General features: G+C 71.1%; 47 protein-coding genes and 1 pseudogene (1 of these 48 running past the window's edge). 33 read left to right on the forward strand and 15 right to left on the reverse strand.

Annotated elements, in window-relative coordinates:
- A protein-coding gene (gene metH / locus AC5P1C_RS20150; RefSeq protein ID WP_493867247.1) for a methionine synthase crosses the window boundary here: on the reverse strand, nucleotides 1-90 show its beginning. The gene continues 3,429 nt to the left of window position 1, outside the view; the window shows 90 of its 3,519 coding nt (coding positions 1-90); the start codon lies at nucleotides 88-90; its stop codon lies beyond the left edge, outside the window.
- Between the two features lie 270 nt (nucleotides 91-360).
- On the opposite strand from metH, the gene AC5P1C_RS20155 reads away from it, so the two are divergent.
- The 8 genes and pseudogenes from AC5P1C_RS20155 (at nucleotide 361) to mtnB (ending at nucleotide 8,047) form a co-directional block, all read left to right on the forward strand.
- Nucleotides 361-1,125, forward strand: coding sequence for an IclR family transcriptional regulator (locus AC5P1C_RS20155; RefSeq protein WP_493867248.1), 765 nt, complete (start codon nucleotides 361-363; stop codon nucleotides 1,123-1,125).
- Nucleotides 1,126-1,547: 422 nt separating this feature from the next.
- Nucleotides 1,548-2,339: an MIP/aquaporin family protein gene (locus AC5P1C_RS20160; protein ID WP_493867249.1), complete on the forward strand. Its 792-nt coding sequence runs from the start codon at nucleotides 1,548-1,550 to the stop codon at nucleotides 2,337-2,339.
- A gap of 72 nt (nucleotides 2,340-2,411) precedes the next feature.
- A complete protein-coding gene (gene glpK / locus AC5P1C_RS20165; RefSeq protein ID WP_453451978.1) occupies nucleotides 2,412-3,959 on the forward strand; it encodes a glycerol kinase GlpK in 1,548 nt (515 codons plus the stop codon).
- 5 nt (nucleotides 3,960-3,964) lie between these two features.
- Nucleotides 3,965-5,572 (forward strand): glycerol-3-phosphate dehydrogenase/oxidase, encoded by a 1,608-nt coding sequence (locus AC5P1C_RS20170; protein WP_493867250.1) that lies wholly within the window; start codon nucleotides 3,965-3,967, stop codon nucleotides 5,570-5,572.
- Nucleotides 5,573-5,723: 151 nt separating this feature from the next.
- Nucleotides 5,724-5,940, forward strand: a pseudogene (locus AC5P1C_RS20175) (LLM class flavin-dependent oxidoreductase); the annotation flags it as partial.
- A gap of 185 nt (nucleotides 5,941-6,125) precedes the next feature.
- Complete coding sequence (locus AC5P1C_RS20180) at nucleotides 6,126-6,710, forward strand: 1,2-dihydroxy-3-keto-5-methylthiopentene dioxygenase (protein WP_493867251.1); 585 nt, start codon at nucleotides 6,126-6,128, stop codon at nucleotides 6,708-6,710.
- On the forward strand, nucleotides 6,707-7,429 hold the full coding sequence (gene mtnC / locus AC5P1C_RS20185) for an acireductone synthase (protein WP_493867252.1): 723 nt from the start codon (nucleotides 6,707-6,709) through the stop codon (nucleotides 7,427-7,429). Before AC5P1C_RS20180 ends, mtnC begins: the two co-directional genes overlap by 4 nt.
- A gap of 9 nt (nucleotides 7,430-7,438) precedes the next feature.
- A complete protein-coding gene (mtnB, locus tag AC5P1C_RS20190) occupies nucleotides 7,439-8,047 on the forward strand; it encodes a methylthioribulose 1-phosphate dehydratase (RefSeq protein ID WP_493867253.1) in 609 nt (202 codons plus the stop codon).
- A 150-nt stretch (nucleotides 8,048-8,197) separates the two neighbouring features.
- Here mtnB and mtnA read toward each other — a convergent pair whose 3' ends face one another.
- Nucleotides 8,198-9,256, reverse strand: coding sequence for an S-methyl-5-thioribose-1-phosphate isomerase (mtnA, locus tag AC5P1C_RS20195; RefSeq protein WP_493867293.1), 1,059 nt, complete (start codon nucleotides 9,254-9,256; stop codon nucleotides 8,198-8,200).
- A 342-nt stretch (nucleotides 9,257-9,598) separates the two neighbouring features.
- Here mtnA and AC5P1C_RS20200 point away from each other — a divergent pair, with 342 nt between their 5' ends.
- From AC5P1C_RS20200 to AC5P1C_RS20235, 8 genes are read left to right on the forward strand one after another with little or no spacing between them, the layout of a single operon-like run.
- Complete coding sequence (locus AC5P1C_RS20200; RefSeq protein WP_493867254.1) at nucleotides 9,599-10,645, forward strand: BMP family ABC transporter substrate-binding protein; 1,047 nt, start codon at nucleotides 9,599-9,601, stop codon at nucleotides 10,643-10,645.
- The gene (locus AC5P1C_RS20205) at nucleotides 10,629-12,185 is read left to right on the forward strand and encodes an ABC transporter ATP-binding protein (RefSeq protein WP_493867255.1); all 1,557 of its coding nucleotides are present in this window, start codon (nucleotides 10,629-10,631) and stop codon (nucleotides 12,183-12,185) included. The genes AC5P1C_RS20200 and AC5P1C_RS20205 overlap by 17 nt, the downstream gene beginning before the upstream one ends.
- Nucleotides 12,185-13,288, forward strand: a complete 1,104-nt coding sequence (locus AC5P1C_RS20210; protein ID WP_493867256.1) for an ABC transporter permease — start codon at nucleotides 12,185-12,187, stop codon at nucleotides 13,286-13,288. The genes AC5P1C_RS20205 and AC5P1C_RS20210 overlap by 1 nt, the downstream gene beginning before the upstream one ends.
- Nucleotides 13,285-14,184: an ABC transporter permease gene (locus AC5P1C_RS20215; protein ID WP_493867257.1), complete on the forward strand. Its 900-nt coding sequence runs from the start codon at nucleotides 13,285-13,287 to the stop codon at nucleotides 14,182-14,184. Before AC5P1C_RS20210 ends, AC5P1C_RS20215 begins: the two co-directional genes overlap by 4 nt.
- Complete coding sequence (locus AC5P1C_RS20220) at nucleotides 14,181-14,978, forward strand: nucleoside phosphorylase (protein WP_493867258.1); 798 nt, start codon at nucleotides 14,181-14,183, stop codon at nucleotides 14,976-14,978. Before AC5P1C_RS20215 ends, AC5P1C_RS20220 begins: the two co-directional genes overlap by 4 nt.
- Nucleotides 14,979-15,016: 38 nt before the next feature.
- The gene (locus AC5P1C_RS20225; protein ID WP_493867259.1) at nucleotides 15,017-16,408 is read left to right on the forward strand and encodes an amidohydrolase; all 1,392 of its coding nucleotides are present in this window, start codon (nucleotides 15,017-15,019) and stop codon (nucleotides 16,406-16,408) included.
- Nucleotides 16,409-16,410: 2 nt separating this feature from the next.
- Complete coding sequence (locus AC5P1C_RS20230; RefSeq protein WP_493867294.1) at nucleotides 16,411-17,022, forward strand: sulfite oxidase-like oxidoreductase; 612 nt, start codon at nucleotides 16,411-16,413, stop codon at nucleotides 17,020-17,022.
- Complete coding sequence (locus AC5P1C_RS20235; RefSeq protein ID WP_493867260.1) at nucleotides 17,015-17,803, forward strand: FAD-binding oxidoreductase; 789 nt, start codon at nucleotides 17,015-17,017, stop codon at nucleotides 17,801-17,803. The genes AC5P1C_RS20230 and AC5P1C_RS20235 overlap by 8 nt, the downstream gene beginning before the upstream one ends.
- Before the next feature lie 136 nt (nucleotides 17,804-17,939).
- Here the strand turns inward: AC5P1C_RS20235 and AC5P1C_RS20240 are convergent, their stop codons facing one another.
- Nucleotides 17,940-19,343: an MFS transporter gene (locus AC5P1C_RS20240; protein ID WP_493867261.1), complete on the reverse strand. Its 1,404-nt coding sequence runs from the start codon at nucleotides 19,341-19,343 to the stop codon at nucleotides 17,940-17,942.
- Between the two features lie 359 nt (nucleotides 19,344-19,702).
- On the opposite strand from AC5P1C_RS20240, the gene AC5P1C_RS20245 reads away from it, so the two are divergent.
- From AC5P1C_RS20245 to AC5P1C_RS20295, 11 genes are all read left to right on the forward strand, one after another.
- A complete protein-coding gene (locus AC5P1C_RS20245; protein ID WP_493867262.1) occupies nucleotides 19,703-21,190 on the forward strand; it encodes an aldehyde dehydrogenase family protein in 1,488 nt (495 codons plus the stop codon).
- Nucleotides 21,191-21,235: 45 nt separating this feature from the next.
- On the forward strand, nucleotides 21,236-22,174 hold the full coding sequence (locus tag AC5P1C_RS20250) for a VOC family protein (protein WP_493867263.1): 939 nt from the start codon (nucleotides 21,236-21,238) through the stop codon (nucleotides 22,172-22,174).
- Nucleotides 22,171-22,968, forward strand: coding sequence for an aspartate dehydrogenase domain-containing protein (locus tag AC5P1C_RS20255; RefSeq protein WP_493867264.1), 798 nt, complete (start codon nucleotides 22,171-22,173; stop codon nucleotides 22,966-22,968). Before AC5P1C_RS20250 ends, AC5P1C_RS20255 begins: the two co-directional genes overlap by 4 nt.
- Nucleotides 22,965-23,747: an alpha/beta fold hydrolase gene (locus AC5P1C_RS20260; RefSeq protein WP_493867265.1), complete on the forward strand. Its 783-nt coding sequence runs from the start codon at nucleotides 22,965-22,967 to the stop codon at nucleotides 23,745-23,747. The genes AC5P1C_RS20255 and AC5P1C_RS20260 overlap by 4 nt, the downstream gene beginning before the upstream one ends.
- Nucleotides 23,748-23,758: 11 nt before the next feature.
- Nucleotides 23,759-24,280: a cupin domain-containing protein gene (locus AC5P1C_RS20265; protein ID WP_493867266.1), complete on the forward strand. Its 522-nt coding sequence runs from the start codon at nucleotides 23,759-23,761 to the stop codon at nucleotides 24,278-24,280.
- A gap of 1 nt (nucleotide 24,281) precedes the next feature.
- On the forward strand, nucleotides 24,282-25,031 hold the full coding sequence (locus tag AC5P1C_RS20270; protein WP_493867295.1) for an SDR family oxidoreductase: 750 nt from the start codon (nucleotides 24,282-24,284) through the stop codon (nucleotides 25,029-25,031).
- An 82-nt stretch (nucleotides 25,032-25,113) separates the two neighbouring features.
- Nucleotides 25,114-25,899: an SDR family oxidoreductase gene (locus AC5P1C_RS20275; RefSeq protein WP_493867267.1), complete on the forward strand. Its 786-nt coding sequence runs from the start codon at nucleotides 25,114-25,116 to the stop codon at nucleotides 25,897-25,899.
- 11 nt (nucleotides 25,900-25,910) lie between these two features.
- Complete coding sequence (locus AC5P1C_RS20280; RefSeq protein ID WP_493867268.1) at nucleotides 25,911-27,545, forward strand: thiamine pyrophosphate-binding protein; 1,635 nt, start codon at nucleotides 25,911-25,913, stop codon at nucleotides 27,543-27,545.
- Nucleotides 27,546-27,557: 12 nt separating this feature from the next.
- Nucleotides 27,558-28,493 (forward strand): PDR/VanB family oxidoreductase, encoded by a 936-nt coding sequence (locus AC5P1C_RS20285; protein ID WP_493867269.1) that lies wholly within the window; start codon nucleotides 27,558-27,560, stop codon nucleotides 28,491-28,493.
- Between the two features lie 19 nt (nucleotides 28,494-28,512).
- Complete coding sequence (locus AC5P1C_RS20290; RefSeq protein ID WP_493867270.1) at nucleotides 28,513-28,737, forward strand: recombinase-like helix-turn-helix domain-containing protein; 225 nt, start codon at nucleotides 28,513-28,515, stop codon at nucleotides 28,735-28,737.
- Nucleotides 28,738-28,742: 5 nt separating this feature from the next.
- Nucleotides 28,743-29,762, forward strand: coding sequence for a Rieske 2Fe-2S domain-containing protein (locus tag AC5P1C_RS20295; protein WP_493867271.1), 1,020 nt, complete (start codon nucleotides 28,743-28,745; stop codon nucleotides 29,760-29,762).
- Nucleotides 29,763-29,774: 12 nt separating this feature from the next.
- Here the strand turns inward: AC5P1C_RS20295 and AC5P1C_RS20300 are convergent, their stop codons facing one another.
- The gene (locus AC5P1C_RS20300; RefSeq protein ID WP_493867272.1) at nucleotides 29,775-30,317 is read right to left on the reverse strand and encodes a MarR family winged helix-turn-helix transcriptional regulator; all 543 of its coding nucleotides are present in this window, start codon (nucleotides 30,315-30,317) and stop codon (nucleotides 29,775-29,777) included.
- A gap of 167 nt (nucleotides 30,318-30,484) precedes the next feature.
- Here AC5P1C_RS20300 and AC5P1C_RS20305 point away from each other — a divergent pair, with 167 nt between their 5' ends.
- Together AC5P1C_RS20305 and AC5P1C_RS20310 are read left to right on the forward strand one after the other, a co-directional pair.
- Nucleotides 30,485-31,156 (forward strand): FadR/GntR family transcriptional regulator, encoded by a 672-nt coding sequence (locus AC5P1C_RS20305; protein ID WP_135332691.1) that lies wholly within the window; start codon nucleotides 30,485-30,487, stop codon nucleotides 31,154-31,156.
- 140 nt (nucleotides 31,157-31,296) lie between these two features.
- The gene (locus AC5P1C_RS20310; protein WP_493867273.1) at nucleotides 31,297-32,334 is read left to right on the forward strand and encodes a PAC2 family protein; all 1,038 of its coding nucleotides are present in this window, start codon (nucleotides 31,297-31,299) and stop codon (nucleotides 32,332-32,334) included.
- A gap of 74 nt (nucleotides 32,335-32,408) precedes the next feature.
- Here the strand turns inward: AC5P1C_RS20310 and AC5P1C_RS20315 are convergent, their stop codons facing one another.
- From AC5P1C_RS20315 to AC5P1C_RS20335, 5 genes are all read right to left on the reverse strand, one after another.
- Nucleotides 32,409-35,474 (reverse strand): NPCBM/NEW2 domain-containing protein, encoded by a 3,066-nt coding sequence (locus tag AC5P1C_RS20315; protein WP_493867274.1) that lies wholly within the window; start codon nucleotides 35,472-35,474, stop codon nucleotides 32,409-32,411.
- A gap of 92 nt (nucleotides 35,475-35,566) precedes the next feature.
- The gene (gene mshC / locus AC5P1C_RS20320) at nucleotides 35,567-36,796 is read right to left on the reverse strand and encodes a cysteine--1-D-myo-inosityl 2-amino-2-deoxy-alpha-D-glucopyranoside ligase (RefSeq protein WP_493867275.1); all 1,230 of its coding nucleotides are present in this window, start codon (nucleotides 36,794-36,796) and stop codon (nucleotides 35,567-35,569) included.
- 202 nt (nucleotides 36,797-36,998) lie between these two features.
- Nucleotides 36,999-37,838, reverse strand: a complete 840-nt coding sequence (locus tag AC5P1C_RS20325) for an SCO1664 family protein (RefSeq protein WP_493867276.1) — start codon at nucleotides 37,836-37,838, stop codon at nucleotides 36,999-37,001.
- On the reverse strand, nucleotides 37,802-38,392 hold the full coding sequence (locus tag AC5P1C_RS20330) for a DUF3090 domain-containing protein (protein ID WP_493867277.1): 591 nt from the start codon (nucleotides 38,390-38,392) through the stop codon (nucleotides 37,802-37,804). The genes AC5P1C_RS20325 and AC5P1C_RS20330 overlap by 37 nt, the downstream gene beginning before the upstream one ends.
- Nucleotides 38,393-38,473: 81 nt before the next feature.
- Entirely contained in the window at nucleotides 38,474-39,160 is a 687-nt protein-coding gene (locus AC5P1C_RS20335; protein ID WP_493867278.1) for a histidine phosphatase family protein, read from the reverse strand.
- Between the two features lie 62 nt (nucleotides 39,161-39,222).
- Here AC5P1C_RS20335 and corA point away from each other — a divergent pair, with 62 nt between their 5' ends.
- A complete protein-coding gene (gene corA / locus AC5P1C_RS20340; protein WP_493867296.1) occupies nucleotides 39,223-40,221 on the forward strand; it encodes a magnesium/cobalt transporter CorA in 999 nt (332 codons plus the stop codon).
- 13 nt (nucleotides 40,222-40,234) lie between these two features.
- On the opposite strand, the gene AC5P1C_RS20345 is transcribed toward corA, so the two are convergent.
- On the reverse strand, nucleotides 40,235-41,023 hold the full coding sequence (locus AC5P1C_RS20345) for a ferritin-like domain-containing protein (protein WP_493867297.1): 789 nt from the start codon (nucleotides 41,021-41,023) through the stop codon (nucleotides 40,235-40,237).
- A 225-nt stretch (nucleotides 41,024-41,248) separates the two neighbouring features.
- The gene (locus AC5P1C_RS20350) at nucleotides 41,249-42,298 is read right to left on the reverse strand and encodes an LLM class F420-dependent oxidoreductase (RefSeq protein ID WP_493867279.1); all 1,050 of its coding nucleotides are present in this window, start codon (nucleotides 42,296-42,298) and stop codon (nucleotides 41,249-41,251) included.
- A 175-nt stretch (nucleotides 42,299-42,473) separates the two neighbouring features.
- Here AC5P1C_RS20350 and AC5P1C_RS20355 point away from each other — a divergent pair, with 175 nt between their 5' ends.
- Nucleotides 42,474-43,454 (forward strand): aldo/keto reductase, encoded by a 981-nt coding sequence (locus tag AC5P1C_RS20355; protein WP_493867280.1) that lies wholly within the window; start codon nucleotides 42,474-42,476, stop codon nucleotides 43,452-43,454.
- The gene (locus AC5P1C_RS20360) at nucleotides 43,451-45,763 is read left to right on the forward strand and encodes a helix-hairpin-helix domain-containing protein (RefSeq protein ID WP_493867281.1); all 2,313 of its coding nucleotides are present in this window, start codon (nucleotides 43,451-43,453) and stop codon (nucleotides 45,761-45,763) included. Before AC5P1C_RS20355 ends, AC5P1C_RS20360 begins: the two co-directional genes overlap by 4 nt.
- A gap of 99 nt (nucleotides 45,764-45,862) precedes the next feature.
- Here the strand turns inward: AC5P1C_RS20360 and AC5P1C_RS20365 are convergent, their stop codons facing one another.
- On the reverse strand, nucleotides 45,863-46,642 hold the full coding sequence (locus AC5P1C_RS20365; RefSeq protein WP_493867282.1) for a hypothetical protein: 780 nt from the start codon (nucleotides 46,640-46,642) through the stop codon (nucleotides 45,863-45,865).
- Between the two features lie 47 nt (nucleotides 46,643-46,689).
- Here AC5P1C_RS20365 and AC5P1C_RS20370 point away from each other — a divergent pair, with 47 nt between their 5' ends.
- A complete protein-coding gene (locus AC5P1C_RS20370) occupies nucleotides 46,690-46,878 on the forward strand; it encodes a DUF5703 family protein (protein WP_190082655.1) in 189 nt (62 codons plus the stop codon).
- An 84-nt stretch (nucleotides 46,879-46,962) separates the two neighbouring features.
- On the opposite strand, the gene AC5P1C_RS20375 is transcribed toward AC5P1C_RS20370, so the two are convergent.
- The 3 genes from AC5P1C_RS20375 to AC5P1C_RS20385 all read right to left on the reverse strand — a co-directional run bounded on the left by AC5P1C_RS20375 (nucleotide 46,963) and on the right by AC5P1C_RS20385 (nucleotide 49,624).
- Nucleotides 46,963-47,715 carry a chaplin gene (locus AC5P1C_RS20375; RefSeq protein ID WP_493867283.1) on the reverse strand — a complete coding sequence of 251 codons (753 nt, stop codon included), beginning with the start codon at nucleotides 47,713-47,715 and terminating at the stop codon, nucleotides 46,963-46,965.
- A gap of 139 nt (nucleotides 47,716-47,854) precedes the next feature.
- Nucleotides 47,855-48,088: a chaplin ChpH gene (gene chpH / locus AC5P1C_RS20380; protein ID WP_493867284.1), complete on the reverse strand. Its 234-nt coding sequence runs from the start codon at nucleotides 48,086-48,088 to the stop codon at nucleotides 47,855-47,857.
- 183 nt (nucleotides 48,089-48,271) lie between these two features.
- Nucleotides 48,272-49,624: a M20/M25/M40 family metallo-hydrolase gene (locus tag AC5P1C_RS20385; protein ID WP_493867285.1), complete on the reverse strand. Its 1,353-nt coding sequence runs from the start codon at nucleotides 49,622-49,624 to the stop codon at nucleotides 48,272-48,274.
- Between the last annotated feature and the right edge of the window lie 256 nt (nucleotides 49,625-49,880).

Below are 49,880 nucleotides of genomic sequence, written 5' to 3' on the forward strand. Positions count from 1 at the left end.
CACCACCACACGAGTGGCGAGGGCTTCGCGGAGGGCATCGGCTCGGGTTCCGTTCGAGGAACCGGAGGAGGGGGTCGGCAACGAGGCCATGAAAGAGCTCCCTGATGTGCGACGGCTGTCGGCTTTGCGCTTCGGAGGAAGGCGCACTCGGTCAGGGTAACGGGACGAAGGTCCATGGCGCGCGGGTGTTCACGGGGCGGACGCCCCGCCCACCCACCGCGTCTGAGGCGGTATGGCTCGAGGCGCGCGCGAAACGGCGAGAAACACCGACTGCCGCTCTGTCGCGGGAGGTCGACAACGACCGATAGTGTTCAGCATTGTCGAACGTTGGAATCAGAGGGGACGGAGGAAGGGGCTGCGATGGCACGGAACATCCAGTCGCTCGAGCGAGCCGCCGCGATGCTGCGGCTCCTCGCGGGCGGAGAGCGACGGCTCGGCCTCTCGGAGATCGCGTCCGCCCTTGGCCTCGCCAAGGGCACGGCCCACGGCATCCTGCGCACCCTGCAGGCCGAAGGGTTCGTCGAGCAGGACTCCGCATCGGGCCGCTATCAGCTCGGCGCCGAGCTCCTGCGCCTGGGCAACAGCTACCTGGACGTGCACGAGCTGCGGGCCCGCGCCCTCGTGTGGACCGACGACCTGGCCCGCTCCAGCGGCGAGAGCGTCTACCTCGGGGTCCTGCACCAGCAGGGCGTCCTGATCGTGCACCACGTCTTCCGGCCCGACGACAGCCGCCAGGTCCTCGAAGTGGGGGCGATGCAGCCGCTGCACTCCACGGCGCTCGGCAAGGTGCTCGCCGCCTACGACCCCGTGGCACACAGCGAGGCCGCCGAGGCCGACTGGCCGGCCCTCACCACGCGCACCGTGGTGGACCCCGAAGCCTTCGAGGGCGTCCTCGACATGACCCGCGCGCGCGGGTACGCCGCCGACGTCGAGGAGACGTGGGAGGGCATCGCCTCCGTGGCCGCCCCCATTCATGACCGGCGCCGCATGCCGGTCGGCGCCGTCGGCATCACCGGCGCGGTGGAACGGGTCCAGAAGGGCGGGGAGCTGCGCCCCGATCTGATCGCGGCCGTACGGGACTGCGCCCGCGCCGTGTCGCGGGACCTGGGTGCCGGGCGCTTCTAGCTCCGCTGGTGGGCCCGTGCCGAATCTGCGGGCCGTCCGTGGCTGGTCGCGCCCGTGCGGCGGAGCCGCACATCGACCCATCCCCGCGCCCCTTGCGGGGCGCATCATCCCGCCACTCAACATGCAGGTCACACCTTTCCGCGCGACCATCGTTGAACTGCGTTTCACCCCGTGGCGACCCTGCCACGACCGATAACCCGGAACGATCAATAACGATCGTGTTTTCAATAACAGAACTCTTGACGGGCAAGTAACCCCGGGGTGAGACTCGCGTCCATCGGTCGGCATTGTCGAACACCTACCGGCATTACGCGCTAGAGTGTGACAAGGCCAAGGGCCGGCAACGACCTCACCTGAGGTCGCGGACCACCGGAGGGACCCGGGGTTCGCCTTCCCCTGGACGAAGGACAAAGGAGTCGCGGGTGTCCAGCTCCGACATCTTCATCGGCGAGACCATCGGTACCGCCATTCTCGTTTTGCTCGGCGGTGGCGTCTGCGCCGCCGTAACGCTCAAGGCCTCGAAGGCCAAGGACGCAGGCTGGCTCGCGATCACCTTCGGGTGGGGTTTCGCGGTGCTGACCGGCGCATACCTGGCGGGTGGCGTGTCAGGCGCCCACCTCAACCCGGCGGTCACCGTCGGACTCGCCATCGAGGGCGGGACCAAGTGGAGCGATGTTCCGCTCTACTTCGCCTCCCAGCTGCTCGGCGCGATCATCGGCGCCGTCCTGGTCTGGCTCACGTACATGGGCCAGTTCAAGGCGCACCTCACCGACCCGTCGATCCTCGCCGCCCAGCCGGCGGATGAGGGCCTCGTCGACCAGAAGGCCGCGCCCAAGGCAGGACCGGTGCTCGGCATCTTCTCCACGGGCCCCGAAATCCGGAACTACGCGCAGAACGTGATGACGGAGATCATCGCGACCGTCGTGCTGGTCCTCGCGATCCTCACCCAGGGCCTGAACGACAACGGCAACGGCATCGGCGTCCTCGGTGCGCTGATCACCGCACTCGTCGTGGTCGGCATCGGCCTGTCTCTCGGTGGCCCCACGGGCTACGCGATCAACCCGGTCCGTGACCTGGGTCCGCGCATCGTGCACTCCCTGCTCCCGCTGCCCAACAAGGGCGGCTCGGACTGGACGTACGCATGGGTGCCGATCGCCGGTCCGCTGATCGGCGGCGCCATCGCGGGCGGTATCTACAACATCGCGTTCAAGTAGGAACGCGACCGTTGCCAATGACCGCCCCAGACGCCTGAGACAGACCGCCGAGCAAGAATTCAGGAGCACACCGTGACCACCGACGCACACACCGCCGGCCCCTTCATCGCGGCCATCGACCAGGGCACCACCTCCAGCCGCTGCATCGTCTTCGACAAGGACGGCCGGATCGTCTCGGTCGATCAGAAGGAGCACGAGCAGATCTTCCCGAAGCCGGGCTGGGTCGAGCACGACGCGACCGAGATCTGGACGAACGTCCAGGAAGTCGTCGCGAGCGCCATCTCCAAGGCGGGCATCACCCACGAGGACATCAAGGCGATCGGCATCACCAACCAGCGTGAGACCACGCTGCTCTGGGACAAGAACACCGGCGAGCCGGTGCACAACGCCATCGTCTGGCAGGACACCCGTACCGACGCCCTGTGCAAGGAGCTCGGCCGCAACGTCGGGCAGGACCGCTTCCGCCGCGAGACGGGCCTGCCGCTGGCCAGCTACTTCGCCGGGCCGAAGGCCCGCTGGCTGCTCGACAACGTCGAGGGCCTGCGCGAGCGCGCCGAGGCGGGCGACATCCTCTTCGGCACCATGGACTCCTGGGTCATCTGGAACCTGACGGGTGGTGTCAACGGCGGCAAGCACGTCACCGACGTCACCAACGCGTCGCGCACCATGCTGATGAACCTGCACACCATGAAGTGGGACGAGAAGATCGCCGAGTCGATCGGCGTCCCGATGGCGATGCTCCCCGAGATCCGCTCCTCCGCCGAGGTCTACGGCGAGGTCACCGGCGGCAAGCTCGGCGACGTCCTGCCCGGCATCCCCGTGGCCTCCGCGCTCGGCGACCAGCAGGCGGCCCTCTTCGGGCAGACCTGTTTCGCCAAGGGTGAGGCCAAGTCCACGTACGGCACCGGCACCTTCATGCTGATGAACACCGGTGAGTCGGCCATCAACTCCTACTCGGGCCTGCTGACCACCGTCGGCTACCAGATCGGCGACCAGAAGCCGGTCTACGCCCTCGAGGGTTCCATCGCCGTCACCGGTTCGCTGGTGCAGTGGATGCGCGACCAGATGGGCCTGATCAACTCCGCCGCCGAGATCGAGACGCTCGCGTCGTCGGTCGAGGACAACGGCGGCGCCTACTTCGTACCGGCCTTCTCCGGCCTCTTCGCCCCGTACTGGCGTTCCGACGCCCGCGGTGTGATCGCCGGTCTCACCCGGTACGTCACCAAGGCGCACATCGCGCGCGCCGTCCTGGAGGCCACGGCCTGGCAGACCCGTGAGATCACCGACGCCATGACGAAGGACTCCGGCGTCGAGCTCACGGCCCTGAAGGTCGACGGCGGCATGACCTCCAACAACCTGCTGATGCAGACGCTCTCGAACTTCCTCGACGCACCGGTGGTGCGCCCGATGGTGGCCGAGACGACCTGCCTCGGCGCCGCCTACGCCGCCGGTCTCGCCGTCGGCTTCTGGTCCGGCACCGACGAGCTGCGCGCCAACTGGCGCCGGGCGGCGGAGTGGACCCCCCGCATGGACGCGGACACCCGCGCCCGTGAGTACAAGAGCTGGCTCAAGGCCGTAGAGCGTTCCATGGGCTGGCTCGACGAAAGTGGCGAGGAGTAATCAACATGACCACCCTGCAGAGCGTCCCTGCCCTCGGGACGCATCCGGCTGCCGGTTCCAACCCGAGCCGCGCCGAGACCCGGGAGCAGCTTTCCAAGGCGACGTACGACCTCCTGGTGATCGGCGGCGGGATCCTGGGCATCTCCACCGCCTGGCATGCCGCGCAGTCGGGACTGCGGGTGGCCCTGGTGGACGCCGGTGACTTCGCCGGCGCCACCTCCTCCGCCTCCTCCAAGCTCCTCCACGGCGGTCTGCGCTACCTGCAGACCGGCGCGGTGAAGCTGGTCGCGGAGAACCACTTCGAGCGTCGCGCGGTGTCGCGTCAGGTGGCCCCCCACCTGGCGAACCCGCTCACCTTCTACCTGCCCGTCTACAAGGGCGGCCCGCACGGCGCCGCCAAGCTGGGCGCGGGCGTCTTCGCGTACAGCGCGCTGTCCGCGTTCGGCGACGGCGTCGGCCACCTGCTCAGCCCCTCGAAGGCGGCGCAGGACGTGCCGGAGCTGCGCACCGACAACCTCAAGGCCGTCGCCGTCTACGGCGACGACCAGATGAACGACTCGCGCATGGCCCTGATGACGGTCCGCGCGGCCGTCGAGGCCGGCGCCGCCGTCCTGAACCACGCCGAGGTTACCGGCCTGCGCTTCACCAGCGGCCGGGTCACGGGCGCGGAGCTCAAGGACCGCATGAGCGGCGACGAGTTCGGCGTGAACGCGCGCCTCGTGCTCAACGCGACCGGGCCGTGGGTCGACCACCTGCGCAAGATGGAGAACCCCGACGCGGCCCCCTCCATCCGCCTCTCCAAGGGCGCGCACCTGGTCCTCAAGCGCACCGCCCCCTGGAAGGCCGCGCTGGCCACGCCGATCGACAAGTACCGCATCACGTTCGCCCTGCCGTGGGAGGACATGCTGCTGCTCGGCACGACCGACGAGGAGTTCGAGGGCGATCCGGCGGACGTCAAGGTCACCGAGGCCGACACCGCGCAGATCCTGGACGAGGCCGCGTTCTCCATCCGCGACCAGCAGCTGTCCCGCGATCTGATCACATACTCCTTCGCGGGTCTGCGCGTGCTGCCCGGCGGCCCCGGCGACACGTCCAAGGCCAAGCGCGAGACGGTCGTCACCGAGGGCGCGCGCGGCATGCTCTCCGTCGCGGGCGGCAAGTGGACGACCTTCCGCCACATCGGCCGTACGGTGATGAAGAAGCTGGAGTCGCTGCCGGGCCACCCGCTCGGCGACGACTACGAGCCGATCTCGCAGCTGCAGAAGCGCCTGCCGCTGCCCGGCATCGCCAACCCGCGCGCGGTCGCGCACCGTCTGCTCGTCGACGGCCCGGCACCCGGCCCCCGCATGTCGGCCGACACCGCCAAGCACCTGGCGACGCACTACGGCTCGCTCTCCTTCGACATCGCCCGCCTGGCGAACGAGAACCCTGAGCTCGCCGAGCGCGTCTCGCCGGACGCCCCGGAGATCTGGGCGCAGGTCGTCTACGCCCGCGACAACGAGTGGGCCGAGACGGCGGACGACGTGCTGCGCCGCCGTACGACGCTGACGATCCGCGGCCTGGCCACGGACGACGTCCGCGCCAAGGTCCAGGACGTGCTCGACAACAAGTAGGCAGTGGCTTGTCCGAGGGGCGGCTCCCGCTGGGGGCCGCCCCTTCGGCGTACCCGGCCGGGCTGCCACACCGCGTACATACGTGCGCAACAGGGCGCCGGGACAGTGGGACCCATGAAGTTCCAGGTGCTGTCGATCATCGGTCACGCCCGACCCGATGCGGGTCGCCGAGGACTGTGCGACGCTCGATCAGATCTCGCGCGGCCGGATCGAGTTGGTGATCGGCAAGGGCGCGGAGGCAGGCCACTTCGGCCTCTTCGGGCCCGACGAGGAGCGGCAGTGGGATCTGCAGAAGGAGAAGTACGAACTCCTCCGCCGCCCGGAGCGAGGCAAACATCGACTGGGAGGGCGAGTTCAGGCCCGCCCTGAACGGCTTCGGCCTGGAGCGGGGCGAGCAGATCGAGACGCTCCAGCGGTTCGCCGAGGAGGTCGCGCCGGTGGTCCGCAGGGCCGCGCCGTCCACGCTGTGGGACGGCGCGTAAGCGGGGCTGACCTCTGCTGACCTGGGAGTTACCATCCCCCGTACCCACCTTGTCCCCTTCTGGAGCGAGCCATGACCCTCCTGACGACCTGGCCGGAATCCGGCCCCGAAACCGTCATACGCCGCACCGCGGACCCGGTCGAGATCGCCGCCGCACTCGCCCCCGTCGGCGTGCGCTACGAGCAGTGGCCGGTGCGCGAGGACGTGCCCGCCGATGCGGACAGCGAGACCGTCTTCGCCGCGTACCGCACGGAGATCGACCTGCTGAACGCCGAGGAGGGCTTCCAGACGGTCGACGTGGTCGCGTTGCACCCCAGCGACGACCCCGAGTGGCCCGAGAAGGCGAAGGCGGCGCGGCAGAAGTTCCTCGCCGAGCACACGCACGAGGACGATGACGAGGTGCGGTTCTTCGTCGCGGGCGCGGGGATCTTCTATCTGCACGTCGGCGGTGAAGTGCACGCGGTCTACTGCGAGAAGGGCGACCTGCTCGGGGTGCCGCGCGGCACGACGCACTGGTTCGACATGGGCACATCCCCCGCGTTCACGGCGATCCGCTTCTTCCACGAGGAGGACGGCTGGATCGGCACGTTCACGGGCAGCCCGATCGCGGACCGCTTCCCGGACTTCGACGCGATCCACGCGGGGTACACGGCGTGAGTTCTGTGTACGGCCCGCACTCCGTGGACGCCGTGGTGCTCGACATCGAGGGCACCACAAGTGCCACGGGGTTCGTGGTGGATGTCCTGTACCCCTATGCGCGCGAGCGCTTCGGTGAGCTGCTCGCGTCGCGGGGCGACGAGCCGGCGGTGGCGCGGGCGATCGCGCAGGTGCGGGAGCTGGCCGGTGAGCCGGACGCGGATGCGGGGCGGGTCGAGAAGATCCTGGGCGAATGGGTCGACGCCGATCGCAAGGCGACGCCCCTCAAGACGCTTCAGGGCATCCTCTGGGCGGAGGGCTTCGCGCGGGGCGAGCTGGTCTCACACTTCTACCCCGAGGTGATCGGGGTGCTGCGGGGCTGGGCGGCGGACGGGGTTCGCTTGTACGTCTATTCGTCGGGGTCCGTCGCGGCGCAGCGGGCGTGGTTCACGTACTCGCCCGAGGGTTCGCTGATGGAGCTCGTGAGCGGCTTCTACGACACCGAGAACGCGGGCCCCAAGCAGGAGCCGGAGTCCTACCGGACGATTTCCGCCGCGGTGGGTGTTGCCGCCGAGCGCACGCTCTTCCTCTCCGACCGGCTCGGGGAGCTGGAGGCGGCGCGGGACGCGGGGTGGCTGACGGTGGGCGTCCGGCGGACCGGTGAGCCCTATTTCGCCGCCGGGGTCGGCGGGCATCCGGAGGCCGCGGCCTTCGACGAGATCAGCCTTGTCAGGAACTAGGAGCATTCGATGAGTGAGACCACTGCCGCGTTGGATCTGGAGGAGGCGGGTGCCGTCCTCGCCGCCGAGGCCGCGCGCTTCGCGTCGTTCGGGTGGATGCGGGGTACGTCCGGGAACCTGTCCGTGGTCCTCTCGCGTACGCCGCTTCAGCTCGCCGTGACGGCGAGTGGGCGGGACAAGGGTGAACTGACGCCCGCGGACGTGGTGTTGACGGACGCGTCCGGTGCGGCGCTGGGCGCGGGGCGCCCCTCCGCGGAGGCGGCGCTGCATGCTCGGGTGGCCCGGCTCACCGGGGCCGGGGCCGTGGTCCATGTGCACACCGTGGCTTCGGTGGCCATGGGGCATCGGAAGCCGGGGGGTGTGGCGTTCCGGGACCTGGAGATGCTGAAGGGGCTTGGGCATCCGACGCATGAGGTTGCCGTGACGCTGCCGGTGATCGAGAACAGCCAGGACATGGGGGTGCTCGGGGATCGGCTCGAGGCGGCGCTTCAGCCCGGGATGCCGGCGGTGGTTGTCGCTGGGCACGGGCTTTATGTCTGGGGCGCGGAGCCTCGGGAGGCGCGGCATCGTACTGAGGTGGTGGAGTGGTTGCTGGAGCTGGAGCTGACGCGGGGCTGACCCTGCGGGGCTCTCCCCAATCCCACCCCTCCCCGAAGCCATGGGGCTCCGCCCCCTGGACCCCCAAGAGATGGCCTCAAACGCCGACCGGGCTGATTGGTTTCAGCCCGTCCGGCGTTTGAGGACGAACTCGGCGAAGCCGGTGACGTTCTAACTCAACCCACTCGACGGCGACTCACCCGCAGCGACTTCCAGCACTCCCCGCTCCGTGACCAGCGCCGTCACCAGTGAGCCCGGTGTCACGTCGAAGGCGGGGTTGTGGCCCCGGGACCGGGCCGGAGCGGTACGGGCACCCGCCCACTCCAACACCTCCCCCTCCCCCCGCAGTTCGATGTGGATCTCGGAACCCGTCGCCGTGGCGAGGTCCACCGTCGTGGTGGGGGCGGCCACCATGAACGGGATGCCCGCGTAGGCGCAGGCCAGCGCGATCCCCACCGTCCCCACCTTGTTCGCCGTGTCGCCGTTCGCCGCGATCCGGTCCGCGCCCACGATCGCCGCGTCCACCTCACCCCGCAGGATCGTCCCCGCCGCCGCGCCGTCCGCCTGGACGAAGTGCGGTATCCCCTCCTGCGCCAGCTCCCATGCGGTGAGCCGCGCGCCCTGGAGCAGGGGGCGGGTCTCGTCCGCGTACACCGTCTCCAGGCGCCCACGGGCGTGCAGTTCGCGGATGACGCCCAGTGCCGTTCCCCAGCCCGCCGTGGCGAGCGCGCCCGTGTTGCAGTGGGTGAGGATCCGCAGTGGGCGGTCCTCGGGGGTCGATAGCCGCTTCTGGAGCCAGTCGGCGCCGTACGCGCCCATCGCGTGGTTCGCCTCCAGGTCCTCCCGCACGATCGCGTCCGCCTCCGCGAGCACCGCCGAAAGACCCGCGTCGATGAGCGGGGCGACCCTGTCCACGCACACCATCAGGTTCACCGCGGTGGGCCGCGCCGCACGCACCCGTGCGACCTCCGCGTCGAGGCGTGCACGGTCCCAGCCCTCGCGCTCGCCCTGCGCCATGGCGAGCGCGACGCCGTACCCGCCTGCCGCGCCGATCGCGGGAGCGCCGCGCACCACGAGCCGCACGATCGCGTCGATCAGCTGGTCGACCGTGGTGACGTCCAGGCGCTCCAGCGCGTGCGGGAGCGCCGTCTGATCGATGAGGGAGAGGGACGGCGCGCTGCCCTCCGCGGCCGCCGTCCACGTGACAGCGCGCAGATCCTGGCTCGTCATGGTGCTCAACTCCGGGAAAATAGGGGCGTTTCCGGCCATGCGGGAGGGGTGTCGTCACCGTACCTGACGTGCTCGAACCATATTTCGAGACGTTCGTGCGGCTGTCCGAAATCCGGTGTTACCCTCACCGCCACCCAGGACGGATCGACCCACGGTGCGAGGAGGACGGCCATGCACGGCGCCGGCAACGGCACGGACGTCATGCGCTGCCCCGCCGTGGCCGTCGACGGCGGCCGAATGTGCCGCTGTCGCTCCTGCCGCCGCTGAGCGACGCAGCTCCGCACCGTCCGACTCCCCGCCACGGCCTGGGCTCACCAGGCACCTTCGAGAAGGCGCTCTCCTATGTCTCTCTCCACGCGTACCTCCCTGCGCATCACCGCCGCCACCGTCGGCGCCGTCCTCCTCGCCACCGGCTGCAACGCGGCCGCGGGCAAGGGCGGTTCCTCCGGCGACAAGGGGGCGAAGGCGTTCACGCTCGTCACGCCCGACCCGGTGGCCCAGAACGAGTTCCTCAAGCTGGCCGTCAGCGGCGTGAAGTCGGCGGCCAAGGCACAGGGCGCGGGCGCTCCGAAGGTCTTCCAGAGCAGTGACACGTCCTCGCAGCAGCAGAACGTGCAGTCGGCCGTGGACTCCGCGCCGGACGTCATCGCGCTCGTCGGCTTCGAGTTCGCCGACATCGCCGCCCAGCAGGCCGAGGCACATCCCGACCAGCAGTTCCTGCTCGTCGACGCGTGCACGAAGAAGACGTACAAGAACGTCACTTGCGCGGTCTTCCGTGAGCACGAGGCGGTGTACCTCGCGGGCGCCGAGGCCGGTCTTCTCACCAAGAGCAAGAAGGTGGGCGCCGTCGACGTCCTCGACACCCTGCAGTTCCGCCGCTACAGCGAGCCCTTCGCGGCCGGTGCGAAGAAGGTGAAGCCGGGGGTCACGTCCCGCACGCTCTTCGTCGGCGGGCAGTCTCCGTTCAACGACGCCGCTCGGGCCAAGGACCAGGCGGCGACACTCGGTTCGGGCGGGGCCGACCAGGTGATGGCCGCCGCCGCGGGCGGCAACAACGGCGTCTTCCAGGCCGCGAAGGCCAAGGGCTTCAAGGCGTACGGCGTCGACGCGAACCAGTGCCTGAGCAGCCCGGGGGTCGTCGTCGACAACGTACTGAAGAAGACCGATGTCGCCGTCGAGAAGGGCATCGCGCAGATCCTGAAGGGCAAGGGCGGCAGCACGGTGTCGTACGGCCTCAAGGAGGGCGGCATGTCGCTGACCGGTCTTGAGCCCGGGGTCGCGGACTCCAAGTGCCTCATCGCCGACCACAAGGACGTGCTCGAGCGGGTCGAGTCGCTGCGGGACGACATCGTCGCGGGGAAGCTGAAGGTCAATGACCCCGCCGCCTGAGCCCGATCCGACGGCGCCCGCCGTCGAACTGCGGGGCATCACCAAGGAGTTCCCCGGCACCCTCGCCAACGACCGGGTGGACCTGGCCGTCGCGCGCGGTGAGATCCACGCCCTGATGGGCGAGAACGGGGCGGGCAAGTCGACGCTGATGTCCGTTCTGTACGGGCTGCAGCGGCCGGACGCCGGGCAGATCCTGCTCGACGGGCGCGAGGTGGCGTTCGCGAGCCCGAGCGAGGCGATCGCGGCGGGCCTGGGCATGGTGCACCAGAGCTTCAAGCTCTTCCCGTCGTTCACGGTCGCCGAGAACGTCGTGTACGCCGCCGAGCCGCGCCGTTTCGGTCTGGTGGACCGGGGCGAGGCACTGCGGCGGGTGCGTGCGCTCGCCGATGAGCACGGGCTCGCGGTGGACCCGGCGGCGAAGGTCGGCGACCTGCCGGTGGGCGTGCGCCAGCGCGTGGAGATCCTCAAGCTCCTCTACCGCGGCGCCCGTACGCTGATCCTGGACGAGCCGACGGCGGTCCTGACCCCGTCGGAGGCCGACGCCTTGTTCGGCGTGCTGCGCTCGCTCGCCGACGACGGGCGCACGGTCCTCCTCGTCACCCACAAGCTGCGTGAGGTGATGGAGGGCAGCGACGCGGTGACGGTCCTGCGGGACGGCCGGGTCGCGGCGCGGATGCGGACGGCTGACACGAGCGCGGACGGGATCGCCGCGGCGATGACGGGGCGTGCGGTGGAGCTTGACCGTGTCCATCCGCCGGGTACGCCGGGCGGTGAGGTCCTGTCCGTCGACTCCCTGTCCACGGACGCGGTGCGCGATGTGACGCTCTGTGTCCGCGCGGGTGAGATCGTGGGCATCGCGGGAGTCGCGGGCAACGGTCAGAGTGAACTGGCCGAGGCGATCGCCGGGTTGCGTCCGGTCTCCTCGGGCCGGGTCACGCTCTCCGGGCAGGACATCACGGACGCGTCGGCGGCGGGGCGCCGCGGGGCGGGTCTCGCGTACGTCCCCGAGGACCGCGTGGCGGTCGGCACGGCGCCGGCCGCGACGATCGCGGAGAACCTGGCGATGGGCCACCACCGGGGGCACGGCCTCCTGCGCCCGTCGTGGCTGCGTGAGCACGCGCGCGTCCTGATCGACCGCTTCGGCATCAAGGCGGCATCGCCTCGCCACACGGCGGCCTCGCTGTCGGGCGGCAACCTCCAGAAGCTGGTGATCGGCCGTGAACTCGCCCACGAGTCACCGCTGTTGATCGTCGAGCAGCCCACCCGAGGCGTCGACATCGGCGCCATCCAGACCATCCACGACCAGTTGATCGCGCACCGCGACGCGGGTCACGCGATCCTCCTGGTCTCCGCCGAACTGAGCGAGATCCGCGGCCTGTCGGACCGGATCCTGGTGATGTACGAGGGCCGGGTGGCCGCGGAGCTCTCCCGCGAGGCCGCGGACGAGCACACGCTCGGCCTCGCCATGGCGGGCGGCACGGACCTCACGCCGGCCAGAGCCGCCGCCACGGGCTCGGCGGACACGAAGGAGGCACCCTGATGGCCGCCGACACCCCCGGCACCGCGGGCGCCCTCGCCGCGCGTCTGCTGCGCGCGCCCGCCCTGCACTCCGTCGTCGCCGCCGTCCTCGTCGGTGCGCTCTTCCTCCTCGGGACCGGGGCCGATCCCATCGGCGCCTACGGCTCCGTCGTCAGCGGTGCGCTCGGGCCCGACGGCATCGGGTCCACCCTCACCACCGGGACCAGCGTCATCGGGCTCGCCCTCGCGCTCGCGATCCCCATGCGGGCGGGGCTGCTCAACCTGGGCGGGGACGGGCAGTTGGTGCTCGGCGGGATCGCCGCCGCCACCACCGGGCTCTACTCGCCGCTGCCCGCGCCGCTGACCGTCGTCCTCTCGCTGCTCGCGGGGATGGCCGCCGGTGCCGCCTACGCCGCGCTCGCCGCCGTCTGCCAGAACCGGTTCGGCGTACCGCTGCTCGTCAGCAGTCTGCTGCTCGGTTATCCGGCGATGTCCTTCGCCTCCTACCTCGCGCGCTTCCCGCTCAAGGAAGACGGGTCGAGCCTTCCGCAGACCCGGCGGCTGCCCGACGGGGTCGAGCTGCCCGCCTTCGGGTCGTCGACCGTCACCGTGGGGCTGCTTCTCGTGGCCGTCGCGGTCGCCGTCTTCGTGTTCGCCGACGCCCGTACCGCCCCCGGCTACGAGATCCGCATGACGGGACTCAATCCGCGCTTCGCCGCGTACGCGGGGGTCGACAGGCCACGGCTCACGCTGCGGCTGATGGCGCTCTCCGGCGCCGTCGCGGGTCTGGTCGGCGCCATCGGTGTGCTCAGCTTCCCCTATCGCTTCATCGACGGGTCGCTCACCGCCGCCGGGCACACCTGGACCGGCCTGACGGCCGCGCTCCTCGCCGCCGCCGCGCCGATCGGTACGGCACTCGCCGCCCTGTTCTTCGCGGCGCTCGAAGTGGGCGGGCTCGCCATGGAGCGCACCACCGAAGTGCCGCGCGAGCTGACGCAGGTCCTCCAGGCCGTCGTCATCGTCTTCCTCGCGGCCCGGCTCAACCTGACGCGGCGGCGGGCCAGGAAGAAGCCCACCGCCGAGATCACCGCCGAGACCGAAGCGAAGGAAGTGAGCGTGCGATGAGCATCGACTCCGCGCTGTTCCACTCGGCGCTCCTCGCCCTCACCCCGATCCTCCTCGCCGCACTCGGCGGCGCGATCTGCGAGCGCGCGGGCGTCTTCAACATCGGCCTCGAAGGCATGATGCTGATCGGCTGTTTCAGCGGCGTCGCGGGCAGCTGGTTCACCGGCAGCGCCTGGCTGGGTGTCGTCTTCGCCGCCCTCGCTTCGGCCGCGTATTCGATGATCCTGGCCGTGGGGACGATCTCGCTGCGCGGGGACGCCGTCGTGCTCGGCGTCGCGCTCAACCTCCTCGCCGTCGGCCTGACCGGGTTCCTGCTGCGTACGGTCTTCGGGGTGCAAGGCACCTTCTCCGACCCGGAGTTGACGGGGCTCGGCGGCATCGACATCCCCCTCGTCGGGGCGGTGCTCTCCGGGCACTCCGCGCTCGTGTATCTCTCGTGGGCCGCCGTCGCCGTGGCCGCCGTGTTCCTGGCCCACCACCCGTGGGGCCTTCGGCTGCGCGGCGTGGGCGAGACCCCCGACGCGGCGGCGACGCTGGGCGTCAGTCCGGCCAGGTATCAGTACGCCGCCGTCCTGACGTCAGGCGTCCTGTGCGGCCTCGCGGGAGCCCAACTCGCCCTCGGCAACGTCACGTTGTTCTCCGAGAACATGACGGCCGGGCGTGGTTGGATCGCCGTGGTGGCCGTGATGCTGGGCCGCGCCCTGCCGCTCGGCGTCCTGCTCGCCGGGCTGCTCTTCGGCATCGCGGAGGCCGTCGGCTTCCGCCTCCAGGGGCTCGGCATGCCGCAGCAGGCTACCGACGCCGCCCCGTACGTGGTGACCCTGGCCGCACTCTTCCTGTCCACGGCGCGCAGGCGCCGCCGCAAGACGACGTCTCTGGTAGGAGCATCCTCATGACGACCGACACAGCCACCGACGCCCCTACCCCCCTCACCGACGCGCTGCCCATCACGCGCGTCCCCCGCACCGGCCTGCCCACCCGCGCCGTCGTCGTCGGTGACCCGGCGCGCGCCACCGCCCTCGCCGACCTCCTGGACGACGCGAAGGAGGTGTCGTACCACCGCGAGTACCGCACCTTCACCGGCAGCTGGCAGGGCACGCCGGTCGTCGTCGCCTCGCACGGCGTCGGCGCGCCCGGCGCGATCCTCCTCTTCCAGGAGCTCGCGGAGGCGGGCGTCACGACCATCCTGCGGCTCGGCACGGCGGGCGCGATCCGCCCCGGCATCCGCGACGGCGACCTGGTCATCGCGGACGCGGCGGTACGCGACGACGGCGTGACGCAGCAGCTGATCCCCGCCGAGTACCCGGCGTTCGCGACGCCGGAGGCCGTCATCGCACTCCAGCGGGCGGCCCGCGCGGCCGAAGCCCCTTACCACCGGGGTGTGGTGTGGACGCGGGCCGCGTTCCAGCCGGGCTTCCTGCCGCTGCCCGGCGACGCGTACACGGCGGCCGGGATCGCGGCCATCGAGATGGAGCTCTCGGCGCTGTACGTCTTCGCGTCCACGCACGGCCTCGTCGCGGGCGGCGCGCTCGTGATCGACGGCGCCAACGCCGATGAACTCGTCGACGAGGAAGCACCGTTCTCGACAGGCGGCTACAACCCGCACCGGAACGTGGTGGCCGAAGGAGTCGACCGGGGCGCCCGGATAGCCTTGGACGCGCTCCGGCTCCTTGCCGCCACGGAGCACTGAGCAGCCACCCGAACGACCTCGTGGAGAGAACGGAACCGATGCACCCCACTGACCTGCCGGCCCAGGACCGGGGCGGCTCCATAGATCTCCTGGTCCACGGCGGCGACGTCCTCACCGTCGACGCGTCGGGCACGGTCGTGGAGGACGGCGCCGTCGCCGTGCGCGACGGCCGGATCGTGGACGTCGGCCCGGCCGAGCGGCTGCGCGCCGCCTACGAGGCCGCCGACGAGCTCGACGCCCGCGGCTGTCTCGTTCTGCCCGGCCTCATCAACACGCACACGCACCTGGCGATGACCCTGTTCCGCGGCATCGCCGACGACGTCACGCTGCAGGGCTTCCTGGACCGCGTCATCCCGGCCGAGGCGGCGCTGCTCTCGCCGGAGACGGTGACCGCGGGGATCCAGGGCGCGATCGCCGAGTCCGTACGCGGCGGGGTCACCGCCGCGCTGGACATGTACTGGTTCCACGAGGCGGCCGAGAGCGTGGCCCGCGAGGCCGGGTGGCGCCTCCTGACGGGCCCCACGTTCATGGACGTGCCGGGCCCGCCGGACGGCCGCCCCTACGCGGACCGGCTCGCCTGGGCGGCGTCGGACCTGGCCGCCCGCACCGACCCGGCGCCGGGCACCCGCCCGGTGATCTTCGCGCACTCGGCGTACACCCTGGGTCCCGAGCAGCTGACGGCGATCAGTGCGCTGGCCCGCGAGTACGGCGCCCTGCTGCACATCCACGCCGCCGAGAACGCGGGCGAGGTGGCGATGGTCACCGAGGCGCACGGCATGCGTCCGGTGGAACTGCTCGACTCGCTCGGCGTGCTCGGCCCGGACACGCTGCTCGCGCACGCCGTCGACCTCACGGACGCGGAGATCGAGGCCATCGCCCGCACCGGCACGTCCGTCGCGCACTGCCCGGTCTCGAACCTGAAGCTCGGCTGCGGCATCGCCCGCGTCCCCGACCTGCTCGACGCGGGCGTCACGGTGGGCCTCGGCACGGACGGCGCGGTGAGTTCCAACACGCTGGACCTCCTGGGCGCGGTGAAGCTGGCGGCGCTCGTGCACAAGGCAGGCGGCGACCCGACGGCGGTCGGCGCGGAACAGGCGGTGCGGATGGCGACCATCGAGTCGGCGCGAGCGCTGGGCCTCGGCGACCAGCTGGGCTCCCTGGAGCCGGGCAAGCGAGCGGACCTGATCGTCCTCGACCTGGCCCGGCCGCATCTCACGCCCCGGCACGACCCCTGGTCGATGCTGGCGTACGCCGCCGCGTCCTGTGACGTCCGGGACACGGTGGTCGACGGCCGGGTCCTGATGCGGGACCGTACGCTGGAGACGTTGGACGCGCAGCGCGCGCTGCGCGCCTTGCAGGACGCGGCGGCCTCCGCGGCGCCCGGCCCCACGAGCCCCACGAGCACCTCCGAAGTGGCAAGCACCGTATGACCATCGAACCCACCCGCGGCTTCACCGGCCGCGCCCGCGCCGCCGACCGCGACCCGCGACTGCCTCCCGGGCAGTACGACGCGGCGGACGGCTGGCCCGTACTCTCCGCCGAGGTGACGCCCGAGCTCGCGCCCGCGGACTGGACGTTCCGCGTGGACGGACTCGTCGCGTCCCCCCACACCTGGACGTGGGACGAGGCGCACGCGCTGCCGGCGTCCGAGTACCGCGGGGACATCCACTGCGTGACCAGCTGGTCCAAGTTCGGGGTGCGCTTCGGCGGGGTGAGCCTGGACGCGTTCCTGGCCGCCGCGGGACCGAGCCCCCAGGCCACGCATGTCGTCGCGTACTCGCACACGGGCTACACCACGAACCTCCCCCTGTCCGACGTGACGGGCGGAAAGGCGTGGATCGCCTGGGAGTACGGGGACGGCCCGCTGCCTCCCGAGCACGGCGGCCCGGCGCGCCTGATCGTGCCCCATCTCTACTTCTGGAAGAGCGCGAAGTGGGTCGCGGGGCTGCGGCTCCTGGACCACGACGAGCCGGGCTTCTGGGAGCAGAACGGCTATCACCACCGGGGAAATCCCTGGCGGGAGGAGCGTTACTCCGGTGACTGAGACCGCTGAGACTGTGGCTGGGGCTGAGACCGGGACGTTCGTGCCGCCGACGCGGTTCGCCGTGCCGGGGCGGATCGCGGTGAGCAATCGTGCGGCGGCACTCTGGCAGCGGGCGACGGTGGTGAGCGTCCGTCGGGACAACGCCGCCGGGACCGTCTCGACCTTCCGCCTGAAGGTGCCCGACTGGCAGGGGCACCTGCCGGGCCAGCACGTGATGCTGCGGCTCACGGCGCCGGACGGTTACGTCGCGCAACGCCATTACTCGCTCGCATCGGCCCCCGCGGACGCCGCCGAGCGCGGCGAGATCGAGCTGACCCTGGACCACGTGCCGGGCGGCGAGGTCTCCGGCCACCTGCACACGGTCGCCCGCGTCGGGGACGTGGTGGAGGTGCGGGGTCCGCTGTCGGGCTTCTTCGCGTGGCCCGGTGACCGTCCCGCGCTGCTGCTGGGGGCGGGTTCGGGTGTGGTCCCGCTGATGTCGATGCTGCGGCATTGGCGGGGGGCCGGGTGCCCGGTGCCGTTGCGGCTTGTCGTGTCGGCACGTACGCGTGAGGACTTGATCTACGCGGAGGAGTACGGGGACGAGACGACGGTCGTCCTCACGCGGACGGAGGGCCGGTTGAGCGCGGAGCACATGGCCCCGTTCCTGGGCCCCGGTCAGCCGGAGGGTGGCTGGGAGGCGTACATCTGCGGGTCGAACGGTTTCGCGGAGCATGCGTCGCGGTTGCTGGTGGCCGGGGGCCAGCCGGTGGATCGCATCCGCATCGAACGGTTCGGGTAAGGGCGGTCCCTGGGAAGGGGCTTTTCCCAGGGACCGCCTCTTCCCGAAACCCCTTCCCGAAACGGGGGCTCGGGCAAATCTCAGCCCGTCCGGCGTTTGAGGACGAACTCGGCGAAGCCGGTGATCAGGGCCCCGCCTACGGCGAAACCTCCTCCAACCGCCGCCCCGCGGTCTCCTCCGCCCCGAAGGCAGCCACCACAGACCCCACGAGCGCAACCGCCCCCAGCATCACGAACACCGTCGACACGTTCCCACCCGCATACACGATCCCCACCACAATCGGCCCGAGAATGACCCCCAGCCGGTTCATCGCCCCACCCACGCTGCTCCCCAACGCCCGCATCCGTGTCGGAAAGAGCTCCGGCGTGTACAGGTACAGGCAGATGTTGGAGCCGAAGAAGAAGACCGCCGCGAGCGAGGTCCACACCAGGACCTGCACCGGCGTACCCGCGCCGACCGCCGCCAGCGCCACCAGCATCACCGCCGCACCGCCCAGGCACCCCGTGATGACCTTCCGCCGGCCCAGCCGGTCGACCGTGAGCGCGGCCACGAGGCAGCCGAGCAGACCCGCGCAGGACGTGACCGTCGAGTAGAGGAGCGCGTCCGAGAGGGAGAGGTCGTAGCGGTTCTGGTAGATCGTCGGGAGCCAGGACGTGATCCCGTAGTTGACGAAGTAGCCGGTGAACCAGAGCACGCCGATGATCAGCGTCCGGCGCCGATAGCGGCCGGTGAACAACCCGCGCAGCCCCGAAGCCGCTTCCCCGGAAGCCGGAGCCGGCCCCGAACCCGACGCCTCCACCGGAAGCGCCTCCGTGACCGGCGGCAAGGGTTTCCCCGTGATCCGTTCGACCTCCGTCTCGATGCCGGTCATCACCACGGACGCCTCCTCGCCCCTGCCGTGATCCGCCAGCCACCGCGGCGACTCGGGCACCTTCCGCTGTACGAGGATGCAGAGCAGGCCCGGCAGCGCGGCGAGGGCGTACATCCAGCGCCAGCCCATGATCGGCACCACCCAGGCGGCCACCAGCGCGCCCACGGTCAGACCCGCCGGGAACACCAGCTCGTAGAGGAGGACGAAGCGGCCACGCTGGTGGGCGCGGGTGATCTCGGCGATGAAGGTCGCGGCCACCGGCACCTCACCCCCGATCGCCAGGCCCTGGACGAACCGCAGGGCCATGAAGGCGTCGGGCGAGGTCGACACGGACAGGGCCAGGTTGGCGACGCTGGAGAGCGCGATGCACAGCGCGATGACCTTGACCCGGCCGATGCGGTCCGCGAGGCGCCCGGAGAGCAGCGCCCCGATCAGCATGCCGATCGAGCCGACGGTGAGCAGCAGTGTCGCGGCCGAGGTGCTGAGGTCCCACTCGTGGCGCAGTTCCGGCAGGGCGTAGGCGATCAGGAGCTGGTCGAATGCCTCGAAGAAGGTGACGGCGCCCACGATGAGCCGGACGGTGACGTGCCAGCGGCACAGGGGGAGCCGTTCGAAGCGGGCGGCTATGGCGGCCCGGACCGCTCGGTCCGGGGAAGCATCGATCGTCATGCGGGTACTCCGCTGCTGAGGGGGCGGGGACAGAACGGGTGAGGGAGGGGCTGGGACGAGCGGGGGAACGCCACGGCCACAGAGTCTGGGGAAACTCAGGCCAAGAAGCGAGTAAGCGCAAAGTTTCTAAGCGCTTAAGTTGTACCGTCCCGGCACCGGAGCACGTCAAGAGTCTCCGCAGGGGAAATCCTCGTAGGTCGTCATCCGACAGGTCTTGCGCTTCAGATATTTAAGCCCTTAGATTTCTAGCACTTACCGAAGAGCGTCTGAAGTTCCGCCGGGATCACTCCCTCAAGTCCCGCTCGGCCACGTTCTGTTCGACCTGCTCGACCACGCCCCGTTCCCGCCAGGAGGCCCCCATGCCCCGCATCCCAGCCGACGAAGCACTCATCGCGGGCGAGTGGCGACGCGGCGCGGGCGCCCCGGCCGACACCGTCGACCCGGCGACGGGCCGCGTCATCGCCACCGTCCACGCCGTCTCCCTCGACGAGGTCGCCGAAGCGGCCCAGGGAGCGGCCGACGCTGCCGCCGATCCGCGCTGGCGCGACCTCGTGCCCCACCGGCGCGCCCTGCTCCTGCACCGCATCGCCGAGCTGATCGAGGAGTCCACGGACGGCCTCGCGGCCCTGCAGACCGCCGACACCGGAAAGGCCCTCGCCGAGACCCGCGCCCTGGTCGGCAGCGCGGCGGCCACCTTCCGCTACACGGCCGCCGCCCTGGAGACCGCCGAGGAGGCGATCACCCCCTCGCGCGGCGACTACGTGACGATGAGCGTGTACGAGCCGATCGGCGTCGTCGGCGCGATCAACCCCTGGAACTCCCCCATCGCCAGCGACGCCCAGAAGCTCGCACCAGCGCTCGCGGGCGGTAACGCGGTCCTGCTCAAGCCCGCCGAGTGGACCCCGCTCGTCTCCCTCGCGCTCGGGCGCGTCATCACCCGCGCGCTGGATGAATTCGAGCTCCCGGCCGGGCTGTTGTCCGTCCTCACCGGGCGCGGCAGCATCGTGGGCGACGCGATCGTCCGTGATCCACGCGTCGGCAAGGTCACCTTCACCGGCGGCACGAGCACGGGCCGTACGCTCGCGCACGCGGCGGCCGAGAAGCTGATGCCGGTCTCGCTCGAACTGGGCGGCAAGTCGCCGACGGTCGTCCTCGCCGACGCCGACATCGAGCAGGCCCTGGCAGGCGTGATGTTCGGGGTCTTCTCCTCCAGCGGACAGTCCTGCATCGCGGGGTCGCGACTCTTCGTCGCCCGTGAGGTGTACGAGGAGTTCGTCGGCGAACTGGTCGAACGGGTGAGGAAGTTGCGCGTCGGGTCCGGCACGTCCCCCGACACGCAAGTCGCGCCGCTCGTCCATCACAAGCACCGGGACTCCGTCGCCTCGTACGTCGATCTCGCGCGCGAGGAAGGCGCGCGGGTGCTGTGCGGCGGGAGCGTGCCGGAAGCCGCGGATCTCCGGGACGGGGCGTACTACCTGCCCACCGTCCTTGACGGGCTCCCCAACTCCTCGCGGACCTGCCAGGAGGAGATCTTCGGGCCCGTCCTGGTCGCGCTGCCCTTCGACGACGAGGACGACCTCGTGCGGCAGGCCAACTCCAGTGTCTACGGCCTCGCCTGCGGCATCTGGACCCGCGACCACCGGGCCGCCTGGCGGATCGCGCGGCGCGTCGACGCGGGCACGGTCTGGATCAACACCTACAAGCAGTTCAGCATCGCCACGCCCTTCGGCGGCATGAAGGAGAGCGGTCTCGGCCGCGAGAAGGGCCGCGACGGCATCCGCGCCTACCAGCGCCAGAAGTCCCTCTACTGGGGCGTCTCCGACGCGCCTCTGCCCTGGGCCGGCTGAACCCCGTACCTCCGCACCTACATCTCTGCACCTCTGGAGCAGGACATGTCCCAACCTCCCATCGCCCGCCTCCGCGCCCTGCGCTCCGTCGAGCTGCTCACCCCCGCCTTCACCGAGGCCGCCGACTTCTACCAGGAGGTCTGGGGCCTGGAGACCGTCGAGGCCGAGCGCGGCACGGCCGCCTGGCTGCGCGGCACCGGCGCCGAGCACCATGCTCTTCAGCTCACCCGCGCCGACCGCACGGGCCTCGGCAGGATCTCCTTCGCCGTGGGCACGCCCGCCGAGGTCGACGAGGCCGCTCGCAGGCTGCTCGCGCGCGGCATCACACCGGTCGCCGGGCCCGGCCCGCTCGACCAGGTCGGCGGCGGCTACGGCCTGCGCTTCACCGACCCCGAGCACCGCCTGATCGAGATCAGCGCGGAGGTCCACACGGTCGCGCCGCGCGGCCGGGACGGCGCCGTGCCGGTCGGCGTCACGCACGCGGTGCTCAACACGGCCGACATCGATGCCTCTGTCGCCTTCTACCGCGACGTCCTCGGCCTGCGCGTCTCCGACTGGTCCGAGCACCAGATGGCGTTCCTGCGCTGCAACGCCGACCACCACTGCATCGCCTTCAACCAGGCCGAGTGGGCCTCACTCAACCACGTGGCGTACGAGATGAGTTCGGTCGACCACTTCATGCGGGGCCTCGGCCGGCTCAGGCACCACGGCATCGACCCGCAGTGGGGCCCGGGGCGGCACGGCCCCGGCAACAACACCTTCTCCTACTTCACCGACCCCTCCGGGCTCGTCTGCGAGTACACCTCCGAGGTCGCGCAGATCGTCGAGGACGCGTGGATCGCCCGCGTCTGGCGGCGGGTGCCCGAGCTGTCCGACCTGTGGGGTACGGCCGGGCCGCCGTCGAAGGAGATCCGCTGCCACATGGCGGGGTCACCCGACCCCGGCCCGCTTTCCGTCGATGAGAACCTGGAGGTTCAGGCATGACGCGCGTACGCAAGGTCGGCATCGTCGGGTGGGGCGCGATCGGCCGTGTCGTCGGTACCGCGCTCGCCGAACAGCGCGTCACCGGCGCCGAGTTGACGTGCCTGGTCGACAACCGCCCGCTCGGCGAGAGCGCGCCCGCCCCGCAGGTCTCCTTCGACGAGGCCATGGAACGCTGCGATCTCATCGTCGAGGCGGCGGGCCAAGGCGTCGTACGGGAATGGGGCGAGCGCGTCCTCGCCTCCGGGACCGATCTGCTGATCGCCTCGACCGGCGCGCTCACCGACGAGGAGCTGTCCAAACGGCTCCTCTCCGCCGGTCCCGGCCGCGTGTACTTCACCGGCGGTGCGGTCGGCGGGCTCGATCTGCTCCAGGCCGTGCGGTCACTCGGCCCGCTCGACGACGTGCGGCTCACCACCACCAAGCTGCCGTCCACGCTCGAACAGCCTTGGATGAGCGAAGAGTTGCTGTCCCGGATGCGGACGGCGACCGGGCCCGTCGAGGTCATGTCCGGGACCGCGCGCGACGTCCCGGTGAAGTTCCCCAAGTCGACGAACGTCGCGGCCTCGGTCGCCCTGGCCGTCGGCGACCTGGACGCTGTGCGGGTCCAGGTCGTCGCCGACCCCGGCGCCCACCACACGCGGCACGTCGTTGAGGCGTCCGGCGCACACGGCTCGTACCGCTTCGAGGTCGCGCACCTGCCGGACCCGGGCAACCCGGCGACCAGCCAGGTCGTGCCGTACGCGGTCCTGCGCAGCCTCGCGGCGCTCGCGGGGCGGTCGGGGCAGATCCTGTGACGGCCGCCGTACATGTCGAGGAAGCGGGCTCCGCGGGGCCGCTGCTGCTGTGCCTGCACGGCATCGGCTCCTCGTCCGCCGCGTTCGCACCGCAGCTCGCCGGGCTGTCCGCGTACGTGAGGGTCGTGGCCTGGGACGCTCCCGGGTACGCCAAGTCCGCCGACCCGGAAGGGCCGTTGGACCTGGACGGCTTCGCGGACGCGGCAGCCGACCTCATCCGGGAGCGCGGCGCGAGCGCCCATGTACTCGGTGTCTCGTGGGGCGGGGTGATCGCGCTGCGGCTCGCGGCCCGGCACCCCGGGCTCGTCGATTCGCTGATCGTCGCGGACTCCAGCCCCGGTTCCGGCACCGACCCCGCCAAGGCCGACGCGATGCGACAGCGGGCCACCGAGCTCGCGGAACTGGGACCGCGGGCGTTCGCCGAGCGGCGCGGGCCCCGGCTCGTCTCGCCGGACGCGCCCCCTCGGCTGGTCCGGCGGGTCGTCGACACCATGGCAGTGTCCGTGCGCCTGCCCGGATACGCGTACGCCGCCGAGTCCATGGCCGGCGCCGATCTGCGCCCCGAGATCCCCGGCATCGCCGCCCCCGCCCTCGTCCTCTGCGGCGACCAGGACCGGGTCACCGGCGTCGAGGCCTCACAGGCCATCGCCGGCGACCTCCACAGATCCGCCTACGTGATCGTCAAGGACGCCGGTCACCTGGCCAATCAGGAGCAGCCCGAGGCCTTCGACGCCTGGGTCCTCTCCCACCTCCGCATCACCGCCCACATCCCTGAGTAGGAGCCTTCCTCATGCCTCTGACCACCACTGAGTACGACAACGGCGGCGACCTCAGCAAGTACACCGACTCGCTGATCGCCACCAAGGAGTCCCGCGTCGCGGACTTCAGCACGCTGTCCTTCCAGGAGAAGGCGGGCCCGCAGTACCGCCGCGGGCAGATCCGCTACGTCGGCTCCGGCGCGACCGGCAACCACGAGAACGACAGCCGCATCCTGCCGTCCGGCGGCTTCACCTTCTCCAACATGCTGCTCCCGCCCGGCGCCGAGGGCCCCGAGCACACCCATCACGACGTCGAGGAGGCCTTCTTCGTCCTGGAGGGTCAGGTCAAGGTGGGCATCCACCGGGGCGCCGACGAGGTCGAGTACCGCACCCTCGGCTACCGGGACATGATCGTCGTCCCTGCGGGCGTGGCGCGCTCCCTGAAGAACGAGGGCGACACCGACGCGCTCTTCTGCGTCGTCATCGGCACGCAGAAGCCGCAGGTGCCGACGTACCCCGAGCACTCGCCGATGCACGGCGTCACCCGTGACTGAGGTGTCCCCCCTGACGGACGACCGCACCGTCGTCATCACCGGCGCGGGCCGTGGCCTGGGACTGGCCATGGCCCGCCGGGCCGGCGAGGACGGCTTCCGGGTCGTCGTCGCCGAGGTGGACGCGGTGCGGGGCGGTGAGGCCGTCGCCGAGCTGCGTGCGGAGGGCCTCGACGCGCACTTCGTACGGTGCGATGTGGCGGACCCGGCTTCGGTGGATGAACTAGCCGCCTTCGTGAGCGACTTGGGTCCTCTGTACGGCCTGGTCAACAATGCCGCGCTCGCCAACGGCGTCGGCGGCAAGGAGTTCCAGGACATCGACGTCGAGGTGTGGGACCGCTTGATGGCGGTCAACGCCCGCAGCCCGTGGCTGGTCGCCAAGGCCCTGCACCCGCTCTTCCGCTCCCCCGGACGGATCGTCAACATCGCATCGGACGCGGCCCTTTACGGTTCGCCGCGCCTGGCCCACTACATCGCCTCCAAGGGCGCGGTCATCGCGCTGACCCGGGCGATGGCGCGCGAGCTGGGCGACAAGGGGATCACCGTGAACGCGGTCGCACCCGGTCTCACCGAGGTCGAGGCCACCGAGACGGTGCCTGCCGAGCGGCACGCGCTCTACCGGGGCAACCGGGCGATCTCCCGCCCGCAGCAGCCGGACGACCTCGTCGGGCTCGTGTCCTTCCTCCTCTCCGAGGAGTCCCGCTATCTGACCGGACAGGTGATCGCCGTCAACGGCGGTTTCACCATGAACTGATCCAGCTGAACCGGCTGAACCGGCTGAACCGGTTGAACCGGTTGAACCGGCTGAACGAACTGACGCACAGGAGCTATCACTTATGGATCTGGGCCTCTCCGACCGGACCGTCCTGGTCACCGGCGGCAGCTCGGGCGTCGGCCTGGCCACGGTCCGCGCCCTGCTCGACGAGGGCGCGCGCGTGGCGACCTGCGGGCGTGACGCCGACCGCCTCGCGAAGGCGGCGGCCGGACTCGGCGGCGGCGACCGCCTCCTCACGGGCGTGTGCGACGTACGCGACGCGGACGCCGTACGGGAGTTCACCGCGCGCGCGGCCGACACCTTCGGCTCGGTCGACGGGCTCGTCAACAACGCGGGGCAGTCCCGCATGAAGGGCCTTGACGAGTCGACCGCCGAGGACTGGCGCGACGAGCTGGAGCTGAAGTTCGCCGGTGTCCTCAACCCCCTGCACGCGGCACGCCCGCACCTGGCGGCGTCGGACGCGGCGAGCGTCGTCAACGTCAACGCGGTGCTCGCCAAGCAGCCCGAGCCCCGCCTCATCACCACGAGCGCGGCCCGAGCGGGCATCCTCAACCTCTCCAAGTCCCTGGCCACGGAGCTCGCCCCTGAGGGCATCCGCGTCAACTCCGTCTGCCTGGGCCTGATCGACACCGGCCAGTGGACCCGGCGCCACGCTGCCGCCGAATCCGGCCTCAGCTACGAGGACTGGCAGGCGGAGCTCGCGGCGGACCGCGGCATCGCGCTCGGGCGGCTCGGCCGCGCGGAGGAGGTCGCGTACGCGATCGTCGCGCTGCTCTCGCCCCGCGCCTCGTACACCACCGGCACCAGCATCGACGTCTGCGGCGGCGTCGGCCGCGGCATCCTCTGAGGAGCTCAACCATGCCACCCCTGCACTACGCCACCGGAGGCGATCTCCTCGTCGCCGTCCTGCGTGAACTCGGCGTCGACACGGTCTTCGGGATCGTCAGCGTGCACAACCTGCCGCTGGTCGAGGCGGTCGACCGGGAGCTGCGCTTCGTGCCGGTACGCCACGAGGCGACCGCCGTGAACGCCGCGGACGCCTACGGCCGGGCCCGCGGCACACTGGGCTGCGCGCTCACCTCGACGGGCACGGGCGCGGGCAACGCGGCCGGTTCGCTGGTCGAGGCGCTGAGCTCGGGGACGTCCGTCCTGCACGTCACGGGCCAGGTGGAGAGCGAGTTCCTGGGCAGCGGCCGAGGCTTCATCCACGAGACCAAGGACCAGCTCGGGATGCTCGGGGCGGTGTCGAAGCATGCCACGACGGTGGTCTCCACCGAATCGGCGGGCCGGATCCTGCGCGAGGCGGCCCGTGCGGCACTGACCGATCCCGGCGGCCCGGCGAGCGTGGAGTGGCCGGTGGATCTGCAGTACGCGGCGCAGACGGACGTCGCACACGAGGCCCCCGATGCGCAGTTCCCTGCGCCCGACGAGGCTGAACTCGCCGCAGGCCAGGCGCTATTGGCCTCCGCCGAGCGCCCCCTCATCTGGGCCGGCGGCGGCGCCACCCGCGCCCGTGCCGAGCTGGCCGAGCTGCTTCGCGTCACCGGCGCGGGGCTGCTCACCTCCAACTCCGGGCGGGGTTCCGTGCCCGAGGACCATCCGCAGGTCATCGGCAACTTCGCCACCACCCCTGCGGCACGCGCCCTCCTCGCGGACGCGGACCTGTTGCTGACCGTCGGAACGCACTTCCGGTCCAACGAGACCGCCGACTACGGGCTCGCGCTCCCCGAAGCGCACATCCAGGTCGACATCGACGCCGCCGCCCTCGGCCGCGTGTACCCGGCGCGGCACGCCCTGCACGGTCATGCGCCCGACGCCCTCTCGGCACTCCTGCCGCACGCGCGCCGGGCCGAGGAAGGCTGGACGCGACGCGTCGCCGCCGTCCGTGCGGACGTCCGCGCCACGCTGCACGACAGCATCGGCCCGCAGGCCGCGATCTGCGACGCCATCCGTGCCGCGCTGCCCCGCGGCGCGGTCGTCGCCCGTGACGTGACGATTCCGTCCAGCAGCTGGGGCAACCGGCTCCTGGAGATGTACGACCCCCGCGACAACGTCTTCCCGCGCGGCGGCGGCATCGGGCAGGGCCTTGGCATGGGCATCGGCGCGGCGCTCGCGCGGCCCGACTCCCCCACCGTCGTCCTGGCCGGGGACGGCGGGCTCGCCGTCCACCTCGGGGAACTCCTCACGCTCGCCCAGGAACGCCCACGGCTGACCCTGATCGTCTTCAACGACGGCGGGTACGGCGTGCTCCGCAACATGCAGGACCGCTACAGCGAGCGCCGCTCGGGCGTCGACCTCGCCACGCCCGACTTCGAACTCCTCGCCAGGTCCTGCGGGTTGGCCTACGCCCGGATCGCCGCCGAGGAGCACGCGCACCCCGTGATCAGCCACGCCGTCGCCTCGGACGGGCCGACCCTCGTCGAGGTCGACCTGGCCCGCCTCGGGCCGATGAAGAACCCGTTCACCCCGCCCGTCAAGATCCCCGGCCAGTGAGGAGGGCCCACCATGGATGAGAGCGAACTCACGCTGCTGGTACGCCGCATGACCTGGGAGGCGGACGGAGTCCTCTCCGTCGAGCTCACCCACCCGGACGGCAAGCCGCTGCCCGCCTGGACCCCCGGCGCGCACCTCGACCTGCACATCGGTGGGCACGTACGGCAGTACAGCCTGTGCGGCGACCCGCGGAACGTGTCCGCGTACCGCATCGGGGTCCTCAACGAGGCTTCCTCGCGCGGCGGTTCGCGGCACGTGCACACCAAGCTGCGGCCCGGCCAGACGGTCACCGCGTCCGAGCCGCGCAATCACTTCACGCTGGAGGAAGCACCCGGCTACCTCTTCATCGCCGGCGGCATCGGCGTGACCCCGCTCCTCGCCATGGCCCGCGATGCCGCACGGCGCGGGGCCGACTGGCGGATGCTGTACGGCGGGCGCAATCGCGGGTCGATGGCGTTCACCGATGAACTGTCCTCTCTGGGCGGTGACTTGACCGTCGTTCCGCAGGACGAGCACGGACACATCGACCTCGCGTCGGCACTCGACGGGCTGCCCGACGGCACGCTCGTGTACTGCTGCGGGCCCGAGCCGCTGCTCGCCGCCGTGGAGGCCGTCTGCCCGGCGGACCGGCTGCGCGTGGAGCGGTTCTCCGCGCCCGCCGTGGAGCGGACCGGGGACGACTCCGCGTTCGAGGTGGAGTGCCGCACGTCCGGTCGCACCCTCTCCGTCGGCGCCGACACGTCCATCCTGCAGGCAGCCGAGGCCGCGGGGCTCAGCGTCAACAGCTCCTGCCAGGAAGGCATCTGCGGCAGCTGCGAGACCCGCGTGCTCGACGGCACACCCGACCACCGCGACTTCCTGCTCAGCGAGGCCGAGCACGCCGCCAACACCTCGATGATGATCTGCGTCTCGCGGTGCGCGTCCGGCCGTCTCGTCCTCGACCTGTAATTCCCCACCGGAGGCAACAGTGACCACCACCTGGCCGTACCTGGACATCCACCAGTCCCGGACGCACGAGCCGACCCCCTACGAGTACAAGCTCGCCGCCACCCTCGAAGAGGTCTTCACCAAGGAGGGACATGGACTCTCCGATGTTGTACGAGGTTTGAACAGCCGTCAGGTCCACGCGCCGGACGGCGCCGAGTGGACCGAAGAGTCCTTCCGTGCCGAGATGAACCGACTGGGAGCGTGACCCCGATGACCCTTTCTGCCGGCCTCACCGCTTCCGCCGACCACATCTACGCCACCGGTCTGCGCAACCAGTGGCACCCCGTCGTCCCCTCGGACTTCGTCGCCCCCGGCGCCATGCGCAAAGTCACCGCGCTCGGCGAGCAGTGGTTGCTGTTCCGCCGCTCGGACGGTGCTCTCTCCATGCTCGCCGACCGCTGCCCGCACCGCGGCGCGCCCCTCTCGCTGGGCAAACACCTCGGTGACCGGGTGGCCTGCTGGTACCACGGGGTGGAGGTCGAGACCGACGGCACCGTCTCCTCCGTACCGGGTCTGCCCGGCTGCAACCTGGAGGGCAAGAAGCTCGTCACGTCGCTGCCCGTGCGGGAGATCGGCGGCGCGATCCTCGCGTACTTCGGCGACGAGGAACACCCGGAGCCCGCCGAACTGACGCTGCCCGAGCCGCTCACCGACCCCGACGTCGACGCGATCCTCTGCTACGCGGAGTGGAACGGCCCCTGGCGGTTCGCGGTGGAGAACCTCCTGGACCCGATGCACGGCGCCTTCCTGCACCACGAGTCGCACACGATGTACGACGGCGACACCACCGCCAAGTTCCGCATCCGGGAGACGGACCGCGGCTACTTCTTCGAGAAGACCGACCAGCGGGGCGTCAACTTCGACTGGGTCGAGCTGTGCCGCACGGGCGTGGACTGGGTCGACCTGACCATTCCTTACCCGCCGTCGGCGGGTCCCGGCGGCCCGTTCGGGATCGTCGGGATGGTCTGCCCGGTCGACGAGAACCGCACCGGCGTCTTCTTCTGGCGCTACCGCCGCGTCCAGGGCTGGCAGCGCGACACCTGGCGCTTCCTCTACAAGACCGTCATCGAGGAGCGCCACTGGCAGGTCCTCGAACAGGACCGGGTGATGCTGGAAGCGATGCCGGCCGACGCCGACCAGCGCGAGAACCTCTACCAGCACGACCTGGGCGTGGTCCGGCTGCGCAGGATGTACCGCGCGGAGGCGGAGGCTCAGGCCGCCGATTCTTAGACGCCGTGCGGCTCAGGCTTCCTCTTCCTGAGGTTCGTCGGAGTCGGTGATGGACCGCTCCAGCTTGGACATCAGACGGGCCAGCTGGCGGCACTCGGCCGGGGAGAGTCCGTCGAGCATCCGGCGTTCGTTGTCGAGATGCTCGGCGAACACCTCGTCGATCTTGGCGAGGCCCGTATCGGTGAGCCGTGAGTAGACGACGCGGCGGTCCTCCGCGTCGCGCTCACGCACGATCAGGCCGTCCTTCTCCAGCCGGTCGATGCGCAGCGTCACCCCGGCCGACGAGACCAGACCGGAGTCGGCGAGCTGGCCCGCCGTGAGCCGGTAGGGCGCCCCGGCCCTGCGCAGCGCCGTCAGTACGTCGAAGCCCGCGACCGCCAGGCCGTGCCGCTCGATCGCCGAGGTGAGCCTGGTGTTGTAGCGCAGGAAGGTGCGGTGCAGCCGCGCGAGGACCTCGAGGGGCGAGGTGTCGAGCTCCGGCCGTTCCCTCGCCCAGTCCTCGATGATCGATGCGACCGCGTCCCGCTGGGCCCCCGCCGACTTCTTCCCGGCCATGTGCCGTAGCCTCCCTCTCGCCCGTACCGCGGTCAGTTCGGTCAGTCACGGAAATCTTAGCCCTGAGAGAAGTACGTATTCGCCTGACCCACGTGCGCAACGGCCCAGGGACACGCCATAATCGTCCGATACATCGGATGTCTTCTGTCTTGTGAGGCGAGGTCCCCATGGCTGTCACCGACGAAGCCATCGAAAAGATCAAGGGCATGATCGTCTCCGGCGCGCTGCGCCCCGGCGACCGCCTGCCCAAGGAGAGTGAACTCGCCGCCGACCTGGGCCTTTCCCGCAACTCGCTGCGTGAGGCGGTGCGCGCGCTCTCACTGATCCGCATCCTCGACGTACGGCAGGGCGACGGCACGTACGTCACGAGCCTGGACCCGCAGCTCCTGCTCGAGGCCCTGAGCTTCGTGGTCGACTTCCACCGCGACGACACGGTCCTGGAGTTCCTCGCGGTGCGCCGCATCCTGGAACCGGCCGCCACGGCGATGGCGAGCGTCCACATCACCGAGGCCGAACTCGACGTCCTGACAGCGCAGTTGGACGCCCTCGGCGCTGCGCCCTCGGTGGAGGAACTGGTCGCCTGCGACCTGGAGTTCCACCGCGGCATCGTGCAGTCGTCCGGCAACTCGGTGCTCTGCTCGCTCCTGGACGGCCTCTCCGGACCCACCACCCGGGCCCGCGTCTGGCGCGGCCTCACCCAGGAGGACGCCGTAAGCCGCACCCTGCACGAGCACCGCGCGATCCTCACCGCACTGCGCGACCGTGACGCCGAGGCGGCCAGGTCATGGGCGACGGTCCACATCGCGAGTGTGGAGCAGTGGCTGCGCTCGACGCTGTGAAGCACGGCCGCCGGGGGAGTGCGCGGGCCTCGCGCGGGGCAGTGATCCGTTCACCGGAGCCCGCGCAAGGGGGCTGCGGAGGGCCCCGCTGGACACCGTAAGGTTGGGGCGTACGTAAAGGACATCGGAAGGAGGCCTGGGTGATCGAGCTCGAGGGAGTTCCCGAGCTGGTCGACCCGGTCATGGTGGCCGCGTTCGAGGGCTGGAACGACGCCGGCGACGCCGCCTCCACCGCGGTCGCGCATCTCGACAAGGAGTGGAAGGGCGAGGTCTTCGCGGCGCTTGACGCCGAGGACTACTACGACTTCCAGGTCAACCGCCCCACGGTCTTCCTGGAGGGCGGCGTCCGCAAGGTCACCTGGCCGACGACCCGCCTCTCGGTGATCCGCGTGGGCGGCGACAAGCCCCGCGACCTCGTGCTGGTCCGCGGGATCGAGCCGTCGATGCGCTGGCGCTCGTTCTGCAACGAGATCCTGGGCTTCGCCCACGAGCTGGGCGTGGAGCTCGTGGTGATCCTGGGCGCGCTGCTCGGCGACACCCCGCACACCCGGCCCGTCCCGGTCAGCGGCGTCACGTCGGACGCGGACCTGGCCCGCACGATGGACCTGGAGGAGACGAAGTACGAAGGCCCGACGGGCATCGTCGGCATCCTCCAGGAGGCGTGCACGCACGCGGGCGTCCCCGCGGTGAGCCTGTGGGCGGCCGTCCCGCACTACGTCTCGCAGCCGCCCAACCCGAAGGCCACCCTCGCTCTCCTGAACCGCCTCGAAGACCTCATCGGCCTGCGGATCCCGCTGGGCGACCTCGCCGAGGACGCGCGCGCCTGGCAGGTGGGCGTGGACCAGCTGGCGGCCGAGGACAGCGAGGTCGCCGAGTACGTCCAGTCCCTCGAAGAGGCACGCGACACGGCCGAACTGCCCGAGGCCACGGGTGAGGCGATCGCCCGCGAGTTCGAGCGCTATCTGCGGCGACGCGACGGCGGCGGTCCGCCGCAGCCCGGCGGCCACGCCACGGAGGGCGGCGACCAGGCCCCGTACCTGCGCGACAGCCCCGGCGACCGCACCCGGCCGCCGAAGCCGCAGCCGCAGCCGCGCACGGACCCGGAGCCGGGGCCGGGGCCCGGCCCGGACGAGGAGAACAGCGGCGAATCCGGACCGTCTGATTCCTCCGAGGACTGACCAGCACGGAAACGAGCGCCGGGCGGAGTACTGGGAGTACTTCCCGCCCGGCGCCGCTCTGTGCCGGTGACCGGCTACGCGCAGCTGAACTTCGCCGCTGCCCAGTCCCCGTGGTCCCCGCTCTTGGAACCGTTCGTGTCACTCACCTTCAGCTCCACGTGCCGCGCCCCGCGAACATCGACGTCCACCGGCACGGTCGCCGACGCACCCGTCACCTCGGGCGAGGTCCACAGCACCTTGCCGTCGGCCTCGACCGAGAAGGCCACCTCTCCATAGCCGTTGATCTCGTCGTCGATGCCCACGTCAGCGGTGAACTTCGAACACTGCCCGCCCGTATAGACCTCGATGGCGGAGTCGGCGTGCGATCCGATCCCCTTCTCGTACGTCTTCCCGGCGAGGGTCAGCGTGCGGCCGTCATCGGCGCCCGACTCACCGTTGCTGCGGTCGCGTTCGGCGGGTCCGTAGCCGTTGGTGGACTTCAGCCACACCATGTCGCTCGCCCAGGTGTCGGCCGTCGGCGCCGGAGGCATGACGGCGACCGCGATCCGCTGGGTGGCGGTGCGGTCCTGGCCGGCCGCTCGGTGGCGGGCCGTCGCCGTCAGCGGCTGCTCCCCGGGCTCGGCGTCCTCGGGCGGCGTGACGGCGACCTCGACGCGGCGCGTGGTGCCCGCCGTGACGCGGTCGGCGTGGGCGGTGCCCGCGGTCCAGCCCTCCGGCACGTCCAGGGTGACGTCGACGCCCGTGGCGTCCCGCGTCCCCGCCGTGACGTCCACGGCGACCTTGCCCGCCGATCCCGCGCCGATCTCCTGCCCTGCGGGGACGCTCAGCACGGCACTCGCGCCGGGCACTGCGCCCCCGACCGCGCTGGTGTCGTCCAGTTCGAGCTCGAAGGCACGGTCCGTGCGCAACGCGGCCGTCTTCACCTTGACGACGCCGCCCCGGTCGTCCCGGTCGTAGAACCAGCCCTGCGCCGCCTTCTCGTACGCCGTCTTCGACGTGAACCGCGGCAGCTTGTCGCCGCTCAGCTCCACTCGGCTCGGCGCGTCCGCGGTGTGCAGCGTGAACGCGTACGGCCGCTTGGTCTGCTTGCCGCTGAACTCCCCCTTGCTCGCGCCGATCCGCACCTGTACGTCGCCCGCGCCGGAGCGGGGCGCCTCGACGTCGGCGCGCTGGGTGGCGTACTTGCCGTCGCGGTGCTGCCGGGTCTCGCCGTCGTCCTCGTACAGCTCGAAGGAGGACTTGCCCTGCGGGTAGATGTCCCAGGCCAGCGGCGAGTCGGCGGTGCGGTCCTGGTAGGACCTGATGCCGCCGGGCCACATCGGCACGGTGGCACCGGCCTTGACGAAGAGCGGCAGCGTGTCGAGGGGCGCGCTGTAGCCGTCGACGGTGGTCGGCCCCTCGTACGTGCGGCCGCTCCAGTAGTCGGTCCACGTCCCCTTGGGGAGATAGATGTCGTCCCGGACGGTGGTGTCCTGGTAGACGGGCGCCACGAGGAAGTCCTCGCCCGCCAGGAACTCGTACTTGGCGGCGTCGGTGGCGGTCTTCGGGTCCTCGGGGTATTCGAGGGCCAGCGGACGCACGGCGCCGACGCCGGTCTTCGTCGCCTCGTGGCCGTGCGAGTAGAAGTAGGGCAGCAGGGCTTCGTGCAGCTTGAGGTACTTGCGGTTGATGGAGGTGTAGGGCTCGCCGTGGCGGAAGGGCTGCTTGTCGGTGGCGGCCCAGCCGTCCATCGTCATCGTGACCGGCAGGAACGACTTCCACTGCAGATCACGTACGTACGTCTTGGGGCTGCCGCCGAAGATGCCGTCCACGTCACCGGTCGTGTAGGCGAGGCCGGACATGGTCGCGCCCGCGTACGTGGGGATCTGCCAGCGGATGTACTCCCAGCTGCCGCTCTGGTCGCCGGACCACTGCACTCCGCAGCGCTGGGCGCCCGACCAGCTCTCGGGGGCCCAGGTGAAGCCGCGGGCGTCGCTGTTGTCCTCGATGCCCTTGTAGGCGTCCTTGCAGCCGTCGAGCGCCTTCTTGTAGCCGTCGCCGACCCAGGCGACGTCCAGCTTGGCGACGCGCTGGCCCGCCTTGACCTGCTCCGCGATCTTGTCGAGGCCGTCCTCGGTCCACAGGCCGAGCTGCATGTCGCGGTCCTGGAGGCCCTTGGCGGTCTCCGCGAGGTCTTCGTAGCCGCAGCCGTAGCCGTCGTTGACCAGCATCCAGCCATTGGGCATGTCGTGCTTGAGGTACTCGTCGGCGACCTTCAGGGAGTCAAGGGTGTGCCGTTCGCCCTGATTGGCGTTGTGGAGGTAGCAGTCCGCGTCACCGATCTCCAACCCGTAGATGGGCGGCAGGAAAGGCTTTCCGGTGAGCTTCGTGTACTGCCCGATGACGTCCTTGGCCGCGTCGCCGCCGCGGCCCGCGAAGTAGTAGGCGTCGAAGCGCTGTTCCTTGGCGGTGGCCGTCACCGGCTCGGCGAAGTCGTAGGTGTTGGGCGCGTAGGTGTTCCGGAAGACGCCATAGCCCTCCGAAGACAGGTAGAACGGCACGGAGTTGGGGTGGCCGCCGTCGTCCCAGTTGTAGTCGACGCTCACCTCGACCTTCTTGCCGCGGTGCGAGGTGTTGCCGCGCCCGTTCTGCATCCCGGCGCCGTAGTACTGCTCGTCGGCGCCGCGGGCCAGGCTCTGCGTGGTGGCGTCCTTGGTCCAGCTCAGGCCCTTGGACTCGGCCCAGACCTGGGTGCCGTCGGCGCGGTACAGGGCGAAGCGCAGGGGCGACTTGTAGGCGCGCAGGGTCACCTTGGAGGTGCTCAGTTCGTAACGATCGCCCTTGTCGGCCCACTTGGTCCGGGGCGGATCGCTCTGGGGCAGGACGATGTCCTTGCCGGTCGGGTCGGTGAACTCGCCGTCGGGGGCGAGTTCGAGCCGGAACGTCTCCGTCGACACGAAGCTGACGCGGGCCACGGCCTTGCCCGCGGTGAGCCGGTAGACGGATCCGTCCGCGGCAGCGAAGTCCGTGACGTCCCCGACCGTGGTCGCGGGATCGTCGGCGGCCTGCGCGGCGCCGCCACCGGGACCGGCGAACGCCGCGAGGAGGCCGAGCAGGGCGGCGGCGACGGCCGCCCGTCTGAGGCGCTTGGGTGATCTCATGGCGGAGGTCTAGCGCCTCAACGGCCACCGGGGCCATGGACTTTGATGGGCCGCTCCTGGATTTCCGGAGCGGCCCATTCGGTGGACGGTGACTAGAGGGCCACGCCGAGCAGCGCGTCGACGGCACGCGATACGACGCCGGGGGCGCCCTCGTCCGTGCCTCCCTCGGCGTCCTGGCGGGCGGCCCAGCGGTCCACGGCGGCGAGCGCCGCCGGAGCGTCCAGGTCGTTCGCGAGGGCGTCGCGGATCTCCTCGACGAGCTCGTCGGCACCGGGCCCGTCGGGACGCGAGACGGCGGCACGCCACCGGGCGAGCCGCTCCACGGCCTCGGTCAGGACGGAGTCGGTCCACTCCCAGTCGGCGCGGTAGTGGTGGGCAAGGAGCGCGAGGCGGATGGCGGCCGGGTCGGTCCCGTCCCGCCGCAGCTTCGACACGAAGACGAGGTTGCCCTTGGACTTGGACATCTTCGCGCCGTCCAGGGCGACCATGCCGGCGTGCACGTACGCCTTGGCGAAGGGGTACTCGCCGGTGAGGGCCTGGGCGTGCGACGCGCCCATCTCGTGGTGCGGGAAGGCGAGGTCGGAGCCGCCGCCCTGCACGTCGAAGCCCATGCCCAGGTGGTCGAGGGCGATGGCCACACACTCGATGTGCCAGCCGGGGCGGCCACGGCCGAGCGAGGCACCGTCCCAGCTCGGCTCGCCCTCGCGGGCGGCCATCCACAGCATCGGGTCGAGCGGGTCCTTCTTGCCCGGCCGCTCCGGGTCACCACCGCGCTCGGCGGACAGCAGCTTCATCGCGGCGGCGTCGAGGCCGGACACCTCACCGAAGTGCGGGTCGGACTCGACGGAGAAGTAGACGTCCCCCTCCAGTTCATAGGCGGCGCCCATGTCCCGGAGCCGCTCGACGAGCGGCACGATGCCGGGTATCGCCTCGACGGCTCCGATGTAGTGCTGCGGCGGGAGCAGTCGCAGGGCGGTCATGTCCTCGCGGAACAAGGCGGTCTCGCCCTCGGCGAGCTCCACCCAGTCCTTGCCGTCGCGGATGGCACGTTCCAGGAGCGGGTCGTCCACGTCGGTCACGTTCTGGACGTAATGAACCTGCCGCTTGGTGTCGAGCCACACGCGCTGCACGAGGTCGAACGCGTTGTAGGTCGCCGCGTGACCTATGTGGGTGGCGTCATACGGAGTGATGCCGCAGACATAGATACGGGCGACGGGACCGGGGTCAAGGGTGACGAGACCACCGGTCGCGGTGTCGTGGATCCGGAGGTCGCGGCCCTTGCCAGGAAGGGCGGGGACCTCAGAAGCGGGCCAGGCATGCATGCAATGAGCCTAACCGGACGGAGCGTCCGTATACGAGTGGGGCTGGCGTGGGCGCCTTCACCGGGCGGGGGCGCCTTCACCCAGGGACCACAAAACCGCCGCTGCGCGGCGGATCTTTCCCGCCCTCCCACCCGATGGCCCCACGGCGGGGCTCCGCAGGGGCGGAACGGGTGGGCACCACGCCGAAGCCGCGGGGCGGCGTCTAGACCGGCGGCCACGGAATGGCGGGCCACTCACCGCTGGGCACGGGGTGCTGACCGGAAGCCAGCAGCGCAGCGACCCGCGCGCGCAGCGCGTCCACCTCAGCCCCGGTGATCAGCTTCCCCAGCCGCAGGGCCAGCGGCGCCCCGCCGCCCAGCCCGTCCCGCAGGGACTCGAGCGCCTCCACCGCCTCGGCGGAGAGCGGCTCCCCCGCCCACCCCCACAGCAGCGTCCGCAGCTTGTCCTCGGCGTTGAACGTGACCCCGTGGTCGATCCCGTACAGACGGCCCCCGTCGGTCAGCAGGTGTCCGCCCTTGCGGTCCGCGTTGTTGATCACGGCGTCAAGCACCGCGAGCCGCCGCAACCGCACATCATCCGCGTGCACGAGAAGGGCCGTCCGACCCTCCCCCACCTCGGCGAAGCCGATCGCCTTCCAGCCCTCCGACGGCTCATCCCCCTCGACGAGGGCGAGCAGCTCGGGCCCCTCCTCCTGCGAGCCCTCGATCCACAGCTGGCACATGCCCTCACCGTGCGGGCCGTCCCGCAGCACGGTCGGCGGGACAAGGCCCCACCCCGTCGCCTCGGAGACCTCGTACGCGGCCATCTCCCGCTGCGCGAGCGTCCCGTCGGGGAAATCCCACAGGGGGCGCTCCCCGGCGACCGGCTTGTAGGCACAGGCGGCTTCCCGCCCCTCGTACGAGACGGTGCAGTAGAGGACCGCGTTCGAGGCTTCACGGATCCGTCCCCGGACCGTCAGCTCGCCCCGGGCGAGCAGATCCATGGCATCGGCGCCGGAGGCCGGACTCACGCGCCCCGCCGGTATCCGTTCTGCCGCGGGCATACATGTCCTTCCGGATCGAGCGGGAGGCTGCACAGCGGGCACGGCGGGCGCCCCGCGTTCACGACGTCGAGTGCGCGCTTGGCGAACGCGCGCGCCTGCGCACCGGTGAGCCGGACGCGCAGCATCGGCGGCCCGTTCTCCTCGTCCTGCAGAAGCCTTTCCTCGGCTTCCGCGAGATCCTCGTCGGACTCGGCGTCCAGCTCGACCAGCGCCTGCGCCTCGACGATCATCCGCTCCTCGTCGCCGTCCCAGGCGAGCGCCATCGTGCCGACGCGGAACTCCTCCTCGACGGGCGAGTCCAGGGGTGCGCTGTCACTGACCTCGGTGGGCGCGACGGCGGGCACGGGAGCATTGCCGCCGGTGCGGCGCACGACCTCGTCGAGCAGCTCTTCCATCCGTTCGGCGAGCGCCGCCACCTGGGCCTTCTCCAGGGCGACACTGGTCACCCGGACTCCGGCGGAGGCCTGGAGGAAGAAGGTACGCCGGCCGGGGAGCCCGACCGTCCCGGCCACGAAGCGTTCCGGCGGGTCGTAGAGGAACACCTGACGCGACACGTCCTGTCTCCATTGGGATCGACTGCGATGGATCAATTGCGCTTGTTCGACGCGACCACTGCACCCTACTGCGGGCGACGATCACGGTGCTCCCGCATCGCCACCCACCGCCGCGTCGCTGCCCGAGGGCTCCGCGCGGGGCGCGAGCGACCCGAAGTCGCCGGTGTCCCCCAGGCGTACGAGGAAGGGCCGCAGGCGCGTGAAGCGGATGGCGGTGACGGAACAGGGCTCCACGGAGATGCGCTGGAAGAGGTCGAGGTGGAGTCCGATGGCGTCCGCGACAAGGGATTTGATGATGTCGCCGTGCGAGCACATCAGGTACACGGCGTCGGGGCCGTGATCGCGCTCCACGCGCGCGTTCCACTCGCGTACCGCCTCGGCCGCCCGCGTCTGCATGGCGCGCATGGACTCACCGCCCGGGAAGGCGGCCGCCGACGGGTGCTGCTGTACGACCTCCATGAGCGGCTCGTCGGACAGCTCGGCCAGCTTGCGGCCCGACCAGTCGCCGTAGTGGCACTCCCCGATTCGGTCGTCGGTGTGCGACCGCAGGTCCGGCCGGGCGGCGAGCAGGGGCGCTACGGTCTCCTGGCAGCGCTGGAGCGGGCTCGTGACGACTTCGGCGAGCGGCAGGTCCGCGAGGCGTCCGGGGAGCGCCGCGGCCTGTGCGGCGCCGCGCTCGTCCAGGGCCACGCCGGGGGTCCACCCGGCGAGCAGACCCGCGGTGTTGGCGGTGGATCGTCCGTGCCGGACGAGGATCAGCGTGGGCATGCGGGCCAGCCTAAGCCGACGCGGGGGTGCGCCCCGAGCGGAGGTTGGGAAGAATGCGCTCCGTGATCGTGGACTGCGCGATGTACAAGGACGGGCGCCGGACGGAGTGCGCGGCGGACTTCTCGGACGCCCTCGGCCAGGCGCGCGGCGCGGGGGACGCCTTCATCTGGGTGGGCCTCTATGAACCGACGGAAGCGGAGTTCGACGAGGTCAGCAGGGAGTTCGGGCTGCATCCGCTGGCGGTGGAGGACGCGTTGAAGGCGCATCAGCGGCCCAAGCTGGAGGTGTTCGACGACTCGCTGTTCGTGGTCCTGAAGCCGGTCGCGTACGAGGTGGACAGCGACGCGGTCTCCTCGGGCGAGGTCATGGTCTTCATCGGCGACGCCTTCGTGGTGACGGTGCGGCACGGCGAGGGCTCGCCTCTCGGTGCCGTACGCCATCGCATGGAGGCGGAGCCGGAGATGCTCAAGCACGGCCCGACGTCCGTCCTGTACGCGGTCGCCGACGCCACGGTCGACCACTATCTGGACGTCGCGGGCGAGCTGCAGACCGACCTGGAGGAGCTGGAGGCGGAGGTCTTCTCGCCCGACAGCGGCGGCAGCCGCAACACGGCATCGCGGATCTACCGGTTCAAGCGGCAGATCGTCGAGTTCCGCCGGGCCACGGGGCCGCTGGCGATGCCCATGATGCGCCTCTCCGGAGCGGGCCCTTTCGCACCCGCCGTGCCCTTCGTGATGGACACGGCGCAGCCGTTCTTCCGGGACGTCAGCGACCATCTGACGCGGGTGAACGACTGGGTGGACAGCCTCGACCGCCTGGTGTCCGACATCCTCTCCGCGCACCTGGCGCAGATGAGCGTGCGCCAGAACGACGACATGCGGAAGATCTCGGCGTGGGCCGCCATGGCCGCGGTCCCCACGATGATCGCGGGCATCTACGGCATGAACTTCGACCACATGCCCGAGCTGCGCTGGGTCTGGGCCTACCCCGCCGTGATCCTCCTGATGGTGGCGCTCGAGGTCTTCCTGTACCGGCTGTTCAAACGCCGCGGCTGGCTCTAGCGGGCGGGCGGGGTCAGGCGAGTTCCGCCGCCGACGTGGCGGGCCCGCCGAGGGCGTCGCGGCGCTCGGGCATCTTCAGGGACACCATCCGCCGCCAGCCGCCGAACCGTTCGTACGCGTACATGCCGTTGACTCCCGCGGCGAGCGCCGCGGACTTGGGCTTCGACCAGTTCAGGATGCGTGCCATGTGGCCCATCACGGCGAGGCTGACGTCCCGGTACACGCGCGTCTCGGCACGGGCGCACTCGTGCAGGGTGTCCAGGATCGTCCGCCCGTGTCCCGCGGCCGCCAGGCGCAGCAACTCCTCGTGGCAGTACGCCAGGTGGTTGTCCTCGTCGTGGCAGATCATCCTGATGGCCTTGCCGACTTCGGGGTGGTCGCCGAAGTACGTGACGAGCATGTCCATCTGGTCGGCGGCGCGCTGTTCGGTGACGCGGCTGTGCGCGAGGTACACGACGACGTCCCGCTCGGTCAGCGGCTCTTCACGGCGCAGCTTGTCGTGGGCGAGGCCGATGCCCTTCCGCTCCAGGAGCAAGGTGTAGTCGGTCTCGGGCGGGACGGGGACGGGTTCGAGGCCGCGCCTCTTCAGAAGGGCGTTGAAGATCCGTCCGTGCTTGTCCTCGTCGGCGCCGTGCCGGGCGACCTTGGGGCCGAGGGGGCGATAGCTCTCGGGGAGCAGCGCCGCGATGCGCCCGTTCTCCCAGCCGCCCTGCGACTCCCCGCTGGCAGCGATGGAGCAGAAGAGCTGGAACGACTCGTCGTTGTCGAGGATCTCCTCGAAGACACTCCTGGCCGACAGCATCAGTGGCACCTCCATGCCCTCCGCGCGAACCTCCGCAAAGAACAAGTCAAATGCGGTGACGCGGGTGTGGCAACAGCTCTCACCGACACCTCCGCCGAACGAAGGACGGCTCACCCCGGACGGGCCCGTAACCGAGGGGCCGTCCGGCGCGTTGTGCTGCGTGACGGCCGTGGCGGGGAAGACCCCCCGAGCCCCCACCACGGCCGCAGAACTTCTCCCTCCGGGTTACGCCAGTCCAGCGCGCTCCAGCGCCTGCGTGCCCGCGCGCAGGGCCGCGATCCGCTCGTCGAGCGTGAAGCCGGCGGGCGCCAGCGTGAGCGTGGTGACCCCGGCCGCCGCGTAGGCCTGCATCCGCTCGGCGATGCGGTCCACGGAGCCGAGCAGCGTGGTCGAGTCGATCAGCTCGCGCGGTACGGCGGCCGCCGCGCCCTCCTTGTCGCCGGACAGGTACTTGTCCTGGATCTCGGCGGCTTCCTTCTCGTAGCCCATGCGCTGGGCGAGCTGGTTGTAGAAGTTCTGCTTGCGGCTGCCCATGCCGCCCACGTAGAGGGCGGTGTACGGGCGGAACATGTCCGCGAGGCCGCTGACGTCGTCGCCCACCGCGAGCGGCACCGTCGGGACGACGTCGAAGCCGTCCATCGTCTTGCCCGCCTTCTCGCGCCCCACGCGCAGGTGGCGGATCGCGGTCTCCTCCAGGTGCTCGGCCGAGGGGAAGATCAGCAGGGCGCCGTCGGCGATCTCGCCGGTCTGCTCCAGGTTCTTGGGGCCGATCGCGGCGACGTACAGCGGGATGTGCTCGCGCTGCGGGTGGACGGTGAGCTTGATGGGCTTGCCCGGTCCTTCCGGCAGCGGCAGGGTCCAGTGCTCGCCCTCGTACGACAGGCGCTCGCGCGTCATCGCCTTGCGGACGATCTCGACGTACTCGCGGGTGCGGGCCAGCGGCTTGTCGAACTTGACGCCGTACCAGCCCTCGGAGACCTGCGGCCCGGAGACGCCCAGGCCCAGGCGGAAGCGGCCGCCGGAGAGCGAGTCGAGCGTGGCGGCCGTCATGGCGGTCATCGCGGGCTGCCGGGCCGGGATCTGGAAGATCGCGGATCCGATGTCGATGCGCTCGGTCTGCGCGGCCACCCAGGAGAGCACCGTCGCGGCGTCCGAGCCGTAGGCCTCGGCGGCCCAGCAGACCGCGTAACCGAGCTTGTCGGCCTCCTTGGCGACGGCGAGGTTGTCCGCGTCCATCCCCGCGCCCCAGTAGCCGAGGTTGATCCCGAGCTGCATGGCCGAATCCCCTTACTGAGCAGTAACGTCCCTGTGCCGGGGACTGTAGCGCGTGGGCGCGGGGCCCGTCAGCGGCGGGCGTCGGGGTGAGCCGGGGCTTCGCGGGTTTTCCACAGGCACAGGTTTGTCCACAGCCCCTCACGCCGCAGGAGCACGGCCAGTAATCTCAGCGCCCATGGAGCAGAGGCATCTCGGCCGTACCGGCCTTCGCGTGTCCCGGATCGGACTCGGCACCCTCACCTGGGGGCACACCCAGGAGAGCGACGCCGCCGATCTGTTGAAGGTGTTCTGGGAAGCCGGCGGCAGCCTCGTCGACACGGCGGATGTGTACGGCGACGGGGAGGCCGAGTACCTCCTGGGACGTCTCATAGAACGGCTCGTGCCGCGCCGCGACCTGGTCATCGCGACCAAGGCGGGCAGTGTGCCCGACCCCGACCGGCGCTTCGACGGCTCGCGGGGCCACCTCCTCTCCGCGCTCGACGCGTCCCTTGCCCGCCTGGGCACGGATTACGTGGACTTGTGGCAGCTGCACGCCTTCGACCCCTGCACGCCGCTAGACGAGACGCTCCAGGCCCTGGACATCGCCGTCAGCAGCGGCCGTGCGCGCTATGCGGGCATCTCGAACTTCTCCGGCTGGCAGCTCGCCAAGGCGGCCACGTGGCAGCTCGCCGCGCCGGGGACACGGACCCGCCTGGCCAGTGCGCAGATGGAGTACTCCCTGCTGCAGCGCGGCGTCGAGCGGGAACTGCTGCCCGCGGCGATGGACCTGGGGGTGGGCCTGCTGCCCTCGTCGCCGCTCGGCCGCGGGGTACTCACCGGGAAGTACCGCCACTCCACCCCGGCGGACTCGCGCGGCGGCTCCGAGCATCTGGCGCCGTTCGTCGCGCCCTACCTGGACGACGCCGCGAGCCGCGTCGTCGACGCGGTCGCCACGGCTGCGGACGGCCTCGCGGCCACGCCGCTCCAAGTCGCCCTCGCCTGGGTGCGCGACCGTCCAGGAGTGACCGCGCCGATCGTCGGCGCGCGCAACGCGCAGCAGCTCACGGCCGCATTGTCAGTGGAGACCCTTAGTCTTCCTGACGAGATCTGCCAGGCGCTCGACGACGTGTCGGCGCCCGTGCACCGCTACCCCGATCAGGACTGGAGCACGCTGTGAGTACGGAGCCGGAAACCGCTGCCGCGGAGGAAGCGGAGGGGGCCGCTGCCGCGGAGGCGAACGGACCGGGCGCCCCGGACCCCGAGGCCACGGCCGACACCGCCGGCTCCGACGAGGCGGCCGAGGCGGGCGGCTCCGCCGGGCCTGACGCGGAAGCCGCTGCCGCCGCGGAGACCGGGGCGGGGGCGCCGGAGACCGGGGCGGGGGTTCCGGAGGCGGAGGGCGCGGCCGACACCTCTGGCTCTGCCGGATCTGAGGGCGGTGCCGAAAGCGACGCCGTGGCCGAGAGCAAGGAACTCTCCGAGACCGAGGCGGAGATCGCCGCCCAGCGGGAGCTGCTCGAGCGGATCGCCGAGCGGAAGGCCGCCAAGCAGGGACCTGTCGACGCCGGGGCCAAGCTCAGCGGCACGGCCGCCGATCTGCTGGCCGCCGTGCGTGCGGTGGAGAGCGGCGAGAAGCCGGCCGTCAGCGCCTTCCGCGAGCCCGAGCCCGCACCGCGCAAGGTGGCGCCCGAGCCCGTTCGGCGGCCCCAGCCCGTCGCGGCGGCCGCATCGGGGCCCGGCGACGAAGCCGTGGAAGCGGTCCGTGCCGTGCTCGCCGAGGGCGGGGCGCCCGCCACCCTCGCCGCGCGGACGGCGGCGGCGCTCGGTGAAGGTGCCGAAACCCAACTGCGGGACGACCCCTGGCGGTTGCTGCGGGTCGGCGGCGTGCGCACGGAGCAGGCCGACGGGTTCGCGCGGGCGCTGCTCGGCGCGGAGTGCGGGCCCGACGACGAGCGCAGGGGGCGCGCCATCACCGCCTGGCTCCTGGAGCAGGCGGCCGTCGCGGGGCACACGGCCCTGGACGCGGCGGCGCTCACCGCCGCGCTCGGACAGCGTGCCGTGCCGGATCCGGACGCGGCGGTGCAGAGCGCCATCGCGGAGGGCGACATCCTTGTCTTCCAGGACGCCATCGAGACACCGGGAGCCCCTGCCCCTGTACAGGAAGAGGGCGACGGCGAGGAGGCCGAGCAGCCGGTCCGCGTCCTGGTCGGCCTCGAGCAGTACGCCCTCGCGGAGGAGAGCCTCGCCGACGGGCTCGCCCGGGTGATCAACTCGCTGCCCAAGGAGGAGAGTTCGGGCCCGCAGGCGACAGACTGGGAGGCCGCCGCAGGCGAGGCGTCCGGTTCCACCGCCGAGCTGATCCGCGCGGTGGCCGGCCACGGACTCGTCCTGCACACCGGTGGCGAGGCGGCACGCGCCGAGCCCGCCGCGCTGGTGTCGGCAGCGGCGGGGCTCGGCCTGCGGGCGTGGGCGGCCACGCACAGCTCCGCGGGACGGCGTCGCGTCGCCGGACTCGCGGGCTCGGACGAGGCGGGCACAGCGACCGTGGCGGGGCTGCTCTCCGGCGCCGAGGGCCCCGGACGGGACAGGGACGGGGCGCTCGCCCTCGACCTCCTCGTGGTCCTCGACGCGCCGCAGCTGGACGTGGAGAGCGCCGCGATGCTGGTGGAGTCCCTGCCGGACGGCGCCCGGCTGGTTCTGAGCGGCGATCCGGGGGTGCTCTGGTCGGCCGGCCCCGGACGGGTCTTCGCGGATCTCCTCGCGGCACGCTGCTGTCCGCAGGTCGTCTCGCGCGTCCCCGACCCCGGACCCATCGGGGAACTGGTCTCCGGCATCGGCATCGGCGAGCTGAACCAAGTGGAGGCGCCGGGCAAGGAAGTCGTGATCGTCCCCGTGCGTGACGCGGGCGAGGCGGTCCACCGCACGGTGCAGCTCGTGGCGGACTCGGTGCCCCGGGCGATCGGGGTACCGCCCGAGGACACCCAGGTCATCACCCCGGGGCACGGCGGCGCAGCGGGCACGCGCGCCCTGAACACCGCGCTCAAGGAGCGGCTGAACCCCGGCCCCGGCCGGTTCGGCGGCTTCGACCCCGGCGACCGTGTCGCCCACGTACCGGCGCCGGGCCGCACGACGCTGGGCCGGGTCCTGCGGGCCGACGCGGAGGGGCTGCACCTGGAGTGTGACGGCGCCCCCGTCGTCGTACCGAAGGAACAGGTGGAGCAGGCGGTGCGGCACGCCTGGGCGCTCACCGCGCATCAGGCAGTGGGCCTGCGCTGGCCCGCGGCGGTCGTGGTGCTGCCCGGCGACGCGACGGCGGCCCTGAGCAGGCCCTGGGTCTACACCGCGTTCAGCCGCGGCGAGCGGCATCTGTCGGTGGTCCAGGGCGCGGAGCAGGCGCTGCCGCGCGCGGTGGCGGAGATCCCCGCCAAGGCCCGCACGACGCGTCTGCAGACCCTCCTGCGCCCCCAGGTCCCCGCCTCGTCCTGAGCCGGGGAACCGTCCCGCGCTTCCGGGTGGCCGCCACGTCCACCGGCGCCCGGAAGCGGCGGCAACGGCCAGGGTGGGCCGCGCCGCGCGCCTGAGGGGTCAGCGATCCGCGTCCAGGGGGCTGCGGTCGTCGTCGACGTCGAGCGCATCGACTTCGTCCAGGTCATCGGCGTCGTCGACGTCGTCGAGGACCGCCACGGCGTCGGGGTCGGCGCGGACGTGGACGTCGGCGTCGGCATCGATGCCGTCGTCGTCCGGGTCCTCGTCGAAGACCGCGCTGACGTCGAACCGGCACACGACCCGGTGCGGATCCGCCTGGTCGAAGGGGGCGTCGAGCCACTCCCCCGGCTCGGCCGGCTCGTCCGCCGCGGTGACCCAGAGCGTGGAGTCGCCCTCCTCCAGGCCGAACTCCTTGTGCCGGGAGGCGATTTCGTCCGGTTCGAACTCACCGAAGAGGACGCCGAGCGCGGCGTGCACGCTGCTGCCCGCGGCCGCGACGGCAGGGCTGTCGTCCGCCGCGTCCTCGTCGAGGTCCGCGACCCGCTGGGCCTGCGCCAGGAGCCGCTGCGGCTCCGCCACCGCGTAGTCCCTGCGGATCAGCACGCTCAGCGCGTTCGCCTCCTCAGGACCCTGGTACGGCGGCAGCACGTCGCTGTCCGAGCCGGGGATCTCGAAGGGGGTGACCTCGTCATAGCGGTCGTAGAGGAGCTCGTCGTACTCCTCGGCCGCGGCGGCCAGCTCGTTGAACGCTTCGTAGACGGCCGGGTCGTCCTCGCCCGACCTGCGTTCGACCGCGGCAAGGTGACGGTCGAGCGCGGTCTTGACCGCCTCGGCGGCGGCGCGTACCTCGGCAGCGGTGGGCTGCGCAGCATCAGACATAGTGCAGACGCTATCCGTACCGGGCCTGTACTTGCACAATAGATGCGATGCCGGAATACGAATTTGTCGACGTGTATGTGCCTCGCGGGGTCACCCGCAAGGAAGCAACACGCCTGCTGACGGACCACGCGGAGTACGGACACTGGGAGTTGGACCGCCTGAGCCTGCACGCAGACGGCAGCCGCAGAGTGCGGCTGAAGCGGCGGATCATCCGCCAGCTGCGGGCTACTTGGTGATGTGAACATGCGAGAACGGAGGGTGCCCCGACCAGGCGGGTCACCCTCCGTTCCGCGTTCCGTACAAGCGGTGACGCGCCTCGATCAGGCGGCCGACCGGGCCGACCGCGTCCTGCGATACAGCACCGTCCCCGCGAGCAGCATGCCCGCGCCGACCGGCAGCACGACGCCGACCGGCAGCTCGCTGCCCGTCTGAGCGAGCGTCTCCGAGCCCTTCGGCTGGGCGACGGTCTGCGTCTCCGGCTGGTTCGGCACGCCCCGGTCCGGGTTCTCACCCGGCGTACCGGGCTTCTCCGGCTGCTCGGGACGTTCCGGCTTCTCCGGCGTCTGCGGCCCGCCCGGCGGCTGCTCCGGCTTCGTGGGCGGCTTCTCGTCGCCCGGCCCAGGCGCCTCGCCCGAGTCGTTGGCGCAGTCGTTGCCGGTGGTCGCGTTGCCGAGGCCACCGATGGTGACGCTGTTGCCGCAGACGTTCACCGGCACGTCGACCGGCAGCTGGACGTCGTTGCCCGAGCCGACACCGGGCGAGTCACTGGTGTGGCCCTCCGCGGCGGCCCCGCCGCCCGGCGGCTTGTTCGTGCCGCTGCCCCCGTCGTCGGAGGTGTTGGCGCAGTTGTTGCCCGCCGCGGGGTTGAGCACCCCGACGACGTTGACGCTGTTGCCGCAGACGTTCAGCGGCACGTGAACCGGGAGCTGGATCGAGTTGCCGGACAGCACGCCCGGAGAGTCCGACGCACCCCCGCGGGCGCCCGAATCGGCTTGCGCGTATCCACCGCTGATGGCGAGCACGCCCGTCGCGGCCGCCACCGTGATCAGGCCTTTACGAGTGACCTGTCGCATAGGTTTTCCCTGCCTTATGACTTCAGGAAAGCGCACGCTCCTTGGGGTGCGTACGCGGAATGCCCGAAGGCCCCGGAGTGCATGGCACGCACTCCGGGGCCGACAGACTCAGACCCTCATGGGGTGAGGCACAGCAACGTCAGACGTTGGCGCAGGTGTTGCCGAAGGCGGGGTTCAGCAGCCCGATCACGGAGACCGTGTTGCCGCAGACGTTGACCGGCACGTGCACCGGCGCCTGGACGACATTGCCCGAGAGCACACCGGGGGACTTCACGGCGGCACCCTGAGCACCGGCGTCAGCAGCAGCGATACCCGCACCCGCGAGCACGAGACCACCAGTGGCAGCCGCAGCAGCGACGACCTTCTTGATCATTATTCCTCCTTGTTGGCAATGCGATCCCAGCCGCGGACCGCACCACCTGTAACGAGGAGGAGCCAAAGGGGCTACGAGCCTATGGTCCCTTTCACTCTTTTCAGTCAAGTACGTACGTGCTGACGATTATTGGAGTGTCGTTTCAGCACGTAAATCGTCAACAAGGGGCGTGTGTACCGGCGTTCAGGACGCGTCGATGAACCGGTCCAGCACGCGCACACCGAACTTGAGGCCGTCGACCGGAACCCGCTCGTCCACACCGTGGAACATGCCCGCGAAGTCCAGCTCCGGCGGCAGCTTCAGCGGCGCGAAGCCGAATCCGCGGATGCCGAGGTCGTCGAAGGACTTGGCGTCGGTGCCCGCGGAGAGCATGTACGGCACGGCACGGGCGATCGGGTCCTCGGCCTGGAGCGCCGTCTGCATGGCGTCGACGAGCGCGCCGTCGAAGGTGGTCTCCAGGGCCTTGTCCGCGTGTACGTCCTGACGCTTGACGTTCGGGCCGAGGATCCGGTCCAGGTCGGCGAGGAACTCCTGCTCGTACCCCGGCAGGAAGCGGCCGTCGACATGTGCCGTCGCCTGCCCCGGGATGACGTTGACCTTGTAACCGGCGCCCAGCTGGGTCGGGTTGGCGGTGTTCTGCAGGGAAGCGCCGATGAGCTTGGCGATGCCGCCGAGCTTGGCGAGCGTCTCGTCCATGTTCTCGGGGTCGAGCTCGGTGCCGAGTGCGTCGCCCAGCTCGTCCAGGAAGTGCCGCAGCGTCTTGGTCACCCGCACCGGGAACTTGTGCCGCCCCAACCGGCCCACGGCCTCGGACAGTTCGGTGATGGCGTTGTCCCTGTGGATCATCGAGCCGTGGCCCGCGGTGCCGTCCACGGTCAGCTTCATCCAGTGCATGCCCTTCTGGGCCGTCTCGATGAGATAGAGCCGCAGGTCCTCGTTGACCTGGAAGGAGAAGCCGCCGACCTCACTGATGGCCTCCGTGACGCCCTCGAACAAGTGCGGATGCTTGTCGACGAGGTAACGCGCGCCATACGTGCCGCCGGCCTCCTCGTCGGCCATGAAGGACAGCACGATGTCGCGCGGGGGCTTGCGGCCGGTGCGCATGCGCTCACGGATGACCGCGAGGGTCATCGCGTCCATGTCCTTCATGTCGACGGCGCCACGGCCCCACACGCAACCGTCCGCGATCTCCCCGGAGAAGGGGTGGTGCGTCCAGTCCTGCGCGTTCGCCGGTACGACGTCGGTGTGGCCGTGGATGAGCAGCGCGGGCCGGGAGCGGTCCTCGCCCTCGATGCGGGCCACCGTGGAGGCGCGGCCGGGGTGCGATTCGAAGATCTGCGGCTCGAGCCCCACCTCGGCGAGCTTCTCCGCGACGTACTCGGCGGCCTTGCGCTCCCCCGGGCCCGAGTGGTCGCCGTAATTGCTCGTGTCGATGCGGATCAGATCGCGGCAGAGATCGACGACCTCGTCCTCACCGGTGACGGGCCGCGACCGGTCCGCTTCGCCCGCCCTGTCGGCCCTGCTCGACTCGCTCACGATGGTTCCTCCCGCTATCGCTGCTGGTGGTCCTCTTCATCCTCCCGCGCCCACCTCCCGGCACCAAGGCCGGGCACCCGTCGTCATACGCCGTTCACGCACCTGACCTGTGTGATCAGAGGCCCCCGAATGTTTGCTATGGTTTTCCACGTCGCCGCGGGAAACCGCGACAGACCACCGGTCCGGGTGGCGGAATGGCAGACGCGCTAGCTTGAGGTGCTAGTGCCCTTTATCGGGCGTGGGGGTTCAAGTCCCC

The organism is Streptomyces sp. A18 (genome assembly GCF_059026065.1).

Excerpts from the sequence above, each read along its gene's own strand:
- AC5P1C_RS20155 (WP_493867248.1), top strand. The coding sequence starts at position 361 with ATGGCACGGAACATCCAGTCGCTCGAGCGAGCCGCCGCGATGCTGCGG.
- AC5P1C_RS20170 (WP_493867250.1), top strand. The coding sequence starts at position 3,965 with ATGACCACCCTGCAGAGCGTCCCTGCCCTCGGGACGCATCCGGCTGCC.
- AC5P1C_RS20180 (WP_493867251.1), top strand. The coding sequence starts at position 6,126 with ATGACCCTCCTGACGACCTGGCCGGAATCCGGCCCCGAAACCGTCATA.
- mtnB (WP_493867253.1), top strand. The coding sequence starts at position 7,439 with ATGAGTGAGACCACTGCCGCGTTGGATCTGGAGGAGGCGGGTGCCGTC.
- mtnA (WP_493867293.1), bottom strand. The coding sequence starts at position 9,256 with ATGACGAGCCAGGATCTGCGCGCTGTCACGTGGACGGCGGCCGCGGAG.
- AC5P1C_RS20200 (WP_493867254.1), top strand. The coding sequence starts at position 9,599 with ATGTCTCTCTCCACGCGTACCTCCCTGCGCATCACCGCCGCCACCGTC.
- AC5P1C_RS20205 (WP_493867255.1), top strand. The coding sequence starts at position 10,629 with ATGACCCCGCCGCCTGAGCCCGATCCGACGGCGCCCGCCGTCGAACTG.
- AC5P1C_RS20210 (WP_493867256.1), top strand. The coding sequence starts at position 12,185 with ATGGCCGCCGACACCCCCGGCACCGCGGGCGCCCTCGCCGCGCGTCTG.
- AC5P1C_RS20215 (WP_493867257.1), top strand. The coding sequence starts at position 13,285 with ATGAGCATCGACTCCGCGCTGTTCCACTCGGCGCTCCTCGCCCTCACC.
- AC5P1C_RS20220 (WP_493867258.1), top strand. The coding sequence starts at position 14,181 with ATGACGACCGACACAGCCACCGACGCCCCTACCCCCCTCACCGACGCG.
- AC5P1C_RS20225 (WP_493867259.1), top strand. The coding sequence starts at position 15,017 with ATGCACCCCACTGACCTGCCGGCCCAGGACCGGGGCGGCTCCATAGAT.
- AC5P1C_RS20240 (WP_493867261.1), bottom strand. The coding sequence starts at position 19,343 with ATGACGATCGATGCTTCCCCGGACCGAGCGGTCCGGGCCGCCATAGCC.
- AC5P1C_RS20245 (WP_493867262.1), top strand. The coding sequence starts at position 19,703 with ATGCCCCGCATCCCAGCCGACGAAGCACTCATCGCGGGCGAGTGGCGA.
- AC5P1C_RS20250 (WP_493867263.1), top strand. The coding sequence starts at position 21,236 with ATGTCCCAACCTCCCATCGCCCGCCTCCGCGCCCTGCGCTCCGTCGAG.
- AC5P1C_RS20255 (WP_493867264.1), top strand. The coding sequence starts at position 22,171 with ATGACGCGCGTACGCAAGGTCGGCATCGTCGGGTGGGGCGCGATCGGC.
- AC5P1C_RS20265 (WP_493867266.1), top strand. The coding sequence starts at position 23,759 with ATGCCTCTGACCACCACTGAGTACGACAACGGCGGCGACCTCAGCAAG.
- AC5P1C_RS20275 (WP_493867267.1), top strand. The coding sequence starts at position 25,114 with ATGGATCTGGGCCTCTCCGACCGGACCGTCCTGGTCACCGGCGGCAGC.
- AC5P1C_RS20280 (WP_493867268.1), top strand. The coding sequence starts at position 25,911 with ATGCCACCCCTGCACTACGCCACCGGAGGCGATCTCCTCGTCGCCGTC.
- AC5P1C_RS20285 (WP_493867269.1), top strand. The coding sequence starts at position 27,558 with ATGGATGAGAGCGAACTCACGCTGCTGGTACGCCGCATGACCTGGGAG.
- AC5P1C_RS20295 (WP_493867271.1), top strand. The coding sequence starts at position 28,743 with ATGACCCTTTCTGCCGGCCTCACCGCTTCCGCCGACCACATCTACGCC.
- AC5P1C_RS20300 (WP_493867272.1), bottom strand. The coding sequence starts at position 30,317 with ATGGCCGGGAAGAAGTCGGCGGGGGCCCAGCGGGACGCGGTCGCATCG.
- AC5P1C_RS20305 (WP_135332691.1), top strand. The coding sequence starts at position 30,485 with ATGGCTGTCACCGACGAAGCCATCGAAAAGATCAAGGGCATGATCGTC.
- AC5P1C_RS20315 (WP_493867274.1), bottom strand. The coding sequence starts at position 35,474 with ATGAGATCACCCAAGCGCCTCAGACGGGCGGCCGTCGCCGCCGCCCTG.
- mshC (WP_493867275.1), bottom strand. The coding sequence starts at position 36,796 with ATGCATGCCTGGCCCGCTTCTGAGGTCCCCGCCCTTCCTGGCAAGGGC.
- AC5P1C_RS20325 (WP_493867276.1), bottom strand. The coding sequence starts at position 37,838 with ATGCCCGCGGCAGAACGGATACCGGCGGGGCGCGTGAGTCCGGCCTCC.
- AC5P1C_RS20335 (WP_493867278.1), bottom strand. The coding sequence starts at position 39,160 with ATGCCCACGCTGATCCTCGTCCGGCACGGACGATCCACCGCCAACACC.
- AC5P1C_RS20345 (WP_493867297.1), bottom strand. The coding sequence starts at position 41,023 with ATGCTGTCGGCCAGGAGTGTCTTCGAGGAGATCCTCGACAACGACGAG.
- AC5P1C_RS20350 (WP_493867279.1), bottom strand. The coding sequence starts at position 42,298 with ATGCAGCTCGGGATCAACCTCGGCTACTGGGGCGCGGGGATGGACGCG.
- AC5P1C_RS20355 (WP_493867280.1), top strand. The coding sequence starts at position 42,474 with ATGGAGCAGAGGCATCTCGGCCGTACCGGCCTTCGCGTGTCCCGGATC.
- AC5P1C_RS20365 (WP_493867282.1), bottom strand. The coding sequence starts at position 46,642 with ATGTCTGATGCTGCGCAGCCCACCGCTGCCGAGGTACGCGCCGCCGCC.
- AC5P1C_RS20370 (WP_190082655.1), top strand. The coding sequence starts at position 46,690 with ATGCCGGAATACGAATTTGTCGACGTGTATGTGCCTCGCGGGGTCACC.
- AC5P1C_RS20375 (WP_493867283.1), bottom strand. The coding sequence starts at position 47,715 with ATGCGACAGGTCACTCGTAAAGGCCTGATCACGGTGGCGGCCGCGACG.
- chpH (WP_493867284.1), bottom strand. The coding sequence starts at position 48,088 with ATGATCAAGAAGGTCGTCGCTGCTGCGGCTGCCACTGGTGGTCTCGTG.